Raw genomic sequence first — 56,163 nt, forward strand, 5'->3', positions numbered from 1 at the left:
GCCGGATAGATGAAAGCAAGCCAAACACGCATCAAGAACAGTATTGCAGAAAAGGGGGTAACCATAGATGTAGGAGCGAGGCCCGCGAAGGCGATTCGACTGATACCCCTCAATGCCGAACCAGCTTCTCCATCGCCGCATCCGCGAGAAAGGAGGAGCGGCTTTTGACATTGTGCTCTCGCACATAGCGGTCAATGCGCTGGATCACGTAGCCAGGCAGTGTCACGTTGACCTTCTCGGTCTTGCCCAGATATTGCGAGATGTCGAGTTCCAGCATTCCCCAACCCATGTCGGCAAATTCCGGATTCTCGCGGTGCGCAGCCGCTGAGGTCGGCATCGGTATCGACTCCCCATCTGCCATGATCTCCTGCAGCATGATGTGGGCAATTTCGACCGCCGCGTTGTAAGCATCTTCAAACGTATCCCCGGCCGTTACGGCACCTGGGATATCGGGGATCTGAATACCGATGGCGGTGTTCTCGTCGCCCCACTCGATACAGATTGGGTATTGCATTATGGATCTCCTGCCAAACTGGCTCCCGGGCAATAAAGCCCGGCTCGCCTCCTGATGCTTTTGACCGTCCCGATCGGCAAACCCTTTTTCGGATGAGGGACGGGTATCGTGTAAGGGTTGTAACGGTGAGTGAAGATGTGATGACTGCCGGTGACCCGGTCCAGTGTCCAGCCCGCCTCTATCAGCTCTTTGATCAATAACCTGCTCTGCACCACCAGCCTCCTTGCTTCGGCCCAACAAAAATAACCCTAGGGTTACTTTTACTCAAGCACAAAAATCCGGATCACGACGCTCGGTTGTTTTACAGGGTGTTGATTTGATCGGCCCTGCGAGGGCTGTCGATTAAGCAGACCTTGCTGGCAAAAGAGCCTTAAACAAGCTCATTTTTCGTTTATTGCGATTTTCGTTTGATTCGAATAGCCTTTCAGCATCGCTATTGTAGGAATTTCATCATGTCCCTAGTCATCCACCCACCGATCAATTTGCCCATGGCACGCGAAGTTCAGGCCGCTATCGAAGGCCAGCGCGCCCTCGCGGCCTATCTCGCGACTCAATTCGAAACCCAACGCATCCAGATTTTCGACGAGCAGAATGAAGCTCACAGCGTCGAACTGCCCACTTCAGCCCTGCGATTGCTGGTCGACATCCTGGCGGCATTGGCTGAAGGCAATGCGGTAAAGGTCGTCCCGGTTCACGCGGAACTGACCACCCAGGAAGCGGCGGACTTGCTCAATGTCTCACGCCCGCACCTGATCAAACTGCTGGAATCCGGCGAGTTGTCCTACCACAAAACCGGCAAGCACCGACGTGTGCGCTTTGCCGATTTGATGGACTATAAAAACCGGCGCGACACCGCCAGCGAGCAAGCAATGACGCTTCTCGCCGAGCAAGCACAAGCGTTAAGGACAGGATACGAGTGAGGCACTCCCCTTTTACCGCTGTATATGACGCATGTGTTCTGTACCCCGCTCCCTTGAGAGACTTTCTGATGTGGCTCGCGCTCTCTGGACGTTTCAGGGCGCGATGGTCACTGGAGATACACAACGAATGGAAGCGCAATCTGCTGAAAAACCGCCCGGACCTGACAACAGAGCAATTGGATCGCACGTCCGACTTGATGGATCAGGCCATACCCGATGCTTGCGTATCCGGTTACGAAAAGCTGATCGAAGGGCTCACACTGCCCGACATCGATGACCGACATGTTCTGGCTGCCGCCATACGCTGCAACGCCAGTGTCATTGTGACTTTTAATCAGAAAGACTTTCCCGATGAAACACTCGGACCTTTTGGCATCGAGGCCCAGCATCCTGACGAATTCGTCGATAACCTCTTTGGCCTGGACCCGGCAGCGGTTGTCGCGGCAGCACAACGGCAACGCAAACAGCTAAAGATGCCGCCGATGGATGTCGGCACCTATCTTGATCTGCTGTTGCGCCAAGGCCTGATTCGGTCGAGCAAGGCGTTGACCCACTATCGAGCCATTCTTTAATCGCCTCTCACAAACCCCAAAAAGCAAAACGGCGATCCTCAGATCGCCGTTTCCATTCACTGCCCGAATTGCCGTCCCAACCCACCCGGCACGCCATGGATGTCCGTTTCTTCCCATGGCCCGTTGGGGCTGATCGAACGGCTCCAGCCGTTGTTCCAGCGGTAGTAGGTCCGCTGGCGGTAGAAGGTGTTGGTCTGATCATCGAGAACGTAAACGCCGAGTTTCGCGTCCCAATGGCTATTGCCCCCCGGTGGCGGGGCGAAGCTGGCGGAAGTGCGTGGAATCGGCTTGGACGGTTTGACCGGGATGCTCGGCTTGCTCGGTGTCGTCGTTGGAGGCGGTTTGGTGCTTGGCCCCGAAGGCGGGATTGGCGGCAGCCGTGTGGGCTCGGGCTGCTGGACCGCACAGGCGCTTAACCCCAAAACCATACTGAGGAGAGTGATACGAGCGATGGCGGTCATGGTGGTGCTTCCTGTTATTTATCCGGGCTGTCGATGATCAGTTTTTGTTGCGCGGTGGTGCTGGTGGCCAAGGGTTGGCTGCGACCGATCCATTCGCCGGCAGTCGGTTGGCCAGCGCGGGAGATGCGCGCAACCAGTTGGACTTCAGGGAAGTTCGACAGTTTCAACTGCGGCATCATGGCGTCGGCATCACCCAGTTCGACGGTTGCCGGCAAGTCGGCGACGGTCAGACGCTTGGCGGCCAGCGGTGCGGGCGGGCCGGAGATGGCGCGGGCGAAGATGAACACGCTGTCACCCGGCAGGACCTTGGCTTTCAGCTCTGGCGCCAGATCGACTTGCACTTTGAGCAGTGCAGCAGCTTTAACCGCAGGCGCTTGGGCAACCTTGCCACCGCTGGCTTCGAGTTTCTCGGCGGCGCGCGTGATGCCGCCTTGCAGCGCGACACGGGATTTATCATCCGGCGGCAATTGCGCCAGCAGGCGATTCCAGTAGTCGATGGCGTCCTGATAACGCTCGCCTTCGAAGGCCGCGATGCCCAGCAGACCGAGGCTGGTGACTTCTTTCGGATCAGCTTTGAGCGCTTCGTCGGTCAGGGCCTGGACCTTGTCCGACCACTTCTTGCCGTCGGCGAAGTATTGGGCCTGGGCCCACTGCCCGAGCAGTTCCGGCTGACGACCGGCCAGGCTTACGGTGCGCTCGAAGATCTTCGCCGCATCGCCCGGACGGTCCTGAGCCATGTAGGTGCGACCGAGGAAGTACAAGCCCTCGGCCGAGTCCGGTTGGGCGGCGACCGCACGCTCCAGACGACGGGTCATTTCTTCCATCGACTGCGGCGCCTGGGCGAATTCGCGGGTCAGCTCGACTTTGTCGCTGGCGCCGAAATGCAGGTACAGCCCAAGGCCCAGCACCGGAACCAGAATCGCCGCCAGCAATGGCAACGGCTTGCCCAGACGCGAAACACGCGGCGCCTCGACGCCTTCGGTGTCGGCGAGCAGTTCACGGGCAGCTTCGGCGCGGCCGGTGTCCATTTGTTCGGCGTTGAGTACGCCCTCCTCCTGCTGAGTCTGCAACTCAGCCACGCGCTCCTGATAAAGCGCGACGTTCAGTGCCGTGCGGTCCTCTTCCAGCTGAGCGCGGCGACCACGCAGAACGGGGATCAGCAGAAAACTCAGGGCAACCAGGAGCAGCAGGCCTGCAGCGAGCCAGAAATCAATCATTCTTGGTTTTATCCAACAGGTGGTCGAGGCGCTCGCGCTCCTCGGCAGAAAGCGTGTCCGGGCTGTCAGTGCGTTGCACGCGACGACGACGGACGATCACGGCGATGATCACAAAACCGCCCAGCAGCAGGCCGGCGGGGCCGAACCAGAGCAGTGCGGTTTTGGCGTTGAGGGCAGGTTTGTAGCGAACGAAATCACCGTAGCGGTCGACCATGAAATCGATGATTTGCTGGTTGTCCTTGCCCTCGCCGAGCATGCGAAAAATCTCTTTACGCAGGTCGGCAGCGATCGGGGCATTGGAATCGGCGATGTCCTGATTCTGGCACTTGGGGCAACGCAGCTCTTTGGTCAGCTCGCGAAAGCGCTCACGGTCGCTTTCTTTGGCGAACTCGTAGGTGTCGATGGCCGCGTGGGCCACACCGGCCATGCTCAAACCCAGCACGGCGGCGGCAATCCAGCGCTTCATGGCTTGGCCTCGTCGACCAGCGCCTGATACTTGGCGGCCAGTTTTTCGCGCCAGACTTGCTCGTCGATCACGCCGACGAATTTGTCGCGGATGATGCCCTTGGCGTCGATGAAGAAAGTTTCCGGTGCGCCGTATACGCCGAGGTTCAGGCCCAGGGTGCCGGCATCGTCACGGATGTCCAGTTGATACGGGTTATGGAACTCGGCCAGCCACTTCAAGGCATCGGTGTTGACGTCCTTGTAGTTGACGCCGTAGATCACCACACCTTGCTGAGCTAATTTGTTCAGCACCGGGTGCTCGACCCGGCAGGAAATGCACCAGGTGCCCCAGACGTTGACCAATGCCGGTTTACCCAGAAGATCCGCTTTAGTCAGGGTTTTGTCACCCTGCACCGAGGGCAGCGAAAACTCAGGGAACGGTTTGTTGATCATCGCCGAAGGCAGCTCGGCCGGGTTCAGGTACAGACCCCGATACAGAAAAACAGCAACCACCAGAAAAATCGCCAGTGGCAACAGCATCAACCAACGTCTCATGCGGTGGCTCCCGTCATGCCGAGTGCTTCACGCACGCGGCTTTTCACCTTGACCCGATAACGACGATCCAGCGCCGCCAGCAAACCGCCGAAACCTGTGAGCAACCCGCCGAACCAGATCCAGCGCACGAACGGTTTGACGTGTACCCGAACCGCCCAGGCGCCCTCGCCCAATGGCTCGCCCAGCGCGACGTAAAGATCACGGGTGAAACCGGCGTCGATCCCGGCTTCGGTCATCACCGAGTTCTGCACGGTGTAGAGGCGTTTTTCCGGGTGCAGCACACTGATTTCCTTGCCATCGCGGATCACCCGCACGGTGCCCTTGTCGGAGGTGAAGTTCGGCCCTTCGAAGTGCTTGGCGCCGTCGAACACAAACTGATAACCGGCCAGGCTCATGGACTCACCCGGCGCCAGGCGCAGATCGCGCTCGGCACTGTTCTGGCTCGACAACACGACACCCAGCGCGCATACGGCAATGCCCAAATGCGCGATTTGCATGCCCCAATAGCTGCGGGTAAGGGTCGGCAGACCTTTGATCAAACCCTTGTGACGCGTTTTGTCGAAGATATCCCGCACACCGGCCAGCAACACCCAGGCGGCGAGCATGAACGTCGCCAGCACCGCCCAGTTGAAATCGCCGTAAGCGACACCCGCCACTACGGCCAGCGCAGCGCTGCCGAGCAACACCGGGGTCAACATGCTCATCAGCCATTTGACCGGCGTGTCTTTCCAGCGCACCAGCATGCCGACCGCCATCACTACCATCAGTATCGCCATCAATGGAATGAACAGCGCGTTGAAGTACGGCGGGCCGACCGACAGTTTGGCGCCGGTCATTGCGTCGAGAATCAGCGGATACAAGGTGCCGAGCAGGATCATCGAAGCGGCCACCACCAGCACCAGGTTATTGCCCAGCAGCAGGGTTTCCCGGGACCAGAGGTTGAAGCCGACATGGCTCTTGACCACCGGCGCGCGCAGGGCAAACAGCGTCAGCGAACCACCGACCACAAACAGCAGGAAGATCAGGATGAATACGCCGCGCTCAGGGTCGGACGCAAAGGCGTGAACCGACGTCAGCACGCCAGAGCGCACGAGGAAGGTGCCGAGCAAACTCAACGAGAACGCGGCGATCGCCAGCAAAACCGTCCAGCTCTTGAACACGCCACGTTTTTCCGTGACCGCCAACGAGTGAATCAACGCCGTGCCCACCAGCCAAGGCATGAAGGATGCGTTTTCCACCGGGTCCCAGAACCACCAGCCACCCCAGCCGAGTTCGTAGTAGGCCCACCAGGAGCCCAACGTAATACCGATACCGAGAAAGGCCCAGGCGACGATCGTCCACGGACGCGACCAGCGCGCCCACGCCGCATCGAGACGACCGCCCAGCAGCGCGGCGATGGCGAAGGCGAAGGCTACGGAGAAACCGACGTACCCCATGTACAGCATCGGCGGATGAACGATCAGGCCGATGTCTTGCAGCAAGGGATTGAGGTCGCGCCCATCCGTCGGCATCTGCGGCAGGATTCGGGCGAAAGGGTTAGATGTCAGGATCAGGAACAGCAAAAAGCCGGTGCTGATCATGCCCATCACGGCCAATACGCGAGCCAGCATCACTTGCGGCAATTGTCGGGAGAACACCGACACCGCGAAGGTCCAGCCACCGAGGATCAATGCCCACAGCAGCAACGAACCTTCGTGAGCGCCCCAGACGGCGCTGAATTTGTAGTACCACGGCAAGGCGCTGTTGGAGTTGCTGGCCACGTAAGCGACGGAGAAGTCGTCCGCCATGAAGGCATACGTCAGGCAACCGAAAGCGAACAGCAAAAACGCGAACTGCCCCCACGCGGCGGGCTGGGCCAGGCTCATCCACAGACGGTCGCCACGCCAGGCACCGAGCAACGGCACAACGGCTTGAACCAGCGCGAAACACAGCGCCAGGATCATGGCCAGGTGGCCGAGTTCAGGGATAAAGATGCCGGAAGTCATCGATCAACCCTCCTTCGCGGGTGTTGGGGCGGATTGACCACTGTCTTTCAACGCCTTGGTCACTTCCGGCGGCATGTACTTCTCGTCGTGCTTGGCCAGCACTTCATCAGCCACCACCACGCCGTCAGCATTGAGCTTGCCGAGGGCGACGATGCCCTGCCCTTCGCGGAACAGGTCCGGGAGGATGCCGCGGTAGCTGATGGTCACGGACTTGTTGAAGTCGGTAACGATGAATTTCACGTCCAGGGAATCACCGGAACGTTGTAGCGAACCTTTCTCCACCATACCGCCCGCACGGATACGCGTGTCTTGCGGGGCTTCGCCGTTGGCGATCTGGGTCGGGGTGTAAAACAGATTGATGTTCTGCTGAAGGGCGCTCAGGGCCAGGCCGACGGCAGCGCCGACACCGACCAGGATCGCGAGAATGATGATAAGACGCTTTTTACGCAGCGGATTCACTTGCCGTTCTCCCGGCGCAGACGACGCGCCTCTTGTTGCAGATACCGCTTGCGGGCCAGGATCGGCGCCGCCACGTTGAGGGCCAGTACCGCCAGGCTAATGCCATAGGCTGACCAGACATACAGGCCGTGATGGCCCATGGCGAGAAAGTCGCCGAATGAAGCGAAACTCATCGAGCGGCCTCCAGACTGTTCTGCACTTCGGTTTTTACCCAGCTCGCCCGGGCTTCGCGCTTGAGCACTTCAAGGCGCATACGCAGCAACAGCACCGCGCCGAAGAAACAGTAGAAACCCAGCGCCGACAGCAGCAGCGGCAGCCACATCTCGGCGGGCATCGCCGGTTTTTCGGTGAGGGTGAAGGTCGCGCCCTGGTGCAGGGTGTTCCACCACTCCACCGAGTACTTGATGATCGGGATGTTGATCACACCGACGATCGCCAATACCGCGCAGGCCTTGGCGGCGCTGTCACGATTGCTGATGGCGTTGCCCAGCGCAATAAGACCGAAGTACAGAAACAGCAGAATAAGCATGGACGTAAGTCGCGCATCCCAGACCCACCACGAGCCCCAGGTCGGTTTGCCCCAGATCGCACCGGTGACCAGCGCCACGGCAGTCATCCAGGCACCGATCGGCGCGGCGCACTGCAGGGCCACGTCGGCCAGCTTCATCTTCCAGACCAGCCCGACGATGCCGCACACGGCCAGCATCACGTAGATGGACTGCGCCAGCATGGCGGCGGGAACGTGGATGTAAATGATGCGAAAGCTGTTGCCTTGCTGATAGTCCGGCGGCGCGAAGGCCAGCCCCCAAACCACGCCGACGCTAATCAGCAGCAACGCCGCGACACTCAGCCATGGCAGCAGTTTGCCGCTGATGCCGTAAAACCATTTGGGCGAGCCGAGCTTATGAAACCAGGTCCAGTTCATTGCTGTTTCCATCACGGGTGCTCTTCGCTTTGAAGAGCCAAGGGTCTTTACTGATCAAAATTTGACCAGACCTCATTATTCGCCGACGCTGATCTTCAGGCCAGCAGCTATTGCAAAAGGTGTCAGGGTTATCGCCAGGGCGGTCAGGCTACCAAGCCACAAGAGATAACCGGTCGCCGGCATGCCCTGCAATGCCGCCTGCAAGGCGCCACTGCCGAGAATCAACACCGGGATGTACAGCGGCAGAATCAGCAGCGCCAATAACAGGCCACCGCGCTTCAATCCTACCGTCAACGCCGCGCCCACCGCACCGAGCAGGCTCAGCACCGGTGTACCGAGCAATAAAGAAAGCAGCAACACCGGCAGACAGGCGGCAGGCAAACCAAGCATCAGCGCCAGCAAGGGTGCGAGCAAAACCAGGGCCAGGCCGGAAAACGCCCAGTGTGCCAGCACCTTGGCCAAAACCAGAATAGGCAGGGGGTGCGGCGAAAGGACCCACTGCTCAAGCGATCCGTCTTCGAAATCACTGCGAAAGAGCCCGTCCAGCGAGAGCAAGACCGATAAAAGCGCTGCCACCCAGACCAATCCCGGGGACAAGGTTTGCAACAATTGAGGCCCGGCGCCGACCGCCAACGGGAACAAAGAGACGACGATGGCGAAGAACACCAGCGGATTCGCCAATTCGGCAGGACGACGGAACAGCAAACGTGCCTCGCGGGCGACCAACAGGCCGAAAACACTCATACGGCCCAGTTCCCCAAATCAATGTCACGATAGCCGGCAGGCATCCGGGTGAGCGTGTGGTGAGTGGTCAGCACCACCATGCCACCTCGCTCGCAGTGCGCTGCCAGGTGTTCTTCGAGTTGCGCCACGCCTTGTTTGTCGAGCGCGGTGAACGGCTCATCGAGGATCCAAAGCGGCGGGCTGTCCAGATACAAGCGCGCCAACGCGACGCGGCGTTGCTGGCCAGCAGACAGGGTATGGCAGGGAACATCCTCGAAACCGCGCAGCCCCACCGCCGACAGCGCCTGCCAGATCGCCTCATGGGAGGCCGGTTGATGCAAGGCGCAGAGCCAACTGAGGTTTTCCTCAGGGGTCAGCAGGTCCTTGATGCCGGCGGCATGGCCGATCCACAACAGGTTGCGCGCCAGTTCGCTGCGCTGTTCGTTCAGTGGCAAGCCGTTGAGCAGCACCTGCCCGGCAGTCGGATGCATCAAGCCGCAAAGCAGACGTAAAAGACTGGTCTTGCCACTGCCGTTGGGGCCGCTGATCTGTACCATTTCGCCACTGGCCAGTCTCAATTCGAGATTTTCGAAGAGCAGCCGAAGGTCTCGCTCACAGGCAAGGGCAACGGTTTGCAGGACAGGACTGGTCAAGAGATCACGGGCCTTTTGCGGTTCAAGTCGGCGGCAGAGCGGCCGCTAAAGAGATGCAGCATAGATGCATTGGCGGCTTGTTCTAGAGAGCTAGGTCAAACAAATGCAATGTTTTCGCCACTCCCCGAAGACGGGCGGCATTATACATGCCATGCCCCACTCTAAAGAGCGCAATTTCCACAGGTTGTGACCGCATATGACAGGCGAAATGAACATCCTCCCGCTGCCGCCGACCACGCCCGCGACTTCGCGGCCGCTGGTGGTGAGTGGTGATCTACTCAAGCTGCTGACGCCGATGGAGGGCCTGATCTCCGTTGGGCAAACCGCCAAGGCTGAAGTGCTCTCGCTCAAGCAGACGGATCAGACCTTTCAACTGTTGCTCAAGGTCACCCTCGACAGCGGTCGCCAGACCACGGTCCAGGCCACCAGCACTCAGCCGTTGCCCCAAGGCACCAGCCTGGCGATTACCCAGCCATCGGCGGGCAACCTGGCGGTCACGGTGCAACAGGCCATCGCCTCCAGCGTCGCGACGCTCACCCGCATCGACACGGCGCAACTGCCAGTCGGCACCTTGCTGCAAGGCAAAGTACTGACCTCTCAGGTAATGCCGCAGGTGCCGGGTCATCCGACGGTGTTTCGCTCGATGGTGAGCCTGCTCAATACCGCGCTGAGTGGCAGCACGCTGAGCATCGACAGCCCGACGCCACTGCGCATCGGTACATTGCTGAGCGCCTTGGTGCAGGACACCCAGACCCTGAAATTCGTCCCGTTGAGCAGCCGTCAGGAACAGTTGGCGGTGACGCAGCAATTGGTCAGCCAGCAAAGTCGCCAAGGCTCTCTGGATGGCTTGCTCAAAGTCCTGCAAAACCTGCCGCCATCGGATCAGACCTCCAGCGACCTGCGCGCCGCCGTAGACAAATTGCTCGCCGGCCTGCCGGACGTTCAGCAATTGAGTACACCCAAAGGTCTGGCCCAGGCGTTGGCCAACAGCGGTCTGTTCCTTGAAGCGAAACTGCTGACCGGGCAAAACCCGACGCTGACGCCAGACATGAAGGGCGACCTGCTCAAGCTGATCGCGCAACTGACGCCGGGCCTGCCGGCCAATACCAATCTCAACGCGATCATCGCCGCCAATACACTGGCGCAAGCGCTGCCCAGCTTCGTGCGCAGCGCCTTGGGAATGCTTGGGCAAGTCAGCGCCAAACCGTTGCCGACCAGTTTCCCGCTCCCCGAGCGCCTGCTGCAAAGTCAGGACGGTGAAGGCGATCTGGAACATTTGCTGCGCCTGGCAGCAGCGGCTGTCTCGCGCCTGCAAAGCCATCAACTGTCGAGCCTGGAGCAGACCGGCCTCACCGACGACGGTCGGCTGCTCAGCACCTGGCAACTGGAAATCCCCATGCGCAACCTGCAGGACATCGTGCCATTGCAGGTCAAATTCCAGCGCGAAGAAGCACCTGAGAAAGAACAACCGCACGAACGCCGCGACGAACACGAACCCAAGCAACAATTGTGGCGAGTCGATCTGGCGTTCGACATGGAGCCGCTGGGGCCGTTGCAGATTCAGGCGCAGCTGATCAAAGGCAGCCTCTCCAGTCAGCTATGGGCCGAACGGCCGTACACCGCGAGCCTGATCGAAAGCAATCTGGCCGGGCTGCGCGAACGGCTGCTGGCATCAGGCCTGAACGTCGGCGATCTGGATTGCCACCTCGGCACACCGCCACAAGGCCCTCAAACCCGCCTCGAACAACGCTGGGTCGACGAAACCGCATGAACACATCCACCGCACCGCGCCAGGCCATCGCCCTCAAATACGACGGCAGCCACGCCCCTACCCTCACCGCCAAAGGTGATGAAGAACTGGCCGAAGCCATTCTGCAGATTGCCCGGGATTATGAAGTGCCGATCTACGAAAACGCCGAGCTGGTGAGATTGCTGGCGCGGATGGAATTGGGAGAGAGTATTCCGCAGGAGTTGTATCGCACGATTGCGGAGATTATTGCGTTTGCGTGGAATTTGAAGGGTAAGTTTCCGCAGGGGCATGATCCGCATGCGGTGATGCTGGAGAAGGATGTCACCGATCGAGGGGATGACTACTGATCGTTCCCATGCTCTGCGTGGGAATGCAGCCCGTGACGCTCTGCGTCACACAACAGCGGAACGCAGAGCGTCCCAAGAGGCATTCCCACGCAGAGCGTGGGAACGATCTCCACATTGGGACGGTGTACACCCTGTAGGAGCTGTCGAGTGAAACGAGGCTGCGATCTTTTGATCTTCTCAGCTTCTGTGCAACTTGCTCATCAACTCCGCCTCAGCCTGGGTCAATCCGCAGGACTGCGTCAGCTCACTGACGCTCGCGCCCATCCCCACCAGCCGTGCCGCCTGGGCGAATGAAAGGCTCGACGGATCACGCTGCTCCAGCTGCGCCAGTTTGTCCGGCAACGGCCCGACGACGGCGCGCAGTTCGTGCAGGTCTTCACCCATGCGCACGTTGCCGTTCTGGTAATCGTCGACACGTTTGGCCAGGTCCTTGATGCGCTGATCGCGCAGCGCATCGCCCTCGACCTGTTGCGCGGCGATCCGCCGCTGAGCGCGGATGTACGCCAGGAACATCGCCAGCGTGCCTGCCCATAAAAGGAACAGGACAATGACAGCCACCTCAAGAATCAATCAGATACTCTCCAGTTCCGACCATTCTTCTTCGCTCATCATCTTGTCCAGCTCGACCAGGATCAGCAGTTCGTTGTTCTTGTTGCACACGCCTTGAATGAACTTGGCGGACTCTTCGTTACCGACGTTCGGCGCGGTCTCGATTTCCGACTGACGCAGGTAAACCACTTCAGCCACGCTGTCGACCATGATCCCGACCACTTGCTTGTCGGCTTCGATGATGACGATACGGGTGTTGTCGCTGATCTCGGCATTCATCAGGCCGAAGCGCTGACGGGTGTCGATCACGGTGACCACGTTACCGCGCAGGTTGATGATGCCCAGCACGTAGCTCGGAGCACCCGGGACCGGGGCGATTTCGGTGTAGCGCAGGACTTCCTGAACGCGCATCACGTTGATGCCGTAGGTTTCGTTGTCCAGCTTGAAGGTTACCCATTGCAGGATCGGATCTTCAGAACCTTTTGCATTCGTCGCTTGACTACTCATACCCTGACCCCTCGAAAAACCGCTTCTGGCGGTGTGTGTTCTGTAGGCAGCATTCAACAATGCCGTCGCATACTTGTTATGTCGGCAGCTATGTCGGTTTGTGAAGTGGCTTGCTGCCGCTCATGTGCTTTGCCCCGCCGCTGGCGATCAACTCGGCCAGGGCAGAAACGTCCAGCAGCGCACACATGTGCTCAATCACCGTGCCGGCGAGCCATGGCCGCTGACCTCGATGACTTCTCCATTTGATTTCGTTCGGGTCCAGGCGCAATGAGCGGCTGACCTGATGCACCGCCAGCCCCCACTCGTAGCCCTGAACCGAAATAACGTATTGCAGGCCCTGGCGGAAATCATCGCGATAACGATCCGGCATGACCCAACGCGCGGTATCCAGCACTTTCAGGTTGCCGGCCTGGCTCGGCAGGATCCCAAGGAACCATTCCGGCTGGCCGAACAACGGCGTCAGCTCGTGACCGGCCAGGGAATAAATCGATCCCAGGCACACCAGTGGCACCGCCAGGGTCAACCCGGCGACGTCGAACAACAGGCATTCGAAGGGCTCGGCAGCCCATGCCGGACGACCGTCGGTTTCCACCGGTGGCGGCGTGTTGCTGGGCGGCAGATGAACTTCAACCAACGGCGGCACCAACGCTTGCAGCAGGGGTGCAAGCGTCGACACGGGCGCCAGAATCGGTGCCGGTGCTTCGATCACGGCCACCGCTGCTTTCACCACTGGCACAACGATGGGTGCAGCGGCCACGGCCGGTTTCTGCGCATCACGGGCCTGCTCTTCAAGCACGGCAGCCTGGAACTCATCCAGCGCGGCCTCAACCTCGATAACCTCGACAACCTCGGGCAGCGCCTCGATTTCTGGCGGCAACTCTTCGGTCGCGTCCTGCAGCAATGCGTCCAGATAGGACTGGAGAGCCAGTTGCGGACGCGAGGTGATCTTCACCGGCCGAGTCATGCGCCCACCATCGTAGGAGCTGCCGAAGGCTGCGATCTTTTGGCGGATTCGAAGATGTCACAAAGCAAGATCAAAAGATCGCAGCCTGCGGCAGCTCCTACAGGGATTGAGTTCATCTCACGCCACCTGCGGAACAAGTTGCGCCGCCAGCAGATGCTTGAGCAGTGCGCGATAAGCGAGAACGCCACGGCTCTTGCCGTCGAATTGCGAAGGCGTCAGCCCTGCCCGGCTCGCGTCACGCAAGCGGGTGTCGATCGGAATGTAGCCTTGCCAGATTTCTTCCGGGTACTTGTCGCGCAGCACGCGAAGGGTGCCGAGGGACGCCTGGGTGCGGCGGTCGAACAGGGTCGGCACGATGCTGAACGGCAGCGCCTGTTTGCGCGAGCGGTTGATCATCGCCAGGGTGTTGACCATGCGTTCCAGGCCTTTGACGGCCAAGTGTTCGGTCTGCACCGGAATCACCAACTGCTGGCTGGCCGCCAAGGCATTGACCATCAGCACACCGAGCAACGGCGGGCTGTCGATCACCGCGTAATCGAAGTCCTGCCACAACTGCGCCAGGCTCTTGGCGATTACCAGGCCCAAACCACTCTGGCCCGGCGACTGGCGCTCAAGGGTTGCCAGCGCGGTGCTCGATGGCAACAGGGAAATGCGTTCGTCACTGGTGGGCATCAGCAACTGACCGGGCAAGCCTTGCGGCACACTGCCCTTGTGCAGAAACAAGTCGTAGCTGCTGTGTTCCAGGCTGTCGGGGTCGTAACCGAAGTAGCTGGTCATGGAGCCGTGGGGGTCGAGATCGACCACAACCACGCGCTTGCCCGCCTCAGCCAGCAAACCGGCTAAGGCGATGGAGGAAGTGGTTTTACCGACACCACCCTTTTGATTGGCGACTGCCCAGACTCTCATTCGGATTGTTCCTCCCGGTCGAAAAGGTTGACCGAGAAATAGCTCAACGTATTAATGCGGGTGACGGAGAATTGACGGCGCTCTCTCGTCCCGGCGACTTGACCGGAGCCGGTGCAGTTTGTGTGCCAGCCCGCTTCAACGCGGCATCCGGTTGTGCATGAGCCGTTCCGGTACCCGTGAGGCTGCGGCGTACATCGAGATTTCGTGAAACCACCAACACCACCCGACGGTTGCGCGCCCGGCCTTCGGCGGTGGCGTTATTGGCCACCGGCTGGAACTCGCCATATCCCACCGACGCCAGACGACCGGGGTTCACACCCTGCATCGCCAGCATGCGCACGATGCTTGCCGAACGGGCCGAGGACAGTTCCCAGTTGGTCGGGTATTGCGCCGTGCGAATCGGCTGATCGTCGGTAAAGCCTTCGACGTGGATCGGGTTGTCGAACGGCCTCAGGATCGCGGCGACCTTATCGATAATGTTGAAGGCGATGTCGCTGGGCATGGCATCGCCGCTGCCGAACAACAGGCTGGAATTAAGCTCGATCTCGACCCACAACTCATTGCCGCGCACGGTCATCTGGTTGGAACTGATCAAGTCGCCGAACGCCGCGCTGATGTCATCGGCAATGCTTTTGAGCGGATCGTTGGCAGCCTGGGCGATGCCTGCGTCAATCTGTTCGCTGTCCTTGACCAGCGGCTTGGCCGGGGTCACGGTCTTCGGTCGCTCGTCACCGATCGGGATCGGCTTGAGGGCGCGATCGGAATCGGTAAACACCCCGATCAGCGCCTCGGAAATGACCTTGTACTTGCCTTCGTTGATCGAAGAAATCGAGTACATCACCACGAAGAAAGCGAACAGCAACGTAATGAAGTCGGCGTATGAAACGAGCCAGCGTTCATGGTTTACGTGTTCTTCAGGTTGCCGACGACGAGCCATGAGGTTATTCCCTTAATCCATGAAGCCCTGAAGCTTCAACTCAATAGAGCGAGGGTTTTCACCTTCGGCGATCGACAGAATCCCTTCCAGCAACATCTCGCGATAACGCGACTGCCGCAACGCGATGGACTTGAGCTTGGCGGCAACCGGCAGCAATATCAGGTTGGCACTGGCCACGCCATAGATGGTGGCGACAAAGGCGACGGCAATGCCGCTGCCCAGCTGCGATGGATCGGCCAGGTTGCCCATGACATGGATCAGGCCCATTACCGCACCGATGATGCCGATGGTCGGCGCGTAGCCGCCCATGCTTTCAAAAACTTTGGCGGCTTCGATGTCACGGCTTTCCTGGGTGTAGAAATCCACTTCCAGAATGCTGCGAATCGCTTCCGGCTCGGCGCCGTCCACCAGCAGTTGCAGGCCTTTGCGCGAGTAGCTATCGGGCTCGGCGTCGGCCACCCCTTCCAGACCGAGCAAACCTTCCTTGCGGGCAGTCAGGCTCCAGTTCACGACGCGATCGATGCCGCCGGCCAGATCCACACGCGGTGGAAACAGAATCCAGGCGAGAATCTGCATGGCGCGCTTGAAGGCGCTCATCGGTGATTGCAGTAGCGCTGCGCCAACGGTCCCGCCGAGTACGATCAACGCTGCCGGGCCGTTGGCCAACGCGCCGAGGTGACCGCCTTCAAGGTAGTTGCCGCCAATGATGGCGACAAACGCCATGATGATCCCGATAAGGCTGAGTACATCCATCAGAGACACGCCTCGACCAGGTGACGGCCGATATCGTCCAGGCTGTACACCGCGTCCGCGAGCTCGGCTTTGACGATCGCCATTGGCATGCCGTAGATCACGCAGCTGGCTTCATCCTGAGCCCAGATCGCACTGCCGCCCTGCTTGAGCAGACGCGCGCCTTCGCGACCGTCGGCGCCCATGCCGGTGAGTACCACCGCCAGAACTTTGTCGCCGTAGGATTTGGCCGCGGAACCGAAGGTGATGTCCACGCAAGGCTTGTAGTTCAGACGTTCATCGCCCGGCAGGATTTTCACCGCACCACGGCCGTCGATCATCATCTGCTTGCCACCCGGCGCCAGCAGCGCCAGGCCCGGACGCAGGATGTCGCCATCCTCGGCTTCCTTGACGCTGATGCGGCACAGCTTGTCCAGACGCTCGGCGAAGGCCTTGGTGAAGGCTGCCGGCATGTGCTGGATCAATACGATCGGTGCCGGAAAGTTGGCCGGCAACTGCGTCAGTACCCGTTGCAGGGCAACCGGGCCACCGGTGGAGGTGCCGATGGCGACCAGTTTGTAGGCTTTGCGTTTCGGCGCTGGCGACGCCGGCGTCGCTGCATGGCTGCGAGCCGGAATCGGTGCCGGGGCCGGACGCGCAGGCGCACTGCTGCTGCCGTAGCTGCTGACGCTCGAAGGCGCAGGCGTCGGGGCGGGTGCGGCCACTGGAGCCGGGGCACTGTAGGCGCCGACACGACGGTTACTGCGCGAGATACTGAGAATCTTCTCGCACAGCAGTTGCTTGACCTTCTCCGGGTTACGCGAGATGTCTTCGAAATTCTTCGGCAGGAAATCCACCGCGCCAGCGTCCAGCGCATCGAGGGTGACCCGCGCGCCTTCGTGAGTCAGCGAGGAGAACATCAACACCGGGGTCGGGCAGCGCTGCATGATGTGCCGCACTGCCGTGATGCCATCCATCATCGGCATCTCGTAGTCCATGGTGATCACGTCTGGCTTGAGCGCCAGCGCCTGATCGATCGCCTCTTTGCCGTTGGTCGCCGTACCGACGACCTGGATATTGGAATCCGCTGAAAGAATTTCCGAGACGCGGCGGCGGAAAAACCCCGAATCGTCCACCACCAGGACTTTGACTGCCATAAACACTCCGTTAGACGGGGCGAGGCTCAGTCGCCCCGCTCCCCCAGAATCAAATACGCCGTGCGGCGTAACGCTTGAGCATGCTCGGAACATCGAGAATCAGTGCAATGCGGCCGTCACCGGTAATGGTGGCGCCGGACATGCCCGGGGTTCCCTGGAGCATTTTGCCCAATGGCTTGATGACCACTTCTTCCTGGCCCACCAGTTGATCGACGACGAAGCCGATCCGCTGAGTGCCCACCGAAAGGATCACCACATGGCCTTCGCGCTGCTCTTCGTGAGCGGCGGAGCTGACCAGCCAGCGCTTGAGATAGAACAGCGGCAGCGCCTTGTCCCGCACGATCACCACTTCCTGGCCGTCCACCACGTTGGTGCGCGACAGGTCGAGGTGGAAGATCTCGTTGACGTTCACCAGCGGGAACGCGAACGCCTGGTTGCCGAGCATGACCATCAGCGTCGGCATGATCGCCAGGGTCAACGGGACCTTGATGACGATCTTCGAGCCCTTGCCCTTGGTCGAGTAGATATTGATGGTGCCGTTGAGCTGGGCGATCTTGGTTTTCACCACGTCCATGCCCACGCCGCGCCCGGAGACGTCGGAAATCTCGGTCTTGGTCGAGAACCCCGGAGCGAAGATCAGGTTGAAACAATCGGTCTCGCTGAGACGGTCCGCCGCATCCTTGTCCATCAGGCCTTTCTTCACGGCGATACCGCGCAGAACATCGGCGTCCATGCCTTTGCCATCATCGGAGATGGACAGCAGGATATGGTCGCCTTCCTGTTCCGCGGACAGAATCACCTTGCCGCTGCGCGGCTTGCCCATCGCTTCGCGCTCAGCCGGCTCTTCAATACCGTGGTCGACCGAGTTGCGCACCAAGTGGACCAGCGGGTCGGCCAGGGCCTCGACGAGGTTCTTGTCGAGGTCGGTTTCTTCGCCGACCAGCTCCAGGTTGATCTCTTTCTTGAGCTGGCGAGCCAGGTCGCGAACCAGACGCGGGAAGCGCCCGAAGACTTTCTTGATCGGCTGCATCCGGGTCTTCATGACCGCGGTTTGCAGGTCGGCCGTAACCACGTCGAGGTTCGACACGGCCTTGGACATGGCTTCGTCGCCGCTGTTGAGGCCCAGGCGGACCAGGCGGTTACGCACCAGTACCAGCTCGCCGACCATGTTCATGATCTCGTCGAGACGCGCGGTATCGACCCGCACGGTGGTCTCGGCTTCGCTGGCCGGTTTTTCCGGTGGCGGTGCGGCCGGGGCACGAGCAGGTGCCGGTGCAGCAGCGGCGGCGGCCGGTTTCGGCGCTTCGGCTTTTGGCTCGGGCGCTTTGGCCACAGGTTTCGCAACCGGTGCTGGCGCCTTGGCGACAGGAGCAGAAACCACTGCGCCAGTGCCAACCTCGGTGAACTTGCCTTTGCCATGCAATTCGTCGAGCAGTGATTCGAACTCGTGATCGGAGATCAGATCGTCGCCGGCCGCTTTAGCGGTTGGCGCAGCCGGGGCCGGAGCCGAAGCAATCGCCGACTCCAATGCATCGACGGCAAAGTTACCCTTGCCGTGCAGCTGATCGAGCAGTGCTTCGAACTCGTCGTCGGTAATATCGGAGCTGTCGCCTGCCGCTTTCGGGGCAGCCGGTGCGGCGGGCGCCGCGACTACTGCATCGACGGCGAACTGGCCTTTGCCGTGCAATTGATCGAGCAACGACTCGAACTCGGCATCGGTGATTTCGTCGCTGGCCGAGGCATCGCTGGTCGGCACTGGCGCAGCCGCTGGAGCCTCGGCTTGAGCCTTGACGGCATTCAGCGAGTCCAGCAGTTGTTCGAATTCGTTATCCGTGATGTCGCCCGATTCTTCAGCGGCAGGCTCTTCCACCACCTCGGCGACCGGTGCCGACTCATCGGCGGTTTGCGGCTCGGCCAGACGGGCCAACGCTGCAAGCAACTCAGGCGTGGCAGCCGTAATCGGGCTGCGTTCGCGGACTTCGCTGAACATGCCGTTCACCGCGTCCAGTGCTTCGAGAACCACGTCCATCAGTTCCGAGTCGACGCGTCGTTCACCCTTGCGCAGGATGTCGAACACGTTCTCGGCGATGTGACAGCACTCCACCAGCTCGTTGAGCTGGAGGAAGCCGGCGCCCCCTTTTACAGTGTGAAAACCGCGAAAAATTGCATTGAGCAAATCCGCATCATCCGGTCGGCTTTCAAGCTCGACCAGCTGTTCGGACAGTTGCTCTAGAATCTCGCCGGCCTCAACCAGGAAATCCTGAAGGATCTCTTCATCGGCGCCGAAGCTCATTAAGGGGGGTGCTCCTAAAGGTCTAAAAACCTAAAAAACCTAAAATGCTAAAACTCTAAAATCCTAGGCTGGATAACAAATCGTCCACATCGTCCTGACCGGACACAACGTCTTCTCTTTTATCGGCATGAATCTGCGGACCTTCACCCTGAGAGAGATGTTTTTGCGGATCTTTTTCAGCCAGCATCGCTTCACGGTCATGTTCGATGCCCGCAAAGCGGTCGACCTGACTGGCCATGAGCACGAGCTTGAGCAGGTTGCTTTCAACTTCGGTGACCAACTGGGTCACGCGCTTGATCACCTGACCGGTGAGGTCCTGGTAATCCTGGGCCAGCAGAATGTCGTTGAGGTTGCTCGACACGACGCGGTTGTCTTCACTGCTGCGGGTCAGGAAACCGTCGACCCGCCGGGCCAGTTCACGGAACTCTTCAGCCCCGACTTCGCGACGCATGAACCGTCCCCAATCCGTGCTCAGCGCCTGAGCCTCGTCGCTCAGGCTGTTGATCAGCGGCGTGGCGTTTTCCACCAGGTCCATGGTGCGGTTGGCCGCGGCCTCGGTCAGCTTGACCACATACCCCAGGCGCTCGGTGGCATCCGTGATCTGAGACACTTCCTCGGCTTGCGGCATGTGCGGGTCAATCTGGAAATTGACGATCGCGCTATGCAGCTCGCGGGTGAGCTTGCCCACTTCCTGATACAGGCCGCGGTCACGGGTCTGGTTGAGCTCATGGATCAGTTGCACAGCGTCGCCGAACCTGCCTTTTTCAAGGCTTTCGACCAGTTCGACCGCGTGTTTTTTCAGGGTCGACTCAAAATCGCCCTGTGAAGATTCGTTATGCTCCATAGCTCCCCCGTGACGGACTGGCTTTGCACATCAACCGATGCGTTCGAAGATCTTTTCAATCTTGTCTTTCAACGCTTGAGCCGTGAATGGCTTGACCACATAGCCGTTCACGCCCGCCTGAGCGGCTTCGATGATTTGCTCGCGCTTGGCTTCGGCCGTGACCATCAACACCGGCAGGTGTTTGAGTTTTTCATCGGCACGCACGTGGCGCAGCAGATCAATACCGGTCATGCCGGGCATGTTCCAGTCCGTCACCAGAAAGTCGATGCTCCCGCTGTTGAGGACCGGAATCGCGGTAATACCGTCATCCGCCTCGACCGTGTTGGTGAACCCAAGGTCACGCAACAGGTTTTTTATGATCCGCCGCATCGTTGAGAAGTCATCAACGATGAGGATTTTCATATTCTTGTCCAATTCGACCTCCAAGCAGTCTTAAAACGCGCGCAGCACCTGAACGCGCCGTTCAATCAATTCGGCGTAACACTCAACAGTTGTATGGATTACAACGGGCCGTGGCCGATGCAGCAAAATGCCGTACCCACCTCGTTCGCAGTGTCCCCACACTGCCTGTCAGCGCGCTCGCCACTCCCCCAAACGCCCCCGCAAACGGGCCGCGCACTGGCTGTGTAACTGGCTGACCCGCGATTCGCTGACCCCCAGGACCTCACCGATTTCCTTGAGATTCAACTCTTCGTCGTAGTACAGCGCCAACACCAGTCGCTCACGCTCCGGCAAATTGGCAATCGCGTCCGCCAGCGCCGCCTGGAAGCGTTCATCTTCCAGATCGCGCGACGGCTCGAGATGAGCACTGGCGCCATCCTCGTGCAGCCCTTCGTGTTCGCCGTCCTGCAACAGATCGTCGAAACTGAATAACCGGCTACCGAGGGTGTCGTTCAAAATCCCGTAATAATCGTCGAGACTCAATTGGAGTTCGGCCGCAACTTCGTGATCTTTAGCGTCACGGCCGGTTTTAGCTTCAATCGAGCGAATTGCGTCGCTGACCATGCGGGTATTGCGGTGAACCGAACGTGGCGCCCAGTCCCCCTTGCGCACTTCATCGAGCATCGCGCCGCGGATTCGAATGCCCGCGTACGTCTCGAAGCTCGCGCCTTTGCTGGCGTCGTATTTGGTTGATACTTCAAGCAGGCCGATCATCCCGGCCTGGATCAGGTCTTCGACCTGGACACTGGCCGGCAAACGCGCCAGCAAGTGATAGGCAATGCGTTTGACCAGTGGCGCGTAACGCTCGATCAGCTCGTACTGCGCGTCACGTGCCGACTTCTTGTAGAGGTTGTAGCCACTGGCTGTCATAGGACGGGTCCTGCGGTCTGTTGCACGAGGCGTTCGACGAAAAACTCCAGGTGCCCACGCGGGTTGGCCGGCAGTGGCCATGTATCGACCTTCTGCGCAATGGCCTTGAACGCCAGGGCGCACTTGGAACGCGGGAAGGCTTCGTAGACAGCACGCTGCTTCTGCACGGCCTTGCGCACGCTTTCGTCGTAAGGCACGGCACCGACGTATTGTAAGGCGACGTCGAGGAAACGATCCGTGACCTTGGTCAACTTGGCGAACAGATTGCGGCCTTCCTGCGGGCTCTGCGCCATGTTGGCCAGGACGCGGAAGCGGTTCATGCCGTAGTCGCGATTCAACAATTTGATCAGCGCGTAGGCGTCGGTAATCGAGGTCGGCTCATCGCACACCACCAGCAGCACTTCCTGGGCTGCACGAACGAAACTGACTACCGAGTCACCAATCCCCGCAGCGGTGTCGATCACCAATACGTCGAGGTTGTCGCCGATGTCGCTGAAGGCCTGGATCAGGCCGGCATGCTGGGCCGGGCTCAAATGAACCATGCTCTGGGTGCCGGACGCCGCCGGGACGATGCGGATGCCGCCGGGCCCTTGCAACAGTACGTCGCGCAGCTCACAGCGGCCTTCGATCACGTCGGCCAAGGTGCGTTTGGGTGTCAGTCCCAGCAGGACGTCGACGTTCGCCAGTCCCAGATCGGCATCCAGCAGCATGACGCGCCGGCCGAGCTCAGCTAGAGCCAGGGACAAGTTCACTGACACGTTAGTCTTCCCGACGCCACCTTTGCCGCCGGTCACCGCGATCACCTGTACGGGATGCATGCTGCCCATGTTATTTCTTTACCTTGTCTTACTTAGACGGAGGCCACATTACTGGCTGCGCGTTCATCAACGGAACAATGCATGGCAGACCATCGATGTAGGTACAAAAACTGTTCATTAGTACCTCAGCCAACCTGCTTGGTCGGGCTGTGGTAAATATCAGCGAACATGTCAGCCATGGCTTCTTCGCTGGGTTCTTCCTGCATTTGTACGCTGACGGCGCGGCTGACCAACTGATGACAACGCGGCAGATGCAAATCATCCGGAATCCGCGGACCATCGGTCAGGTAAGCCACCGGCAACTCATGGCTGATAGCCAGGCTCAACACCTCGCCCAGACTTGCCGTTTCATCCAGTTTAGTCAGGATGCAGCCGGCGAGGCCGCAACGTTTGTAACTGTGATAAGCGGCAGTTAGAACCTGTTTCTGGCTAGTGGTTGCCAAGACCAGATAATTTTTTGATTTGATGCCACGTCCAGCCAGGCTTTCGAGCTGCATGCGCAATGCCGGGTCGCTGGCCTGAAGGCCGGCGGTATCGATCAGCACCACGCGTTTGCGCAGCAAAGGCTCCAGCGCCTGCACCAGCGATTGACCCGGGTCGACGTGGGTGACCGACACGTTGAGGATGCGGCCCAGGGTCTTGAGCTGTTCCTGAGCGCCGATGCGATAGCTGTCCATGCTCACCAGCGCAATGTTTTGCGCGCCGTACTTGAGCACATAACGGGCTGCGAGCTTGGCCAGCGTGGTGGTCTTGCCCATGCCTGCCGGGCCAACCATGGCAATCACACCACCCTCTTCCAACGGCTCGACTTCCGGAGTGGCGATCATCCGCGCCAGGTGCGCAAGCAACATGCGCCAGGCCTGACGGGGTTCTTCAATATCGGTAATCAGTGCCAGCAGATCGCGCGACAACGGGCCGGACAGGCCGATGCGTTGCAGGCGACGCCAGAGGTTGGCCTGGGCCGGACGGCTGCCTTGCAGCTGATTCCAGGCCAGCGAGCCAAGTTGCACTTCCATCAGTTCACGCAAGCTGTTGAGCTCGAAACGCATCGAATCGAAGGCTCGCGGGTCAACTCCACCGGAGGCTGCCGCGGGGGCTGGTGCAGCACGACGAGGTTCAGCGTAAGTCGGTTCGATCAGCGGCTCGGCGGCGGTCAGCGGCAGGCCGGCGAACAATTGGCGATTGGTGCTGTTGTCGCTCTCGCCATCGCCACGCAGGCTCAGTTCGGCCTGGGCGGTAACGATCCGCGACTGGGTCTTGCGCAGTTCGTCCTCGAGCTCCATGTTCGGAACACGCGGGGCCAGCGCCGACAGTTTGTAATCCAGGGCAGCCGTCAGCTCGACACCGCCGGCAATCCGGCGATTGCCAATGATGGCGGCATCAGCGCCCAGCTCATCACGAACCAGTTTCATGGCCTGACGCATATCGGCGGCGAAAAAACGCTTAACTTGCATAAACCACTACCTCAGCCGTTGGGCCCTACTGTCGCAACGATGGTCACTTGCTTGTTGTCAGGGATTTCCTGGTAAGCCAACACATGCAAACCCGGGACTGCCAGTCGGCCGAATCGCGAGAGCATCGCGCGAACCGGACCGGCCACCAGCAGAATCACCGGTTGACCTTGCATTTCCTGACGCTGCGCCGCTTCGATCAACGAACGTTGCAGTTTCTCTGCCATGCTTGGCTCCAGCAGAACGCCCTCTTCCGAGCCTTGTCCTGCCTTCTGAAGACTATTGAGCAATATTTGTTCCAACCTTGGCTCCAAGGTGATCACAGGCAGCTGCGACTCAGTGCCTACAATGCTTTGCACGATTGCACGGGATACGCCGACGCGCACCGCGGCCACCAAAGCGGCAGTATCTTGACTCTTGGCGGCGTTGTTCGCGATGGCTTCGGCGATGCTGCGAATGTCCCGTACCGGCACCTGTTCGGCCAGCAATGCTTGCAAGACCTTGAGCAGCTGCGACAGCGAAACCACCCCCGGCACCAGCTCTTCAGCCAGCTTCGGTGAGCTTTTGGCCAGCAATTGCATGAGTTGCTGGACTTCTTCGTGGCCGATCAGCTCGCTGGAGTGCTTGTACAAAATCTGGTTCAAGTGGGTTGCCACGACTGTACTGGCGTCGACCACGGTGTAGCCGAGGGATTGCGCCTGGGCACGCTGGCTGATTTCGATCCAGACCGCCTCCAGACCAAAAGCCGGATCTTTGGCGGTAATGCCGTTGAGCGTGCCGTAGACCTGCCCCGGGTTGATCGCCAGTTCGCGGTCCGGGTAAATCTCGGCCTCGGCCAGGATCACGCCCATCAGGGTCAGGCGGTAGGCGCTTGGCGCCAGGTCGAGGTTGTCACGGATATGCACAGTCGGCATCAAGAAGCCCAGATCCTGGGAGAGCTTTTTACGCACACCCTTGATCCGTGCCAGCAACTGACCACCCTGGTTGCGATCCACCAGCGGGATCAGGCGGTAGCCGACTTCCAGGCCGATCATGTCGATCGGCGTCACGTCATCCCAGCCAAGCTCCTTGGTTTCCTGGGCGCGGGCCGGCGATGGCAACAGTTCCTGCTGACGCTTGACCTCTTGCAGGGCCTGAACCTTGACCGTGTTCTGCTTCTTCCAGAACAGGTAAGCGCCGCCGGCCGCCAGGGCCGCCATGCTCAAAAAGGAGAAGTGCGGCATGCCCGGCACCAGGCCCATCACCGCCATCAAGCCAGCGGCCACAGCCAGGGCTTTCGGCGAGGCGAACATCTGACGATTGATCTGCTTGCCCATGTCTTCCGAGCCGGAAGCTCGGGTCACCATGATCGCGGCGGCAGTCGACAACAGCAGTGATGGCAATTGCGCCACCAAACCGTCACCGATGGTCAACAAGGCGTACACCCGACCGGCATCGCCAAAGGTCATGCCGTGCTGGAAGATACCGACCGCCATGCCGCCGATCAGGTTGATGAACAGAATCAGCAGGCCGGCGATGGCGTCACCGCGCACGAACTTGCTGGCACCGTCCATGGAACCGTAGAACTCGGCCTCCTGGGCCACTTCCATCCGGCGCAGTTTCGCCTGGTTCTGATCGATCAGGCCGGCGTTCAAGTCGGCATCGATGGCCATCTGTTTGCCGGGCATCGCATCGAGGGTAAAACGCGCGCTCACCTCGGAAATCCGCCCGGCACCCTTGGTCACTACGACGAAGTTGATGATCATCAAAATCGCGAAGACCACGATACCAACCACGTAGTTACCGCCGATCACCACCTCACCGAAGGCCTGAATCACCTTACCGGCGGCGGCATGGCCATCCTGACCGTGGAGCATTACCACCCGCGTCGAGGCCACGTTCAGCGCCAGTCGCAACAACGTCGCCACCAGCAGAATGGTCGGGAACACGGCAAAATCCAGCGGTCGCAAGGCGTACACGCAGACCAGCAATACGACGATGGACAAGGCAATGTTGAACGTGAAAAACACGTCCAGCAGGAACGGCGGCACCGGCAGCATCATCATGGCCAGCATGACCAGCAGCAACAGCGGCACGCCCAGATTGCCCCGACTGAGGTCGGCAACGTTTGTGCGTGCAGTGTTGATTAACTGAGAGCGATCCACCGGTTTTCCCCGTTCCTTTGAAGCAAATCTTTGACGCCTGAAGCAGGCGCAGGGCGGCTACTGCAAGAAGCCTTCCAACTTTTGCCGAGCGAGGGAATAGAGGGCTGTTTCAGGATTTGTATTGCTTGAACCGACGCCTTCGCGGGCAAGCCTCGCTCCTACAGGTTTTGAGTCAGTCGCGACATAGGCGAACGACACGAGACTGTAGGAGAGGCTTGCCCGCGAAGAGGCCAGCATTGCCAACACAACAATCAGGAATCGCGGCGCAAATCCGGTGGAATCGGCAAATCATCCTGGAGCGGATCCGGACGCTTGCCCTTGCCGGCGCGGTACTGGCGAATCTGGTAGACGTAGGCCAATACCTGGGCGACCGCCAGATACAGCCCACCGGGGATTTCCTGCTCCAGCTCGGTGGAGTAGTAGATCGAACGCGCCAGCGCCGGCGATTCGAGCAGCAGCACATTATTGGCCACGGCGATTTCGCGGATTTTCAAGGCAAGGAAATCGCTACCCTTGGCCAACAGCACCGGCGCATTGCCTTTGTCCGGGTCGTACTTGAGCGCCACGGCGTAGTGAGTCGGGTTGGTGATGACCACGTCGGCCTCGGGAATGGCCGCCATCATCCGCCGCTGCGACATCTCGCGTTGCAACTGGCGAATGCGCTGCTTGACCTCTGGTTTACCTTCCTGATCCTTGTGCTCGTCGCGCACTTCCTGCTTGGTCATCTGCAGCTTCTTGTGGCTTTCCCAGAGCTGCACCGGCACGTCGACCACGGCGATGATGATCAGCCCGCACGCCATCCACAAGGTACTCCAGCCGACCACCTGCAAGCTGTGAATGATCGCCATGTCCAATGGCTCGTGGGCGATGCGCAACAGATCATCGATGTCCGACGACAGGACCGCCAACGCCACGAACAAGACGATGAAAAACTTCGCCAGAGCCTTGAGCAGCTCAACCAAAGCCTTGGCCGAGAACATCCGTTTCAGGCCCGCGCCGGGGTTCATGCGACTGAACTTGGGCGCCATGGAGCCGGCCGCGAACAGCCAGCCACCGAGAGAGATCGGGCCGATCAACGCAGCCAACAGCAAAGTGATCATCACCGGCTGAATCGCCAACAGGGCAATCTGTCCCGAATGCAGCAAGAAGGTGCCCATGTTGCGCTGATCCAGAATCACTTCCCGCGACAACGTGAAGTTCATCCGCATCAGCTCCATCATGTCCTGCGCCAATGCACCACCGAAAATCAGCAGCGCACCGGCGCCAGCGAGCATGACCGCCAAGGTATTGAGCTCCTTGGAGCGCGCAATTTCGCCCTTCTCACGGGAGTCCTTTTTGCGTTTCTCCGTGGGGTCTTCTGTTTTGTCCTGACCGCTTTCGCTCTCAGCCATGACTCAGTGCGCCCGTGCCAGTTCACGTAACAACTGCAAAGCCTCGGCGGCCAGCGGTTGATACTGATTGAGAATGTCCGCCAGGCCGACCCAGACAATGAACAGCCCGAGCACCAGGGTCAGCGGGAAGCCGATCGAGAAGATGTTCAACTGCGGCGCCGCACGGGTCATCACGCCAAACGCAATGTTGACCACCAGCAACGCCGTGATCGCCGGCAGCACCAGCAACAGCGCCGCACCAAGTACCCATCCGAGTTTGCCGGCCAATTCCCAGAAATGATGGACCATCAAGCCGCCGCCGACCGGCAGCGTGGTGAAGCTTTCGGTGAGCACTTCGAACACCACCAGATGACCGTTCATTGACAGGAACAGCAGGGTCACCAGCATGGTGAAAAACTGCCCGATCACCGCCACCGACACACCGTTCGTAGGGTCGACCATCGAGGCGAAGCCCATGCCCATCTGGATCGCGACAATTTGCCCGGCGACCACGAAAGCCTGGAAGAACAGCTGCAAGGAGAAACCCAACACTGCGCCAATGATGATCTGCTCGGCAATCAACAACAGAGCACTCAGGTCCAGTGCATTGACCGGCGGCATCGGCGGCAGGCCGGGCGCGATCACCAAGGTGATCGCCAGGGCGAAATACAGGCGCACGCGAATGGGCACCAGCGTCGTGCCGAAAATCGGCATGACCATCAGCAGCGAACCGATGCGAAACAACGGCAACATGAACGTTGCCACCCAGGTGCTGATCTGGGTATCGGTCAGCTGAAGCAGCGACATGGCTTAACCAATGACCTGAGGAATACTGTGGTACAGCTGCAGGATATATTCCATGAAAGTCTGCACCAGCCACGGGCCGGCAACGATCAGCGTCACCAGCATCACCAGCAGGCGCGGCAGGAAGCTCAGGGTCTGTTCGTTGATCTGGGTGGCGGCCTGAAACATCGCCACCAACAAACCCACCAGCAAGCTCGGGATCACCAGCACGGCAACCATCAGGGTGGTCAGCCACAGCGCTTCACGAAAGATGTCTACGGCCACTTCCGGCGTCATGGTGAAACGCCGCCGAAGCTGCTGGCCAAGGTCCCGATGATCAACGCCCAGCCATCCACCAGCACAAACAACATGATTTTGAACGGCAGGGAAATGATCAGTGGCGAAAGCATCATCATCCCCATCGCCATCAACACGCTAGCCACCACAAGATCGATGATCAGGAACGGGATGAAGATCATGAAGCCGATCTGGAACGCGGTTTTCAACTCAGAGGTCACGAACGCCGGCACCAGAATCGTCAGTGGCGCCTGATCAGGCGAAGCAATGTCAGTGCGCTTGGACAAGCGCATGAACAGCTCCAGATCGCTGCTGCGAGTCTGGGCCAGCATGAAGTCCTTGATCGGCACCTGGGCCTTGGCCACGGCATCCTGAGCGGTGAGTTTCTCCGCCAGATACGGCTGCAAGGCATCCTGATTCACGCGATCGAACACCGGCGCCATGATGAACATGGTGAGGAACAACGCCATGCCGGTGAGGATCTGGTTCGACGGTGTCTGCTGCAAGCCCAGGGCCTGACGCAGGATCGAGAACACAATGATGATCCGGGTGAAACTGGTCATCAGCATGACGAACGCCGGGATGAAACTCAGCGCAGTCATGATCAGCAGGATTTGCAGGCTGACCGAATATTCCTGAGCGCCTTCGGCGTTAGTGCCCAAGGTGATTGCCGGGATCGACAACGGATCGGCGGCGAACGCCAGCGGCGCGGCCAGCATCAGGGCCAGCGTCAAGACGATGCGTAACGCACCCATTACTTCTTATCCTTCTGATCCTTGCCGAGCATCTTCAGCAGATGCTGGGCAAATTCCGGCGTGGCTTTCTCGGCATTTTCCGGCACTTGCACCGGCTCCTTGAGCACATGCAACGCGGTGATGTTGCCAGGACTCAGGCCGAGCAGAATCTGTTCGCTACCGATCTGCACCAGCATCAAACGGTCCCGGGGACCTAGCGCGCGGGAACCGATCAGCTCGATCACCTGCCCCTTGCCGGCCGGCCCGGCCTGCTGGACCCGGCGCAGCAGCCAGGCGAGGAAGAAGATCAACCCCAGCACCAGCAGCAAGCCGAACACCAGTTGCGTCAATTGTCCGGCCACACCGCTGCTGACAGCTGGTGCAGCGGCCGCTGTCGCAGTCGCAGTCGCAACCGGTTCGGCAGCCAGAACACTGAACGGCAAGGCCAGCGCTAACCCCAGCACAAAACCCAGAACCTTTTTCACTCAGCGCAGCTTCTTGATGCGTTCGCTTGGGCTGATCACGTCGGTCAGGCGGATGCCGAACTTTTCGTTGACCACCACCACTTCACCGTGGGCGATGAGCGTGCCGTTGACCAGCACGTCCAGCGGCTCGCCGGCCAGACGGTCAAGCTCGATCACCGAGCCCTGGTTGAGTTGCAGCAGGTTGCGGATGTTGATATCGGTGCTGCCGACTTCCATGGAAATCGACACCGGAATATCGAGGATCACGTCCAGGTTCGGACCGTCCAGCGTCACCGGATCATTGTTCCTCGGCACGCTGCCGAACTCTTCCATCGGCAGACGGTTGGACGGCGAACCGGCGGCGTCGGCGGCCAGCAAGGCATCGATATCGTCCTGCCCGGCGTCACCGGTTTCTTCCAGGGCCGCAGCCCACTCATCAGCCAGTGCCTGGTCGTCCTGGGCATTCATATCGTCGTTCATCATTTGTCCTCGGCGGGCACCTGCTCACTCAAGAGCAGTCAATTAAAGGGGGGGAGTTGGAGCGCCGGTCAGCGGCGCTCGATCGGCTCGATCACCTGCAACGCGAGGTTGCCTTTGTGCGAGCCCATCTTGACCTTGAAGGCCGGTACGCCGTTGGCGCGCATGATCATTTCTTCCGGCATCTCGACCGGAATAATGTCCCCGGGCTGCATGTGCAGGATGTCGCGAAGGCGCAGCTGACGGCGGGCCACGGTGGCACCGATCGGTACATCGACGTCCAGCACGTCCTGGCGCAAGGCGTTGATCCAGCGCTCATCCTGATCGTCGAGGTCCGACTGGAAGCCGGCGTCGAGCATCTCGCGCACCGGCTCAATCATCGAGTACGGCATGGTCACGTGCAGGTCGCCGCCGCCACCATCGAGTTCGATGTGAAACGTCGAGACCACAACCGCTTCGCTCGGGCCGACGATGTTGGCCATGGCCGGGTTCACTTCCGAGTTGATGTACTCGAAGTTCACTTCCATGATCGCCTGCCAGGCTTCCTTCAAATCGACGAAGGCCTGTTCCAGCACCATGCGCACCACACGCAGTTCAGTGGGGGTGAATTCACGCCCTTCGATCTTCGCGTGACGGCCATCGCCGCCGAAGAAGTTGTCCACCAGCTTGAACACCAGTTTGGCGTCGAGAATGAACAGTGCGGTGCCGCGCAGCGGTTTGATCTTGACCAGGTTGAGGCTGGTCGGCACGTACAGCGAGTGCACGTATTCGCCGAACTTCATCACCTGCACACCACCGACGGCAACGTCCGCCGAGCGGCGCAGCATGTTGAACATGCTGATGCGGGTGTAGCGGGCGAAACGCTCGTTGATCATTTCCAGGGTCGGCATGCGTCCACGGACGATGCGATCCTGGCTGGTCAGGTCGTAGCTTTTGACACTGCCGGGTTCGGCAGCGTTATCGGTCTGTACCAGACCATCGTCGACGCCATGCAACAGCGCATCGATCTCATCCTGGGACAGCAGGTCCTGCACGGCCATGTCGTGTTCCTACTGCAGTACGAAATTAGTGAAAAGCAACTGTTCGATCACCACTTTGCCAAGCTCTTTCTGCGCCACTTCCTGGACGCTGGCCGTGGCCTTCTGACGCAACATTTCCTGGCCGACCGGGGTCGCCAGCGTGGCGAAATCCTGACCGGAAAACAGCATCACCAGGTTATTGCGAATCACCGGCATGTGGACTTTGAGCGCTTCCAGATCGGCCTGATTGCGGCCCTGCAGGGTGATGCTCACCTGCATGTAGCGCTGGCGACCGTTCTGGTTGTAGTTGGCCACGAAAGCCGGCGCCATGGGCTCGAAGATCGCTGGCTGCTTGCCGATCACCGCCGTTTCAGCCGCGGGGGCAGGCTTGCTTTGGGCGCTGTGCATGAAGAACCAGGTCGCCCCCACGGACAAGCCGATCGCCAGCAACAGGGCCACGACGATCACAATGATCAGCTTGATTTTGCCTTTGGTTGCGGGGTCTTTCACTGGTGCTGCGTCGCTCTTAGCCATGCCAATAATCCGTCACTATTCGGGTTTTCACAGTCGCACGGCAAGGCAAGAGCAAGTGTTATGCCAGAAGTGTCGGGAGGTAGGGAGACGGCGAATGATCGGCGAGCACCAATCAAATGTGGGAGCGGGCTTGCTCGCGAATGCGGTGTGACAGCCAACATAACTGTTGAATGTTAAATCGCATTCGCGAGCAAGCCCGCTCCCACAAGGTTTTCTGCGTTTGATCAGGCGTAATAATCGACGGCGCTGGTGCCAATCACGCTGGTGGTGTTGGCGGCTACTTCGGCGACAGTCGCGGGAAGCTCTTCATCGGCAGAGTCGAGGCGACCGCCATTGGCGTTGGCACGCCCACCCTGCCCCTGTTGAGCCTGCTCCTGACCCTGCCCCTGCCAGCCACGGGACTGATCGGAAACGTTGACGTCGACCTGGCCCATGCCCTGTTGCGCGAACATGTCACGCAGGCGATGCATTTGCCCGTCGAGCGCTTCACGAACGCTTGGATGGGCACTCATGAAGGTCACCTGGGTCTGCTGATCCGGAACCATGTTCACCCGAATATCCAGGCGCCCCAGCTCGGCCGGTTGCAACTGAATGTCGGCCGCCTTGAGATTGGCGCTGGACAGGTACATGACCCGGTTGACCACCTCCTCGGTCCAACCGCTCTGATGCATGGCGATTGGCTGGTTTACCGGTAATGCATTGGCAGTCTTCGGCGTTGCCGCCTGGGTCAACGCCGCCAGACGATTGGCGAAATCATCGACACGGGTATCGCTGCTGGCGGACTTGAGATCCTTGAGGCCGTCATCGATCAGGCCACTGAAAGCCTTCTCGCCGCCCTGGCTGGTGCTGTCCTGATCGGCTTGCACATCGAGCATGCCCGCCATGCCCGTGGCAAAGTTCTGTGCCGAAGTTGGCTCGCCGTCGACTTGAGCCGAGATCGGTGCCGCCTTGGGCTGGGCCTGACTGGCGGGCGAAACGTGCCCGCCCTGCTCCATGGCCATGCGCACGGCTGGCAGCGCATCGAGAGGATCGGCTTCGGGATCGAAATCCGGATCGATGGTCGCAACAGTCTGTGCCGCAGCCGGGGTAACGACGACGGCGACAGGTGCCTCAACTTGTGATTGCGCAGTGGCCACAACTGTTGGCGTTTCCGGCACAGGAGCTGGTAACACCGGCTGCACCACCAACGCAGGATCGAGGGCCGGATCGACAGGCGCGGTATCAGCCACCGGTGTCGACGCCTCGGCCGTATCCGACGCGTCATCGCAGGCCGTCTTGCCGTCAGCCTGCGCCGGTTTATCGGCGGGCAAGGATTTGCCGCTATCGGCAACCGTCGGTTCCGGGGCGGCAGACTTGTCGTTGCTCACGTCCTTTTTGCCGACGCTGTCCGAGACTTTGTCGCGTGCGGGTTTAGCCGAGCCGTCCGCCATGGCGGAGGGTTTATTCTGCGCCTGATTGGCATAGACCTGAGCGAAGCTGGAGGCCTTGTCCCCGGGCTCGGCCGTCAGCGCCGGTGCATTGGCGGACGCGGCTTGAGCCTTGGCCGTCGTGGCGGCCTGAAGAAGGATGTTTGGGGTAACGGGCATAAAACGGTCTCCGCTGCACTGGGATCGTAGGTACAGTTGAGTAAGTTATGTGCAAGGGTCGAGCCAGCTTTGTTCGCTGGCTGCTAAAAACGCCGGACGGATGCTGGTTCAGCCTGGGAGCGCTGGCGCTCCGCTTCGTAGAGCGGTCGGACAATAGCGAATTCGCCGTCAATGTCATCAATGAGCCGTTCAATGCCGACGAGACTCTTTTCTTTGGCACGCTGCTCCAGCTCACCGCACAGCTTGGCCAGATAACTGGCGCCCATGTTGCTGCTGCTACCTTTGAAACTATGGGCAGCATTCATAAGCTGCGCGGCATCCTCGGCCTTTCGCAGGACGCGTAAACGCTCTTCGGAATCGGCGAGAAAGGTATCGAGCAATTCTGGATACCCGTCCTCCATCACTTCCTGCAACGCGCTCAGCACGTCGCGGTCCAGATGTGTGTTGTCCACTTGTTCACTCCTTGATCAAGAACGCCTGGCATTATGCCAGAGCCTCCCAGAAAAACTCCACGCGAGCACTTCGACCATTATCGGACCAGGTCGCATGATCGCTCAACTGGCGAATCAAATTGACCCCTCGGCCTGACAGACGGACGTCATCGACGGGACGCGCCATGACCCGCGCCACATCGAAGCCTTTGCCACTGTCTTCGACCCGGATCACCAGGCAACCGCCCTCGCCTTTTGGCGTCACCTGCAAATGCACCCGCACATAGCCATCGCGCAACTCGTCCAGGCGTGCATTGCGCTGCTGATAATAACGCGCAAAACCTGCCGCATCGCGTTTCAAACTCGAATCAAGGCCCAACACGCCATGCTCCAGGGCATTGGAATAAAGCTCTGCCAGCACACTGTAGAGTGCGCCACTCTGAGCCCGCAGACCATGCACCTCAAGCAGCAACTGCAACAAGTACGGCAGTGGATTGAAGCGCTTGAGGGTGGCGGCGCGGAACTCGAAACTCACCGACCAGTCCAGCGGGCACGACTGGCCGCTGTCGGAATACACCGGCGTTGGCGGGCTCAGTTGCGCGGCCTCCAGCAGACGGACCTCGACCATGCTCACGTCATCACGAGCCTCGCCACGAAAATCCCGCAGTGCCTGCTCGATCTCTTCGAACAGTGCATCGGGCTGGCGATTGGCTGCAAACACTTGCTCCAGCCGCTCTACGCCAAACAACTGCTCATTGGCATCACAGGTATCGATCACCCCATCGGACAGCAGGAACACCCGATCGCCGACGGCCATCGGGAACACCTCGGTGCGATCATCGAAGGTTTGCGAGCTCAGTACGCCCAGCGGCAAGTGCCGTGCCGTCAGCACCGTGCGCTCGCCACTGGCGATACTGTGCAGGTAACCGTCCGGCATTCCGCCGTTCCAGACCTCCACCGACCCTCGCTGAAAGCTCAGGCACAGCAGCGCCGCACAGCAGAACATGTCCACTGGCAGAATACGTTTGAGCTTGGCGTTCATCTCGCGCAGGGTTTCGGACAAACCGTAACCCTTGGCCGTCATGCCATAGAAGACTTCGGCCAACGGCATGGCACCGACAGCGGCCGGCAAACCATGGCCGGTAAAATCACCGAGCAGCACATGCATGTCGCCAGCCGGAGTGAACGCGGCCAGCAACAGATCGCCATTGAACAGCGCATAGGGCGATTGCAGGTAACGGATGTTCGGGGCATTCAGGCAACCGGAGTGGGCGACCTTGTCGAACACGGCTTTGGCTACCCGCTGTTCGTTGAGCAGGTAATCGTGATGCCTGGCGATCAAGTCGCGCTGCTCCAGCACCGTGGCTTGCAAACGTCGCAAGCGGTCCATCGCCTTGACCTTGGCCGCGAGGATCACCTGGTTGTAAGGCTTTGCCAGAAAATCGTCGCCCCCGGCCTCCAGACAACGAGCCAAGGCTTCGCTTTCGGTCAGCGACGTCAAAAAGATGATCGGCACCAGCGTTTCGCCGGCCAGCGCCTTGATCTGCTGCGCCGCCTCGAAACCGTCCATCACCGGCATCATGGCGTCCATCAGCACCAGGTGCGGTCGCTGCGAGCGGAATGCTTCGACCGCCTCGGCGCCGTTGGCGGCCGTCAGCACTTCATGGCCCTGGCGCCGGACGATAGTCGACAGCAGCATGCGATCGGCCGCGCTGTCTTCGGCGATCAGTATCGTCAGCGGTTCGAGCGGCTGCATGACGGTCAACTGATGTCGAACAGCTTGTCGAAATTGGAGATGGCGAGGATTTTCTTCACATCGGTACTGCTGTTGACGACGCGAATATCGGAGTTGTCGCCACCGGCGTGATCACGGAGCAAGAGCAGCATGCCCAACGCCGAGCTGTCGAGATAAGTGGCTTTCTTCAGGTCCACCACAATGGAATCGGGTGTCCTGCTGAGTCGCTCATAGGACTCGCGAAATTCCTGATGCCGACCGAAATCGAATCGTCCCTCGATCGAAATCGTCAGCTTTTTCCCATCCGGAGATACTTCTGTAACGACTGACATTTCACGGCTTCCTTGTCATTGGCTAACGAACGTACGTGTACAAGGTTTAGCACCTGATGGAAGCTGGAGCAAGGCTGAAGCATTGTTCGACTTGTGAAATCGCTTTCACGGGCAAGCCTCACTCCTACAGAAAATGGTCGAACACACCGTTGTCGTTCGACACTGCCTCTGTAGGAGCGAGGCTTGCCCGCGAAGAACGATAACGCGGGCTACCTGATTCAATACGGATCCTGACGCGGCAACCGCTGGGACAGTTCATCCAGCAGCTTTTGCTCGCGCTTGTCTTCCAGTTGCCGCGCTTCATCCCTGTAGCGCTGAACCAGTTTGCGCAAGCCTTCGACCCGGGCAAACGCCTGCTGCCAGGCTTCCCGGGATTTGTTCAGGTTATTTTGGTGCCAGTTCAGACTCTGACGCTGCTGGTCGATGGCCGTGCCCAATTGCGCGAGAAAGCCCTGATAACCCAGCAACCACTGGCCCGACACGCCGCTACTGCCGCGTACGATCCATTGTTCCTGGTATTCGAGGCGGAAGTTTTCCAGGTCGGCGAGTTTGCTTTCCGCCAGGCGAACCTGGCCCTGGAAATGTCCCAGGCGCAGGACAGCGGTCTTTTCGGCCTTTTCAGCCATTTCCACCACAGGCGCCAGACGTGCTGCGCGGCTCGAGGCCATGACGGGTTAACCGCCCGGCGCTGGCGCAAAGATCGAAGCGAGATGGTTCTCGCTGGCGCCCATGCTGATGTTGTCGTTCAAGCCCTGGCGCAGGTACATGGTCATGGCCGGTTGCAGATTGATCGCGGTATCGGTTTCCCGATCACCGCCGGACACATAGGCGCCGACACTGATCAAGTCGCGGCTCTGCTGATAGCGCGACCAGTATTGCTTGAACGTCTGCGCGTGGTTCATGTGCTTGATGCCGACCACCGACGGCATGACCCGGCTGATGGAGGCTTCGATATCGATGGCCGGGTAATGCCCTTCCTCGGCCAGACGCCGGGACAGCACGATGTGTCCGTCGAGCACACCCCGCGCCGAGTCGGCGATCGGGTCTTGCTGATCATCGCCTTCGGACAATACCGTGTAAAACGCGGTGATCGAACCGCCGCCCTTTTCAGCGTTACCGGCACGCTCCACCAGTTTCGGCAACTTGGCGAACACTGACGGCGGATAGCCTTTGGTCGCTGGAGGTTCGCCGATGGCCAGGGCGATTTCCCGCTGGGCCTGGGCGAAACGGGTCAGGGAATCCATGAGCAACAGGACGTTCTTGCCCTTGTCGCGAAAATACTCGGCGATTCGCGTGCAGTACATGGCCGCGCGCAGACGCATCAGCGGCGCATCGTCCGCTGGCGACGCCACCACCACCGAACGCTTGAGCCCTTCTTCACCGAGGATGTGTTCAATGAATTCTTTAACTTCTCGACCTCGCTCACCGATCAGCCCGACGACGATGATGTCGGCCTCGGTGAAGCGGGTCATCATGCCCAGCAGCACACTCTTGCCCACGCCAGTACCGGCGAACAGCCCGAGCCGCTGACCGCGACCAACCGTCAACAAACCGTTGATGCAGCGAATGCCCACGTCCAGCGGCTCGCTGATCGGTTCGCGCTTGAGCGGGTTGATGGTCGGGCCGTCCATCGGCACCCAGTCTTCAGCCTTCATGCCACCCTTGCCATCCAGCGCACGCCCGGCGCCATCGAGCACCCGCCCGAGCATGCTCATGCCCATGGGCAAGCGACCGGTATCAGCCAGGGGAACCACACGGGCACCGGGGGCGATGCCGGCGACGCTGCCAACTGGCATCAGAAAGACTTTGCTGCCAGAGAAACCCATGACTTCAGCTTCGACCTGCACCGGGTGATAGCTGTCATCGTTGATGACCATGCAGCGGCTGCCCATGGCGGCGCGCAAGCCTTCGGCTTCGAGGGTCAGGCCGACCATGCGCAGCAGGCGACCTTCGAGGATCGGCGCACTGGCAAGCTCCGTGGCCTCGGCGTAGCTACCAAGGCGCTTGGCGAAGCTGGTGCGATCAAGGCGCATCGGGATCGTCCAGTGTCGGTTCGATCGGTGTAACTGCGGGTTTTTCGTCGATTGGCAGTTCCAGGCTCAAGTCCGGTGCGGCCGGGTGCAGCGCCTGATCGTGCAATTGATCGAACAGCTTGGCCATGACTTGGGTAACACGGGTTTCGATGGTGGCGTCGATGCGGCTGTGCTCCGTTTCGACCCGGCAGCCGCCCGGCAACAAGGATTCGTCCTCGACAATGCGCCAGGTTTCTTCATGGCGCTCGCGCAGGGCTTTAACCTGTTCGAAATCCTGCGGATTGATGTATAGCCGCACATTGCCCACACCCAACGGCAAAAGCTTGAGCGCTTCGCGCATGACGTGTTCGATCTGCGTCGAGTCGATGGCCAGTTCGCGCTGAATCACTTGTTTGGTGATGTGCTGCACGAGGTCGACCAGCGACTTTTCGATCTGCGTGTCCTGCTCGGCAATCGGCTCGAACAGGTTGGCCATCAGTTGTTCCAGGCCCGCGATCTTGGCGGTCAGGGCCACTTCGGCTTCCTGACGGACCTTGAGCGTGGTGCTGTGAAAACCTTCTTTTTCGCCAACGGCGAAGCCTTCGTTGTAAGCCTCCTGGCGAATGCTTTCGAGCTCTTCGAGGGTCAGTGGCTGGACTTCTTCCAGCGGCACTTCTTCCATTTCCGGCGGTTCAGGCTCCGGTTCCGGCTCGGGTTCCGGTACAAAAGGGTCGAAACTGGGCAACGACCAGATGTCGAAACCACCGACGTCCTTGGCACGGATCAGGTCGGTATTGGACTCATCATGTTTGGACGACATAGTGACCTTAGATCATCTCTTCGCCGCCCTTCCCGCCGAGAACGATTTCTCCGGCTTCGGCCATACGGCGGGCAATGGTGAGGATTTCTTTCTGCGCGGTTTCCACGTCGCTGACGCGCACCGGGCCTTTGGCCTCGAGGTCGTCGCGCAACAGTTCGGCCGCCCGTTTGGACATGTTCTTGAAGATCTTCTCCTTGACGCCTTCGTCCGAGCCCTTGAGGGCCAACACCAGGACGTCCGAGGACACTTCGCGCAACAGCGCCTGAATGCCACGGTCGTCGACATCGGACAGGTTGTTGAACACGAACATGAGGTCTTCGATCTGACCGGACAGGTCTTCGTCGACTTCGCGGATCGAATCCATAAGCTGACCTTCGATCGAGCTGTCGAGGAAGTTCATGATGTCGGCTGCACGCTTGATGCCACCCAGGGTGGTGCGCGAGGCATTCGAGTTGCCGGAGAACTGCTTCTCGAGAATCTGGTTGAGTTCTTTCAGGGCTGCCGGTTGCACGGTATTCAACGAAGACACCCGCAGGATGATGTCCAACCGGACCTTGTGGTCGAAGTTGCCCAGCACTTCACCGGCCTGATCCGGGTCGAGGTAGGCGACCACGATTGCCTGGATCTGCGGGTGTTCGTAACGGATCACGTCGGCGACGGCGCGCGGCTCCATCCACTTCAGGCTGTCGAGACCACTGGTGTTGCCGCCCAGCAGGATCCGGTCGATCAGGCCGTTGGCCTTGTCTTCGCCCAATGCCTGAGTGAGCATTTTGCGCACGTAGTCATCGGAGCCGACGCCCAGGCTGGTCTGGTCGCCGACGATGTCGACGAACTCGCTCATCACCTGTTCGACCTGCTCACGGTGCACGTTGCCCATCTGTGCCATGGCCACGCCCACACGCTGGACCTCTTTGGGCCCCATGTGGCGCAGCACTTGCGCAGCATCGGTGGAACCGAGGGACAGCAGCAGAATCGCGGCTTTGTCGACCTTGGTCAGTTTGGCGGCAACGGCTCGGTTATCACTCATCTGCGTTAATCCACTCTTTCACGACCTGGGCCACGCGACCCGGATCTTCTGCCACCAGACTCTTGATTGCGTTCAACTGTGCGTCATAGCCTTCGCTCGGGCTCGGCAGCAGGATGCTGGTCGGGCCACCAAGGCTGACACGGTCGTTGGACAGTTCGCCGTCCAGGCCGCCCATGCCACCCAGTTCCATGTCGCTGCCAATGCCGGCCAGTTGCTTGTCTTTGCCGCCGCCGGTGATGTTGTTGAGCACCGGACGCAGCACACCGAATACCAGCACCAGGATGAACAACACACCCAGCACTTGCTTGACGATGTCCCAGAACCACGGCTGGGAGTAGAACGGAATCTCGGCGATCACTTCGCCACGCTCGGCGGAGAACGGCATGTTGATCACGCTGACACTGTCGCCACGGCTGGCGTCGAAACCGACGGCGTCCTGCACCAGGCGAGTGAAGCGCGCCAATTCATCGGCGCTCCACGGCGCGCGGGTCGTTTCGCCGTTGGCCGCGTTGACCTTGACCTGATCATCCACCACCACCGACACCGACAGGCGATTCAAACGGCCCTGCTGTTGTTTGGTGTGACTGATGGAACGGTCGAGTTCGAAGTTCTTGGTGGATTGTTGACGCTTGTCCGCCGGGTACGGCGCCAGCATCGGCTGGCCGGTGGCCGGGTCCATGATTTGCTGACCGTTGGCATCGAGCAATGGCTGGCCTGGTTGCACCATGCCAGCCGACGCGGTGGCGCCACCGGTGGTTTGCGGCGCCGAGGCCGGCGATGGCGGCTGGTTGCTCAAGGCACCCGGCACACCTTGCGGGCCATTGCTGGCGGTGCGCTGTTCGTTGACCGATTGCTCACTGCGCAACGCCGGCTGATCCGGGTTGAATTGCTCGGAAGTCGACTCGACGGCGCTGAAATCCACATCGGCCGAAACTTCGGCTTTATAGCGATCATTACCCAACACCGGTTGCAGGATGTTGTGTACACGCTGGGTCAGCATGCTTTCCATGCGACGGCTGTAATCGAATTGCTTGCCGGCCATGGTCAGTTCGGAGTTTTCCGCCTGATCCGACAGCAGGTTGCCCTTCTGATCGACCACAGTGATCTGCGACTTGCTCAGTTCAGGAACGCTGGTAGCAACCAGATTGATGATCGCGACGACCTGGCCCGGCTCCAGCGAGCGACCGGAATAGAGTTCAACCAGAACCGAAGCGCTGGGCTTACGTTCGTCGCGCACGAACACCGAACTTTTCGGAATCGCCAGGTGCACGCGGGCACCCTTGACGTTGTTCAGGCTGGAAATGGTCCGTGCCAGTTCGCCTTCGAGGCCGCGACGATAACGGGTCGCTTCCATGAACTGACTGGTGCCCAGCCCTTGTTCCTTGTCGAGGATCTCAAAACCGATGTTGCCGTCGCTGGGAGTGACACCAGCGCCCGCCAGCTTGAGCCGCGCACGGGACAGGTCATCGGCCTTGACCAGCAAGGCACCGGAGTTCGGTTCAACGGTATAGGGGATGTCGGCTGCGGCCAGGGTTTCCATGACCTGCTTGGCGTCCATACCGGCAAGGCTGCCGTACAGAGGCCGGTAGTCTGGCTGCTGGGACCACAACACAACGGCAAAACCAATCGCCACGCTCGCAGCCAGGCCGACCAACAGGCCCACCTGACGCAACATGGTCATCTCGGAGAGGTTTTCCAGGAAGGACAACCCGAACAGCGGCGGTTTGCCGTCTATTGGAGTGGCCTTGGCCGGAACATTATCGGCGATTGCTTCTGCCATGACTCAATCTCGTCCTTAAACCGGCATCTGCATGATGTCTTGGTATGCCTGAACCAGCTTGTTACGCACTTGGGTCAACGCTTGAAAAGACACGCTGGCCTTCTGCGAGGAAATCATCACGTCCGTCAGGTCGACGCCGCTTTTACCGATTTCGAAAGCACTGGCCAACTGATTTGACGCCTGCTGGGTGTCGTTCACTTTATTGACGGCCTGACCGAGCATGTCGGAAAAGCTGCTGCCACCCAATTCAGGGACTGCGGCAGTCGATTTCGGCGCAGACATGGCATCCATTTGCATGGAGCGCATATCCAGCATCAACCGATTGAATTCAATACCTTGGCTCATGGTTTCTCTCTTTGACGAAGCTACGTCTCTGGCTACCCGCAATTTTTTGACACTCACTCGGCGGGTAGTGAGGTGTTAGCAACAAGGGTGCCAGCTCGGTGATCGCTCTAAACAAAAGCCAATTCCGGGCTTTGCTCGACCGTGAACCACCGCAAAACAAATGTGGGAGCGGTGTTGCTTGCGTCAACTTTCAGGTGGCGAACAAGTACGCTTCCACATCCATTCCGGCGTCGCGCATCTGCGCCAGCTTGTAGCGCAAAGTGCGCGGGCTGATGCCCAGTCGCTCGGCGGCTTCTTTGCGACGGCCACGCTCGGAACGCAAGGTGTCGATGATCATCTGAAATTCACGGCGCCGCAGGTCATCGCCGAGGGCGCCCGCCGATTCAGCTTCGACGTCTACGGCCCGCGTGGGCGTCGACGCCAATGGCGGCAACGGCGCGCACGCCACCGGCCCGGCCAGGCAGAAATCCTGCGGCTGGATCAAACCGCCCTGCTGCAGAATCAAGGCTCGCTGGATCGCGTTATCCAGCTCACGCACGTTGCCCGGCCACGGATAAGCGATCAGGCAAACTTGCGCCTCGGGCGAGAGCTTCGCCACGGCATGCTTCATTTTATTGACGTGCTTGGCCAACAGTCGCTCGGCCAGCGGCAGGATGTCGGCGGTGCGCTCGCGCAGCGGACGCCAGGCCAACGGGAACACCGACAGGCGATAGTAAAGATCTTCGCGAAAACGCCCCGCCGTCACTTCGGCGGCCAGGTCACGGTTGGTGGTAGCCACCACTCGAATGTCCAGCACGATCGGCTTGCGTGCGCCGACTCGCTCGACTTCGCGCTCTTGCAACACGCGCAGTAATTTGGCTTGAAGGCCGAGGGGCATTTCGGAGATTTCATCGAGCAGGATCGTCCCGCCATCGGCCTGCTCGAACTTGCCGGCCTGCGCCGCAATGGCGCCTGTGAAAGACCCCTTTTCGTGACCGAACAAGGTGGCTTCGAGCATGTTGTCCGGGATCGCTGCACAGTTGATCGCAATAAACGGCTGACTGGCGCGGTGAGAGTGTTGATGGATGTAACGCGCCAGCACTTCCTTGCCGGTCCCGGACTCACCGGAGATCAACACCGTGGAGTCACTGCGTGCCACCCGCGCAGCCAGTTCCAGCAATTGCGCACTGGCGGGCTCGAACGCCACAGGCCCTTCACTCTCGGTCGCGCCCAGATTGCCCAGTGCGTGCCGCGCCACCAGATCGAGCAAGGCTTTGGGCTCGAAGGGTTTGACCAGATAATCCGCCGCGCCCTGACGCATGGCGTCGACTGCGCGCTCGACCGCACCGTGAGCGGTCATCAGTAATACAGGCAGTTGCGGCTGACGAGCCCGCAGCAATCCAAGCAGTTGATGACCATCCATGCCCGGCATGTTGACGTCGCTGAGCACCAGGTTAAATGCCTCGGCGCCGACCGCAGCCAACGCCTCTTCCGCCGAACCGACCGCCGTGTAATCGTGCCCGCCAAGCAGCAGCGTATCGGCTAATGCTTCCCGTAGCGCGCGGTCATCCTCGACCAGTAAAACCTTGATGGCCATGTCCTTCACTTCGCTCCCTGAGCGCTGGGTTGTTCACCAGAAAAAAGCGGCAAGATCACCTGCGCACAAGTGCCGCGACCCGGCCGCGAGCGCAATTGCAATTCTCCCTGATGGGCACGGGCGACTGCCTTGACCACGGTCAGGCCCAGGCCGGTGCCGGTGGTTTTAGTGGTGAAAAACGGCTCACCCAAACGCGCCAGTACCTTCGTGTCGATACCGCTGCCGCTGTCGCTGATGCACAAGCGCAGGTTGTTGCCGCGGGTATACAGGTGAACCTTTAAACGAACGTCGCCGGCGCTGGCCTGGATGGCATTCTCGATCAGGTTGAGGATCGCCCCGACCAAGGTGTCGCGATTACACAGCAACTCACCGGCATGACTGTCGCACTGCCAGCGAATCGGCAAGTCCTGAACGTGGGTCAGCGCTGCCGCTTGCAGCGACTGCATCAACATCCTGGGGGTCACGCGATCGGTCAGCGGCAGCTCGCCACGGGCGAACACCAGCATGTCGCGAACCTGGTGTTCGAGTTCATGCAGACGCTCTTTCAGGCGCCCGGCAAAACGTTGCTGGGTCTCGACCGGCAACTGCTGCTCAGTCAAATGACTGGCGTAGAGCAACGCAGCGGACAACGGCGTGCGAATCTGATGAGCCAACGAGGCAACCATACGCCCCAGAGACGACAGGCGTTCGTGGCGAGCCAGTTGATCTTGCAGATGACGGGTTTCAGTCAGGTCGTTGAGCAACACCAATTGACCGGGCTCGGCGTCCAGCGAACGCGTGGCGATCGATAGACGTCGACCGTCCTTAAGGGATATTTCGTGACCGTCGTCCTCACGCGGTGCAAAGCATCGAGCAATCACATGACGCCACAGCTCGCCTTCGAGAGGCAGACCAAGCAGTTCACTCGCGGCGGGATTAGCTTCGCGCACGATACCCTGGGCGTCGATGACGATGACGCCGCCGGGCAACAGATCGAGGAGATTTTGCAGACGGTTGGCCAGGCGTTCTTTTTCCGCCAGCTCCTGCATGCGCTGAGCACTGACCACTGCCAGCTCGCCCTTGAGCTCGGTGACCCGAGCTTCGAGCATGCTGTAGGAATCGGTCAATTGGCTCGACATCTGGCTGAACAGCGCAAATGCCTGCTCAAGGCCAAGCCGGCTTGCCTGCTCTACGGACGACGGTTGCCCCGAAGCATCAAGGGCAGGAGACATCTGGGCGGCTTGGGGCATCGGACTCTCTCGCGTGGTTGACCGTCAGTTAAACGGAACGTTGCGAGGGATGTAGCAATACCCGTGCCTAAAAAAAACTACCTATAAATGAAGGAGTTGAAAAACAGGCGTCAATCATCCGCCTGTTCATCACCGTCACGACGACTCATGCCGTACTTGCGCATCTTCTCCACCAGCGTGGTACGACGAATCCGCAGCCGTTCTGCCGCCCGCGCCACGATGCCATTGGCATCATCCAGCGCTTGCTGGATCAGCCCTTGTTCCAGACCACCGAGGTAATCCTTCAAGTCCAGGCCTTCCGGTGGCAACAAGGCATTGGCGGTGAAGTCCGGGGTATGACCGTTAATGGCCACCCGCTCTTCAAGATCGCTGCGCAGGCTGTCGACCAGTTGCTCGTCTTCGTCATCGACGTAGCGGAATTTCTTCGGCAACTCGACCACGCCGATCACCCCGTACGGGTGCATGATCGCCATGCGCTCCACCAGGTTGGCAAGCTCGCGAACGTTGCCCGGCCAGCCATGACGGCACAGCGACATGATCGCCGCCGAATTGAAACGGATCGAACCGCGCTTCTCGTGCTCCATGCGCGAGATCAACTCGTTCATCAGCAGCGGAATGTCTTCGACGCGTTCGCGCAATGGCGCCATCTCGATCGGGAACACGTTCAAGCGATAGTAGAGGTCTTCGCGGAAAGTGCCGATCTCGATCATGCTTTCGAGATTCTTGTGGGTCGCCGCAATGATCCGCACATCGACGCTTTGGGTCTTGTTGCTGCCCACGCGCTCGAAGGTGCGTTCCTGCAAGACGCGCAGCAGCTTGACCTGCATCGGCAACGGCATGTCGCCAATCTCGTCGAGGAACAAGGTACCGCCGTTGGCCAGCTCGAAACGCCCGGCGCGACTGGTGATCGCTCCGGTGAAGGCGCCCTTCTCGTGGCCGAACAATTCGCTTTCGAGCAACTCGGCCGGAATAGCACCGCAGTTGACCGGCACGAACGGCGCGTCACGCCGCTTGGAGTGGTAGTGCAGGTTGCGCGCGACCACTTCCTTGCCGGTCCCGGACTCGCCGAGGATCAGCACGCTGGCGTCGGTGTCAGCAACTTGCTGCATCATCTGACGGACGTGTTGAATCGCCCGGCTGGTGCCGACGAGGCTACGGAAAAGATTGGGTTCACGGTGACGACCGCGCTCACGCGCCTGGTCATACATCTCGCGATAGACCTGTGCACGGTGCAACGAGTCGAGCAATTTGCTGTAGCTGGGTGGCATTTCGAGAGTCGAAAGCACTCGACGACGCTGGTCTTCCGGCAAGTCAATGGAAGAATTATCGCCCATTAACAAAACTGGAAGGAACTCATCCCAGGTTGAGAGTGTCTTTAACAGGCCCAAAAGTGCACCAGGAGCATTTACCGTCCCGATGAGGACACAGATTACTTCACGACTTGATGACAAAGAGCCGACAGCCTGCTGCCAGTCATGGCTGCCACAGGGTAAATTTTCTTCGCCAAGAAAATTTAAAATCACCGCCAAATCGCGGCGGCGGACGCTATCGTCATCAATCAGCAGAATTTTGGTTTCACGCCACATGCAATAGCAACTTCCCTAGTCAACTCAATGCCCAAAATGAGGGGCAAGCTAGACGCTTGCAGACACGTTATGCCTGTAGACGCCTGAAATCTGGAACCAGCCACTAGTTAAGTCAAAAAACCGTGCACAGTCAAATTTATGGCGCACTATGTTTGGATTAACCGGGGATTAATTAACCAAACAGATGGTAAACCTTTGCCGCGCTCTGCGCTTGGTGGATCTGCGACATCTCGTCGACTATCGCTTGGCGCTCCCCCGTCGCCGCCTCCAGAAGCTGTTTATACACCCCCAGCAACTCCTCAAGGTTGTCGCGCAACGCGGCCTCGTCCACCGAAGCTTCACTCAAGACGTCTTCCATGCAGGAACGGCAAGCCAGGTCCAATTCACCAATGGCTTCCCAGTTGCGCTCGGCCAATGCATCGACGAGGGCATCGCGGGTTTGTTCGATTCGCTGCAATACAAGACTCATGGTGATCTCCTTAAAACTGGGGAGCAGGTGCGCCAATGGCATCCCAACCGTCTTTGACCGTGCGAAGCAGGTCGGCGACTTCGTCGAGAATTTTTGGATCGGTCCTGAGGTTGGCTTCCGCCAGGCGTTTCATCATGTAAGCGTAAAGACTATCCAGCTCACTGACGGACTCCGCCTGCTTCTCCAGGTCCAGACCCTCTCGCAAACCACCGATGATGCCGATGGCCTTGCCGATCAGAACACCCTTGTTGGCGATATCCTTGCGCTCCATGGCACCTTTGGCCTGAGCGATGCGATCCAGAGCGCCTTCCATAAGCATTTGCACCAGACGATGAGGACTGGCCTCGGAAGTCTGGGCCTGAGCACCAATCTTCTGATACTGCCGAAGGGCTAACATCGGGTTCATGTCTTACCTCATCCAAAACTCTGTAATTCGTATAATCAAGCTATCGACACGGCGTCAAAAAACTTTAGACCAAACCCAAAAAAGCCCGACAAGCGGAATCCGCTGCCGGGCTTTTGGCGTTTCTGTGTTACGAGGCGTTTTTCTGCGCGTTCATCGCCTCGAACATCGAGGTGATGTTACTGGCAGTTGCCTTGAGTTTGCCGACCAGAGAATCCATGTCGTTATATTTTTTGGTCAGCACAGCAGTCAGCGTCTCGATACGGCGATCCAGGGCTGCCTGCTGGTTGGCCAGATTCGACTTGGCCTTGGCCAGGTTGGTCGAACGGGCATCGAGGATACCCTCACTGCCAGTGACCGTGTAAGGGGTGATTGCATCGTTCATGCGTGTCAGCAAGCCCTTGGCGGCATCGCCAGTCGCCGTCGGATCACCCAGGAACAGCTTCTGAACCTCACCACCGAGCTTTTGGGTATCCATCGCGGTCGTGAACTTGGTGCTATCGAAATCCAGCGCACCGGTTTTCTGATTGGTGGTGATACCCAGCTGCGACAGAACGGTGAGCTTGTCACCTGCACCGGTGGTGACCAACGGCTGACGAATGGATGCCAGAATGCCGCGCGCCAATGGGTCACCGGTCAGTGCAGCAGCGATGGTCGGCTTGCCATCGTCATCCAGGGAAGGCTTGGTCAACGCATTAACACTGGTCACAACCTGGTTATAGGCGTCAACGAAAGCCTGGATGGACTTTTTCAGGCCATCACTGTTCGGGCCGACTGTCACCGTCGTGGTTACATCACCACCGGCGACCAGATTCAGGGTCAAGCCGGAAATAGCCGCGTCAACCTTGTTACTTTTGCTGGTCAGCGCGAGCCCGTCCACGGTGAACTTGGCGTCTACCGCGAATTCGCCGATGGCACCTGCCGAAGTAGCTGTTGGTGTGGCACCCATTTGCTGGCCGGCATTGATCTCCAGACCCGCAATACCGCTTAGGGTGATATCGGAACCGGCACCGGTCACCGTGGAACCCAACACCAGACGCGAGCCAAACGAGTCGGTCACGATGTTGGCACTGAAGCCGTTGGCGCCTTGCTGTGTGTTTATCGCATCCCGAACCGACTGCAACGTCGCGCCCGCCGGAATGGTGACAGAACTGGAAACGCCGTTTTGCGTGATATTGAGCGTGCCGCTCGCAATGGCACTACTGGCACCGCCGGCAAAGGCTGCAGTGGCCACTTTGGACGAGGTCGCAAGGTTAGTGACCTTGACCACGTAAGTGCCGTTGACGGCCGTGTTGCTGGCCACGGCGGTCAATACTTTCGCGTCAGCGGAGGTGGCGTTGTAACCCAGGAATTGCGGAGTTTGCGTATTGCCCAGATTCTTGATTGCAGTCTGGAAGTTCGCCAGGACACTTTTGAGGGAACCAATACCGGAAATCTGCGCGGTGTTGATGGTCGTCTGACGGTCGATCTGGTTCTGCTTGGCTGCTTTGTCGGCATTGACCAAGGCTTTAACAATAGCACCGGTATCAAGGCCAGAGCCTAAACCCGTGCCCGGTAGAATTGGACTTGCCATGCATATCTCCCTTCAGTGTGTCGCCGGTCTTTTGACCACTACAACGTCCAAAAGAACATAGCAACAATATTCATGCCAGCGGTCAGGCTTTCGCGCTGAACAACAGGCTGCTTGCATCATTCAAACTATTGGCCAGCTTCAGGACTTCTTCATTGGGGATTTGGCGAACCACCTCACCGGAGTCACTGGCAATAACCTTGACCACAACTTTGCCTGAAGGCTCATCGATCGAGAACTCCAGGTTACGTTTGACCGACTGAACGAACTTCTCGATTTCCTGAACGGCCATCTTCAGTTTTTCCTGTTCGGTCTGATCGTTTTTACCTTCTTCCTTGACGGCAACCACTGGCACAGTTTCCGCTCGAGGCTTCTCCACCGGCTTGTCGGCAACAGTCGTCGCCTGCTTGGCCGCAGGATAAGACAAGTTCAGCTTGACGCTCATATCCATGTCCATCACCTCTCAAAGTAAAAAGCGAGAGAGCGCGACAAGCGCACTCCCCCGCCAAAACACATCAGCTATTACTGAAGCAGTTTCAGTACAGCGGATGGCAGTTGGTTGGCCTGGGCCAGAACTGCGGTGGAAGCTTGTTGCAGAGTTTGTTGCTTGGTCAGCTGTGCAGTTTCAGCAGCGAAGTCGGTATCTTGTACGCGGCTCAGTGCAGCACTGGCGTTTTCGTTGATGTTCTGCAGGTTGGAAATGGTAGTCGAGAAACGGTTCTGAGCAGCACCCAGGTCAGCGCGGGTGGCGTTGATGTTTGCCAGAGCAGCGTCGATAGCCGAGATAGAAGCATCAACAGAGCTGTGGTTAGCGGTGTTGGAAACGCCGGAAATGGTGGTACCGGTCATGCCCAGGGCGCTGGCGTCGAAGCTGGTCGACAGGGTCAGAGTGATCTGGTTGTCGGAAGTGGTGTTCGAACCTACCTGGAACTCCATCGCACCAGCAGTACCGTCGATCAGCGCCTTACCGTTCAGGTTGGTCGACTGAGCGATACGGGTCAGTTCAGCGATCGACTGTTGGTATTCTTTGTCCAGAGCGGTACGGTCAGCAGTGCCGTTGGAGTCGTTTCGCGATTGCACTGCGATTTCACGCATACGCTGCAGAATGTTGGTCGACTCTTGCAGAGCGCCTTCAGCGGTCTGAGCGATCGAAACACCGTCGTTGGCGTTTTTGATAGCCATGGTCTGGCCACGGATTTGCGAAGTCATGCGGGTAGCGATCTGCAGGCCGGCGGCGTCGTCTTTGGCGCTGTTGATTTTCAGGCCGGAGGACAGGCGGGTCATCGAAGTCGACAGTGCGTCGGACGCACGGTTCAGGTTCTTCTGAACACTCAGGGAAGTAGTGTTAGTGTTTACTGTTAAAGCCATGACGAATTCCTCGTTGGTTGGGTACTGCGGCTTCCGGCCCTGGCAACCGCCCGGTATGGCCTAGAGAACCTTCGTAATAGTTATCGTCGTCAATGCAGGTTGCTTGAGGGGATTTTTGAAATTTTTTGCCATCACCCTGCCACCCCCTGTAAAACCAAGGCTTAGCGACGATCCAACCACCAAAAAATGACGCCAGAGAACTGCCACAATCCTTCCTCGCAGCCCCGCTCCCATGGCATTACGTAGAACTGACAGCCTCCAGTAAATCGACCAGTTCGTATTCAAGGTAGTCCGCCAGGGCCAGCCAGTCCTGTCGTTCCTGGCTATCCAGCATGCCTGTCAGCAACTCCATCCACCGGGCCGCGATCTGGCTGTCGGACCCGCCAAGCCGCGACTGCACCCCCTCCGCTACCTCGACCATGACCAGCGCCGCCTCGACATCTCTTCCCAAGCGAAACAACACTGAACATTGCCTGGCCTGATTAACGAGTAGCACTTCGCTCATCGACTGAACTCCGGATGAAATGTCGTGCCGGCAATCATGGCCCCGGCTCGACTGCTGTTGTAGAAGACGACTTGTGGATTCGCAGCGATATAGCGCTCCAGCTCACACAAGTAGCTGCGGAAATTGAGCTGGGTCTTGACCCGCTGCCCATTCCCGTCCAACACCCAATGGCGAGCCGCGCCCAATTGGGGGCCGAGGTCGCCGTCATTCCAGCCGGCATGGGTCTTGTTGTTCGGGAACGCGAAGTCAGCCCCGAACAGCGTGATCTGACTGGCCCCCATTTTCATCGCCAGGTCCACCGCCGGATGAATCACGCTGCCGCCTGCAAACAGCCCGGAGCGGGGCAATTGCTCACGCAAATCACGGAAAACCGGGCTTGCCGAGTAGGCGACATAGCGTTTGCCTTGCCAGGCCTGCAACACGACAGGGTCCACCAGCGGCATATAGACCAGCGTGGTATTTGCGCTGTCCTCGGGTGGCAGGTGACGCTGCGAGATACGTTGATCAATCGTGACAACCACATCCGGCTTGATGCCATGCTCGATCAGCGGCCGGTAAGCAGTATCGACACAAACGAACAGCGGTCGCGCTGCCTGCCCGCGAATGGATCGCAAGGTCACGAAATGCTGTTCCAGGCTTGGCCCGGTGGCGATGACGAACATCGGCTGCCCAGCATGTGTTGCGAACAATTGTGCGACGTCGCCATCAACGCGGATCTGTTCGACACTTTCCAGCAGGCGCGCTGCTATTTCCGGATTGTCCGGGTCGAACTCACGGTTGTTGAATGTCAGATGGGTTTCGCTGATCAGGCGGTCACGGATCCTGGCGTTGTAGTCATCGGCCAGCACCAGCTCTGAAGGCAGGGCAAAGAACGGCAAACAGATTTCAGATAAATCGCCGGCATAGTGCAGCTGGACACGCGAATCGCGGAGCCACGACTGTTGGTCGAGCAATTGCAAGACCAGCGCAAAAACCGCGCCGTTGAGAATATGTACATGTAGCTGAATCAGCTCCGAACGCTGCAGCAGGTCCAGTTGAAGGTCACCCAGTCCTGTGCCGTAAACGTGCAACACCGGGCTGTCGAGCGACAGGCTTTCGGCTTGAAGCTGCGCTTCGCGGGTGCGGTTATGGCGACTGGTCAACTGAATGCCGTTGATGCTCAGGGTCGAGCCCAGGCCTTCCACCAGATTGGCCTGCAACGGGCCCGGATCTTCAGTCAGCAAACGCTCAGCCACTGCCGGCCAGCGGCGCTGTATGACCTCGACGTTGCGCTCAAAGAACTCGCTCATGGAGCCTCGCTTTTCATTCGGGCAAAAAAATAGCGCTCAAGGTTACACCTTGAACGCTTTTTTTGTGCCTGGCTTTTAGAAGCTCAAGGACGATAGATGATCGCCGAACCCCAGGACAAACCAACACCGAAACCGCTGAGCGCCACACGCTTCCACTTGGAATCGAGCACATGTTTTTCCAGCAGCAACGGAATGCTCGACGACACGGTATTGCCGGTCTCGACCATGTCCTTGATGAACTTCTCAGGCTCACCCTCGAAACGCCGCGCCACGGCATCGACAATCGCCGCACTGCCCTGGTGAATGCAGAAGGCATCGATATCGTCAGCCGTCAGGCCCGAGTCAGCGAGCAGCTCATGCAAATGCGCCGGCACTTTGAGCAGCGCGAAGTTGAAGACCTGACGACCGTTCATGAAGAACACCCCGTCGGAAACCTTCAAGTGCGGTGCGCCGGAACCGTCGGTGCCGAACTTGGCCTTGCCCAGCTGCCAGGGGGCGTCTTCGCCCATCCAGGTGGCGGTGGCGGCATCGCCAAACAGCATGGTGGTGTTGCGGTCTTCCGGGTCGACGATCTTCGAGTACGGATCGGCGGTCACCAGCAGGCCATTCTTCAGGCCTGCAGCCTCCATGAAGCCTTTGATGGCGTAGATGCCGTAGACATAGCCGGAGCAGCCCAGGGAAATATCGAACGCAGCCACGGTCGTTGGCAGGCCCAGTTTGTCCTGAACGATGGCGGCGGTGTGCGGCAGACCTTCTTCGTCACCGTTCTGGGTGACGACGATCAGCACGTCGATGGCTTCACGCTTCAAATCAGGATTGTTGGCGAACAGCGCGTTGACTGCTTCGACACACAGGTCCGAAGTTTCTTGCCCCGCATCTTTGCGCGGCAGGAAGGCCGAACCGATCTTGCCCAGGATGAATTCTTCATCCTTTTCGAATTTTGCACCTTGTGCGTAATTGTCCACGCCGGCTACAGGAACGTAGCTCGCAATGCTCTTTATGCCAATCATTACGGCTTCCCAATAATAAACAGCCCAATACCACCGCTCGCAAGGAATCGAGGGGCGCCGACAAACAACGAATAAACGTCGCCCTCAAGGGGGTGACAGCGGGAAGAATAAAAGGCCATCACTGGGCTAAAAACAGTCCAGGCGCCATCTCCCCTTTTTATACAATACAGTGAAGATGCGCGTTATGACTCGCAGGTCACGCTATTTTGCCGAATCAGCCGCACAAGCGGTTATTCAACCAACGACCAATCCAGCGGTGTTCCGCGCTTGATGGGCTGGTGCGCACGGCGGCCCAGAAGGGTTTCAGCGTGTTTGGGGGCCAGCCCCAGGCCAGGCCGGATGGCCCGCAGATTGGCAACGGTGAAAGGCTCACCGGCGGCCATGTCCTGAGTGACGTATAGCGAACGTCGGTATACCAGAGATTTGCGCTCGGCTTCGGTCACGCCGTAATGCACCTGCCCCATGGCCTGCCAGGCGCGTTCGGTTTCGATCACCAGGCTGGCGAGTTCAGTCGGTTCCAGGGAAAAACTGGCGTCCACGCCACCGGCGGCACGGTCGAGGGTGAAGTGTTTTTCCACCACCGTAGCCCCCAGCGCTACCGCGGCGACGGACACTCCAACGCCCATCGAATGATCGGACAAACCGACTTCACAGCCAAACAGCTCCCGCAGATGAGGGATGGTGCGCACATTGCTGTTGGCGGGCGTCGCCGGGTACGTGCTGGTGCACTTGAGCAACACCAGGTCCTTGCAACCGGCCTCACGGGCGGCACGCACGGTTTCGTCGAGTTCGGCGATGCTGGCCATGCCAGTGGAGATGATCAGCGGCTTGCCGGTGGCAGCGACCCGCCGGATCAACGGTAGGTCGGTGTTTTCGAAACTGGCGATCTTGTAGGCGGGCACGTCCAAACTTTCGAGGAAGTCTACGGCGGTGTCATCGAACGGTGTGGAGAACGCCAGCATGCCCAGCTCTTTGGCCCGGGCGAAAATCGGCGCGTGCCATTCCCACGGCGTGTGGGCCTTCTCGTACAGCGCGTACAGCGAAGAACCGGCCCACAGGCTGTTGGGGTCCTTGATGAAGAACTCGCCTTCAGACAGATCCAGGGTCATGGTCTCGGCGGTATAGGTTTGCAGCTTCAAGGCGTGCGCACCGGCCTTGGCCGCGGCTTCGACGATGTGCAGCGCCACGTCCAGCGACTGGTTATGGTTGCCGCTCATCTCGGCAATGATGAACGGCGGCGCATCGGCACCAATCGAGCGGTTGCCGATCTTGAAACTGGTCATTGTTTTGGATCCTTCAATACGCGCGTGAACGCGCAAGCACTCTGAGTGAAACCAGCCTCGCGGAAAACTTTCAGCGATGCCGAATTGGCCGGCAGCACCTGAGCGGTGATGACTTCCAGCGCAGGCCAATTAGCGGTGACGAAGGCTTCGCCCCGCGCCAGCAGCGCCCTGCCCCAGCCCAGGCCGAATCGGCCTTCGAACAGATAAATCGAGACTTCGGCGCGAGCATCGTCGAGGTCATAACGCAGCACACCGACCGGGCCATCATCCGCTTCGGCGATCAATAGCAACCGCCGCGGATTGCTCAGGCTCGCGGCCAGCCAGGCCCGATGCCGTTGCCAGTCAATGACGTGCGTGTCCAGTGACCAGCGCCGAACCGCTTCGGCATTGCGCCCATCGAACAACAATTGCGCATCATCCTGAGTGGCCTGACGAACCTGCAACACCGCCCCCGCCAGCGCTGCCGCCACCCGCTGCGCCCCACGGCCATCGACCAACTGCCGCGAACGTTCGGCCAGACTCTGACGAATCCCCTGATTGCCCACGACAAAACCGATGGTCTGATGCAACTGCTCGACGCTGACCCGGTCGCGATTGCCCAGGAACACATGAGCACCCGAGGTCGCCATCACCTCGCCGTTGGCCTGCTGATTATTCGAGACCGCAATGCAGATCGTCGGCAGCCCCATGGCCGCCCGCTCCCAGCTGGTACCGCCACCGGCACCGATGAACAGGTCGGCCTCGGTCATCAGCTGGTAGAAATCGCTGACAAAACTGTGCAGGCGCCAGTTCGGACGATAGTCCACCAGACTCTGCATCTGCTCCCAGGCCGGGTTGTCGGCACCTGCCACGAAATCGACTTCCAGCTCATGGAGGTCCGCCAGCGCCAACATCGCGTGATGGGTCTGCATGGCCGCATCGAAACCGCCGAAGTTCACCAGCACGCGCCTGGCTCGAGGTTTGATCTCGATTGCCGGGCAACAGAACTCATCGCGCAGCAGGGCAAACCGTGGGCCCAGCAGGATCTGGCAACCGGGCGTCAGCAGTGAGGCATAAGCCTCTGGCGTGCCCGACAGATTTTGATTGAGCAGCAGATCGACGCTGTATTGCCGAGTGGCCAAATCGTCCACCGCCGCGATTCGCGGAGCCCAACGGCGCGCGGCGGTCTGCCAATGCTGATCGAGGCCATAGTGGTCGACGATGATCCAGTCGAAAGCCGGATGACTTTCCAATGCTTGCCCCAGCGCAGCGATGTCCGCCTGCCACGGCAGCATCGACTCGATGGCCTGCTGTGGGTCTTCATCGGGATAGCGCTCCGGCAGCGCGAAAATCTCGAAATCCTCAGCCTGCAGACTGTCCAGCCGATGCCCCGGCAACTGACGACACGCGAAGGCAACATGCGTGCCCTGCTTGCGTAACACCCTGGCCAGGGTCAGGCAACGGGCGATATGGCCGCTGCCAATAGTCGGCGACGCGTCAGCGCGGATTAGCACCCTCATTGCAGCTCACCCCCAGCCTTCAAGGCGCAATAGAGATATTCGGCACGCGTCCAGTCTTCAAGCGTGTCGATATCCTGCACCAGATGACGCGGCAGAATCACCGGCAGGCTTGCCGGCGAGAACAGCACATCGCCACGCAACCAGGCCTCGCTACGCCCCCAGTAGAACTGCCCGGCATCTTGAAAAGCTTCAGGCAAGTCCTGGGAACGGATCTCGCGAAACTCCGGGTAGAGCGAGGTCAAGGCGCCCTGCTCGTCGAGGGTCAAGGCCCGTTGCACCGGGAAGCCAAAACCGGCGACTGAAAACGTGAAAGACTTGTCCGGATGCTGCACCAGCAACTCATGCCCCTGACGCAGATAACGCGCCTGCAACAACGGCGCCGTCGCATAGACGCAGCACGCATAGTCGAACGGCGGCAATTGCTTCAAGGCATGTACGATCACTGCTGCGGTCCCGGTGAAATCGTCGGCCAGCGCCGCGGGTCGCATGAATGGC

The 56,163-nt window shown here is 59.5% G+C and carries 62 protein-coding genes (1 of these 62 only partly in view); 4 read left to right on the plus strand and 58 right to left on the minus strand.

The window, feature by feature from the left end; translation table 11 throughout:
• Positions 1-109 precede the first annotated feature (109 nt).
• Positions 110-514 carry a type II toxin-antitoxin system HicB family antitoxin gene (locus AC1RQB_RS18260; protein WP_007894254.1) on the minus strand — a complete coding sequence of 135 codons (405 nt, stop codon included), beginning with the start codon at positions 512-514 and terminating at the stop codon, positions 110-112.
• Positions 514-726, minus strand: a complete 213-nt coding sequence (locus tag AC1RQB_RS18265) for a type II toxin-antitoxin system HicA family toxin (protein ID WP_063342932.1) — start codon at positions 724-726, stop codon at positions 514-516. The genes AC1RQB_RS18260 and AC1RQB_RS18265 overlap by 1 nt, the downstream gene beginning before the upstream one ends.
• Positions 727-966: 240 nt before the next feature.
• Here AC1RQB_RS18265 and AC1RQB_RS18270 point away from each other — a divergent pair, with 240 nt between their 5' ends.
• Both AC1RQB_RS18270 and AC1RQB_RS18275 read left to right on the plus strand, forming a co-directional pair.
• Positions 967-1,434: a helix-turn-helix domain-containing protein gene (locus AC1RQB_RS18270; protein ID WP_008073029.1), complete on the plus strand. Its 468-nt coding sequence runs from the start codon at positions 967-969 to the stop codon at positions 1,432-1,434.
• Positions 1,431-2,006 carry a PIN domain-containing protein gene (locus AC1RQB_RS18275; protein ID WP_063342931.1) on the plus strand — a complete coding sequence of 192 codons (576 nt, stop codon included), beginning with the start codon at positions 1,431-1,433 and terminating at the stop codon, positions 2,004-2,006. Before AC1RQB_RS18270 ends, AC1RQB_RS18275 begins: the two co-directional genes overlap by 4 nt.
• Before the next feature lie 56 nt (positions 2,007-2,062).
• Here the strand turns inward: AC1RQB_RS18275 and AC1RQB_RS18280 are convergent, their stop codons facing one another.
• From AC1RQB_RS18280 to ccmA, 10 genes are all read right to left on the minus strand, one after another.
• A complete protein-coding gene (locus AC1RQB_RS18280) occupies positions 2,063-2,467 on the minus strand; it encodes a hypothetical protein (protein ID WP_207267371.1) in 405 nt (134 codons plus the stop codon).
• Positions 2,468-2,481: 14 nt separating this feature from the next.
• Positions 2,482-3,684 carry a c-type cytochrome biogenesis protein CcmI gene (ccmI, locus tag AC1RQB_RS18285; protein ID WP_063342930.1) on the minus strand — a complete coding sequence of 401 codons (1,203 nt, stop codon included), beginning with the start codon at positions 3,682-3,684 and terminating at the stop codon, positions 2,482-2,484.
• Positions 3,677-4,150: a cytochrome c-type biogenesis protein gene (locus tag AC1RQB_RS18290; RefSeq protein WP_063342929.1), complete on the minus strand. Its 474-nt coding sequence runs from the start codon at positions 4,148-4,150 to the stop codon at positions 3,677-3,679. Before AC1RQB_RS18290 ends, ccmI begins: the two co-directional genes overlap by 8 nt.
• Positions 4,147-4,683 carry a DsbE family thiol:disulfide interchange protein gene (locus AC1RQB_RS18295; RefSeq protein WP_063342928.1) on the minus strand — a complete coding sequence of 179 codons (537 nt, stop codon included), beginning with the start codon at positions 4,681-4,683 and terminating at the stop codon, positions 4,147-4,149. Before AC1RQB_RS18295 ends, AC1RQB_RS18290 begins: the two co-directional genes overlap by 4 nt.
• Entirely contained in the window at positions 4,680-6,668 is a 1,989-nt protein-coding gene (locus tag AC1RQB_RS18300; protein WP_063342927.1) for a heme lyase CcmF/NrfE family subunit, read from the minus strand. Before AC1RQB_RS18300 ends, AC1RQB_RS18295 begins: the two co-directional genes overlap by 4 nt.
• Positions 6,669-6,671: 3 nt before the next feature.
• Entirely contained in the window at positions 6,672-7,127 is a 456-nt protein-coding gene (ccmE, locus tag AC1RQB_RS18305) for a cytochrome c maturation protein CcmE (RefSeq protein ID WP_008026817.1), read from the minus strand.
• Positions 7,124-7,300: a heme exporter protein CcmD gene (ccmD, locus tag AC1RQB_RS18310; protein ID WP_007894243.1), complete on the minus strand. Its 177-nt coding sequence runs from the start codon at positions 7,298-7,300 to the stop codon at positions 7,124-7,126. Before ccmD ends, ccmE begins: the two co-directional genes overlap by 4 nt.
• Positions 7,297-8,052 carry a heme ABC transporter permease gene (locus AC1RQB_RS18315; protein WP_063342926.1) on the minus strand — a complete coding sequence of 252 codons (756 nt, stop codon included), beginning with the start codon at positions 8,050-8,052 and terminating at the stop codon, positions 7,297-7,299. Before AC1RQB_RS18315 ends, ccmD begins: the two co-directional genes overlap by 4 nt.
• 75 nt (positions 8,053-8,127) lie before the next feature.
• A complete protein-coding gene (gene ccmB, locus AC1RQB_RS18320; RefSeq protein ID WP_008072659.1) occupies positions 8,128-8,796 on the minus strand; it encodes a heme exporter protein CcmB in 669 nt (222 codons plus the stop codon).
• Positions 8,793-9,428 (minus strand): cytochrome c biogenesis heme-transporting ATPase CcmA, encoded by a 636-nt coding sequence (ccmA, locus tag AC1RQB_RS18325; protein WP_063342925.1) that lies wholly within the window; start codon positions 9,426-9,428, stop codon positions 8,793-8,795. Before ccmA ends, ccmB begins: the two co-directional genes overlap by 4 nt.
• Positions 9,429-9,624: 196 nt before the next feature.
• Between ccmA and fliK the strand changes: the two genes are divergently transcribed.
• Positions 9,625-11,199 (plus strand): flagellar hook-length control protein FliK, encoded by a 1,575-nt coding sequence (gene fliK / locus AC1RQB_RS18330; protein ID WP_063342924.1) that lies wholly within the window; start codon positions 9,625-9,627, stop codon positions 11,197-11,199.
• Complete coding sequence (locus AC1RQB_RS18335; RefSeq protein ID WP_063342923.1) at positions 11,196-11,525, plus strand: EscU/YscU/HrcU family type III secretion system export apparatus switch protein; 330 nt, start codon at positions 11,196-11,198, stop codon at positions 11,523-11,525. Before fliK ends, AC1RQB_RS18335 begins: the two co-directional genes overlap by 4 nt.
• A gap of 177 nt (positions 11,526-11,702) precedes the next feature.
• Here AC1RQB_RS18335 and AC1RQB_RS18340 read toward each other — a convergent pair whose 3' ends face one another.
• From AC1RQB_RS18340 to pseF, 46 genes are all read right to left on the minus strand, one after another.
• Positions 11,703-12,095 (minus strand): DUF2802 domain-containing protein, encoded by a 393-nt coding sequence (locus AC1RQB_RS18340; RefSeq protein WP_063342922.1) that lies wholly within the window; start codon positions 12,093-12,095, stop codon positions 11,703-11,705.
• Positions 12,096-12,581 carry a chemotaxis protein CheW gene (locus AC1RQB_RS18345; RefSeq protein WP_008072653.1) on the minus strand — a complete coding sequence of 162 codons (486 nt, stop codon included), beginning with the start codon at positions 12,579-12,581 and terminating at the stop codon, positions 12,096-12,098.
• 88 nt (positions 12,582-12,669) lie between these two features.
• Positions 12,670-13,545: a CheW domain-containing protein gene (locus AC1RQB_RS18350; protein ID WP_063342921.1), complete on the minus strand. Its 876-nt coding sequence runs from the start codon at positions 13,543-13,545 to the stop codon at positions 12,670-12,672.
• A gap of 117 nt (positions 13,546-13,662) precedes the next feature.
• The gene (locus tag AC1RQB_RS18355; protein WP_030130563.1) at positions 13,663-14,451 is read right to left on the minus strand and encodes a ParA family protein; all 789 of its coding nucleotides are present in this window, start codon (positions 14,449-14,451) and stop codon (positions 13,663-13,665) included.
• A 43-nt stretch (positions 14,452-14,494) separates the two neighbouring features.
• Positions 14,495-15,388: a flagellar motor protein MotD gene (motD, locus tag AC1RQB_RS18360; RefSeq protein ID WP_008072648.1), complete on the minus strand. Its 894-nt coding sequence runs from the start codon at positions 15,386-15,388 to the stop codon at positions 14,495-14,497.
• A gap of 12 nt (positions 15,389-15,400) precedes the next feature.
• Complete coding sequence (locus AC1RQB_RS18365) at positions 15,401-16,141, minus strand: flagellar motor protein (protein ID WP_008072647.1); 741 nt, start codon at positions 16,139-16,141, stop codon at positions 15,401-15,403.
• Entirely contained in the window at positions 16,141-17,274 is a 1,134-nt protein-coding gene (locus AC1RQB_RS18370; protein ID WP_063342920.1) for a protein-glutamate methylesterase/protein-glutamine glutaminase, read from the minus strand. The genes AC1RQB_RS18365 and AC1RQB_RS18370 overlap by 1 nt, the downstream gene beginning before the upstream one ends.
• Positions 17,275-17,323: 49 nt before the next feature.
• Positions 17,324-19,567 carry a chemotaxis protein CheA gene (locus tag AC1RQB_RS18375; protein ID WP_063342919.1) on the minus strand — a complete coding sequence of 748 codons (2,244 nt, stop codon included), beginning with the start codon at positions 19,565-19,567 and terminating at the stop codon, positions 17,324-17,326.
• Positions 19,568-19,622: 55 nt separating this feature from the next.
• Positions 19,623-20,411 carry a protein phosphatase CheZ gene (locus tag AC1RQB_RS18380; RefSeq protein WP_008072644.1) on the minus strand — a complete coding sequence of 263 codons (789 nt, stop codon included), beginning with the start codon at positions 20,409-20,411 and terminating at the stop codon, positions 19,623-19,625.
• 30 nt (positions 20,412-20,441) lie between these two features.
• Positions 20,442-20,813, minus strand: a complete 372-nt coding sequence (locus tag AC1RQB_RS18385; protein WP_008072643.1) for a chemotaxis response regulator CheY — start codon at positions 20,811-20,813, stop codon at positions 20,442-20,444.
• A gap of 168 nt (positions 20,814-20,981) precedes the next feature.
• Positions 20,982-21,722: an RNA polymerase sigma factor FliA gene (gene fliA, locus AC1RQB_RS18390; protein ID WP_007894214.1), complete on the minus strand. Its 741-nt coding sequence runs from the start codon at positions 21,720-21,722 to the stop codon at positions 20,982-20,984.
• Positions 21,719-22,549, minus strand: coding sequence for a flagellar synthesis regulator FleN (gene fleN, locus AC1RQB_RS18395; protein ID WP_003222917.1), 831 nt, complete (start codon positions 22,547-22,549; stop codon positions 21,719-21,721). The genes fliA and fleN overlap by 4 nt, the downstream gene beginning before the upstream one ends.
• Before the next feature lie 116 nt (positions 22,550-22,665).
• Positions 22,666-23,994, minus strand: coding sequence for a flagellar biosynthesis GTPase FlhF (gene flhF / locus AC1RQB_RS18400; RefSeq protein WP_207267374.1), 1,329 nt, complete (start codon positions 23,992-23,994; stop codon positions 22,666-22,668).
• An 11-nt stretch (positions 23,995-24,005) separates the two neighbouring features.
• Positions 24,006-26,135 carry a flagellar biosynthesis protein FlhA gene (flhA, locus tag AC1RQB_RS18405; protein ID WP_008072641.1) on the minus strand — a complete coding sequence of 710 codons (2,130 nt, stop codon included), beginning with the start codon at positions 26,133-26,135 and terminating at the stop codon, positions 24,006-24,008.
• A 251-nt stretch (positions 26,136-26,386) separates the two neighbouring features.
• Positions 26,387-27,526, minus strand: coding sequence for a flagellar biosynthesis protein FlhB (gene flhB / locus AC1RQB_RS18410; RefSeq protein ID WP_063342918.1), 1,140 nt, complete (start codon positions 27,524-27,526; stop codon positions 26,387-26,389).
• A gap of 3 nt (positions 27,527-27,529) precedes the next feature.
• On the minus strand, positions 27,530-28,312 hold the full coding sequence (gene fliR, locus AC1RQB_RS18415; protein WP_008072637.1) for a flagellar biosynthetic protein FliR: 783 nt from the start codon (positions 28,310-28,312) through the stop codon (positions 27,530-27,532).
• 3 nt (positions 28,313-28,315) lie between these two features.
• Positions 28,316-28,585 (minus strand): flagellar biosynthesis protein FliQ, encoded by a 270-nt coding sequence (fliQ, locus tag AC1RQB_RS18420; RefSeq protein ID WP_063342917.1) that lies wholly within the window; start codon positions 28,583-28,585, stop codon positions 28,316-28,318.
• Positions 28,582-29,340, minus strand: a complete 759-nt coding sequence (gene fliP / locus AC1RQB_RS18425; protein WP_008072635.1) for a flagellar type III secretion system pore protein FliP — start codon at positions 29,338-29,340, stop codon at positions 28,582-28,584. The genes fliQ and fliP overlap by 4 nt, the downstream gene beginning before the upstream one ends.
• A complete protein-coding gene (fliO, locus tag AC1RQB_RS18430; protein ID WP_063342916.1) occupies positions 29,340-29,804 on the minus strand; it encodes a flagellar biosynthetic protein FliO in 465 nt (154 codons plus the stop codon). Before fliO ends, fliP begins: the two co-directional genes overlap by 1 nt.
• A complete protein-coding gene (gene fliN, locus AC1RQB_RS18435) occupies positions 29,805-30,263 on the minus strand; it encodes a flagellar motor switch protein FliN (RefSeq protein WP_008072631.1) in 459 nt (152 codons plus the stop codon).
• Positions 30,264-30,331: 68 nt separating this feature from the next.
• Positions 30,332-31,300, minus strand: coding sequence for a flagellar motor switch protein FliM (gene fliM, locus AC1RQB_RS18440; RefSeq protein ID WP_008072629.1), 969 nt, complete (start codon positions 31,298-31,300; stop codon positions 30,332-30,334).
• 9 nt (positions 31,301-31,309) lie between these two features.
• Entirely contained in the window at positions 31,310-31,813 is a 504-nt protein-coding gene (gene fliL, locus AC1RQB_RS18445; RefSeq protein ID WP_008072628.1) for a flagellar basal body-associated protein FliL, read from the minus strand.
• A gap of 224 nt (positions 31,814-32,037) precedes the next feature.
• On the minus strand, positions 32,038-33,399 hold the full coding sequence (locus AC1RQB_RS18450) for a flagellar hook-length control protein FliK (protein ID WP_008072626.1): 1,362 nt from the start codon (positions 33,397-33,399) through the stop codon (positions 32,038-32,040).
• Positions 33,400-33,482: 83 nt separating this feature from the next.
• A complete protein-coding gene (locus tag AC1RQB_RS18455; protein WP_063342914.1) occupies positions 33,483-33,851 on the minus strand; it encodes an Hpt domain-containing protein in 369 nt (122 codons plus the stop codon).
• 31 nt (positions 33,852-33,882) lie between these two features.
• On the minus strand, positions 33,883-35,586 hold the full coding sequence (locus AC1RQB_RS18460) for an ATP-binding SpoIIE family protein phosphatase (protein ID WP_063342913.1): 1,704 nt from the start codon (positions 35,584-35,586) through the stop codon (positions 33,883-33,885).
• A 5-nt stretch (positions 35,587-35,591) separates the two neighbouring features.
• Positions 35,592-35,897: an STAS domain-containing protein gene (locus AC1RQB_RS18465; RefSeq protein ID WP_063342912.1), complete on the minus strand. Its 306-nt coding sequence runs from the start codon at positions 35,895-35,897 to the stop codon at positions 35,592-35,594.
• Between the two features lie 218 nt (positions 35,898-36,115).
• Entirely contained in the window at positions 36,116-36,565 is a 450-nt protein-coding gene (gene fliJ, locus AC1RQB_RS18470; protein ID WP_063342911.1) for a flagellar export protein FliJ, read from the minus strand.
• Positions 36,566-36,571: 6 nt separating this feature from the next.
• Positions 36,572-37,930, minus strand: coding sequence for a flagellar protein export ATPase FliI (gene fliI, locus AC1RQB_RS18475; RefSeq protein ID WP_008072617.1), 1,359 nt, complete (start codon positions 37,928-37,930; stop codon positions 36,572-36,574).
• Positions 37,920-38,729, minus strand: coding sequence for a flagellar assembly protein FliH (fliH, locus tag AC1RQB_RS18480; protein WP_063342910.1), 810 nt, complete (start codon positions 38,727-38,729; stop codon positions 37,920-37,922). Before fliH ends, fliI begins: the two co-directional genes overlap by 11 nt.
• A gap of 7 nt (positions 38,730-38,736) precedes the next feature.
• Positions 38,737-39,756 (minus strand): flagellar motor switch protein FliG, encoded by a 1,020-nt coding sequence (gene fliG, locus AC1RQB_RS18485; protein WP_007894195.1) that lies wholly within the window; start codon positions 39,754-39,756, stop codon positions 38,737-38,739.
• Entirely contained in the window at positions 39,749-41,536 is a 1,788-nt protein-coding gene (fliF, locus tag AC1RQB_RS18490) for a flagellar basal-body MS-ring/collar protein FliF (protein WP_063342909.1), read from the minus strand. The genes fliG and fliF overlap by 8 nt, the downstream gene beginning before the upstream one ends.
• A gap of 15 nt (positions 41,537-41,551) precedes the next feature.
• Complete coding sequence (gene fliE, locus AC1RQB_RS18495) at positions 41,552-41,881, minus strand: flagellar hook-basal body complex protein FliE (RefSeq protein WP_008072611.1); 330 nt, start codon at positions 41,879-41,881, stop codon at positions 41,552-41,554.
• Between the two features lie 190 nt (positions 41,882-42,071).
• A complete protein-coding gene (gene fleR, locus AC1RQB_RS18500; RefSeq protein ID WP_207267375.1) occupies positions 42,072-43,457 on the minus strand; it encodes a sigma-54-dependent transcriptional regulator in 1,386 nt (461 codons plus the stop codon).
• Positions 43,458-43,462: 5 nt separating this feature from the next.
• A complete protein-coding gene (locus AC1RQB_RS18505; protein WP_198537243.1) occupies positions 43,463-44,668 on the minus strand; it encodes a sensor histidine kinase in 1,206 nt (401 codons plus the stop codon).
• 128 nt (positions 44,669-44,796) lie between these two features.
• Positions 44,797-46,272: a sigma-54 dependent transcriptional regulator gene (locus AC1RQB_RS18510; RefSeq protein ID WP_007894189.1), complete on the minus strand. Its 1,476-nt coding sequence runs from the start codon at positions 46,270-46,272 to the stop codon at positions 44,797-44,799.
• A gap of 172 nt (positions 46,273-46,444) precedes the next feature.
• A complete protein-coding gene (gene fliT, locus AC1RQB_RS18515; protein ID WP_008072606.1) occupies positions 46,445-46,741 on the minus strand; it encodes a flagellar protein FliT in 297 nt (98 codons plus the stop codon).
• A 10-nt stretch (positions 46,742-46,751) separates the two neighbouring features.
• The gene (gene fliS, locus AC1RQB_RS18520) at positions 46,752-47,147 is read right to left on the minus strand and encodes a flagellar export chaperone FliS (protein ID WP_063342907.1); all 396 of its coding nucleotides are present in this window, start codon (positions 47,145-47,147) and stop codon (positions 46,752-46,754) included.
• Between the two features lie 127 nt (positions 47,148-47,274).
• Positions 47,275-48,717, minus strand: a complete 1,443-nt coding sequence (gene fliD, locus AC1RQB_RS18525) for a flagellar filament capping protein FliD (protein ID WP_063342906.1) — start codon at positions 48,715-48,717, stop codon at positions 47,275-47,277.
• Positions 48,718-48,799: 82 nt separating this feature from the next.
• Entirely contained in the window at positions 48,800-49,165 is a 366-nt protein-coding gene (locus AC1RQB_RS18530) for a flagellar protein FlaG (protein ID WP_063343932.1), read from the minus strand.
• A 71-nt stretch (positions 49,166-49,236) separates the two neighbouring features.
• On the minus strand, positions 49,237-50,082 hold the full coding sequence (locus AC1RQB_RS18535; RefSeq protein ID WP_063342905.1) for a flagellin domain-containing protein: 846 nt from the start codon (positions 50,080-50,082) through the stop codon (positions 49,237-49,239).
• A gap of 238 nt (positions 50,083-50,320) precedes the next feature.
• The gene (locus AC1RQB_RS18540) at positions 50,321-50,587 is read right to left on the minus strand and encodes a hypothetical protein (protein WP_063342904.1); all 267 of its coding nucleotides are present in this window, start codon (positions 50,585-50,587) and stop codon (positions 50,321-50,323) included.
• Positions 50,584-51,876, minus strand: a complete 1,293-nt coding sequence (locus AC1RQB_RS18545) for a motility associated factor glycosyltransferase family protein (RefSeq protein WP_063342903.1) — start codon at positions 51,874-51,876, stop codon at positions 50,584-50,586. The genes AC1RQB_RS18540 and AC1RQB_RS18545 overlap by 4 nt, the downstream gene beginning before the upstream one ends.
• 83 nt (positions 51,877-51,959) lie before the next feature.
• Positions 51,960-52,886, minus strand: a complete 927-nt coding sequence (locus tag AC1RQB_RS18550; protein ID WP_008072591.1) for a ketoacyl-ACP synthase III — start codon at positions 52,884-52,886, stop codon at positions 51,960-51,962.
• 230 nt (positions 52,887-53,116) lie between these two features.
• On the minus strand, positions 53,117-54,169 hold the full coding sequence (gene pseI, locus AC1RQB_RS18555; protein WP_008072589.1) for a pseudaminic acid synthase: 1,053 nt from the start codon (positions 54,167-54,169) through the stop codon (positions 53,117-53,119).
• Positions 54,166-55,668 carry a UDP-2,4-diacetamido-2,4,6-trideoxy-beta-L-altropyranose hydrolase gene (gene pseG, locus AC1RQB_RS18560; RefSeq protein WP_063342902.1) on the minus strand — a complete coding sequence of 501 codons (1,503 nt, stop codon included), beginning with the start codon at positions 55,666-55,668 and terminating at the stop codon, positions 54,166-54,168. The genes pseI and pseG overlap by 4 nt, the downstream gene beginning before the upstream one ends.
• On the minus strand, positions 55,665-56,163 hold the 3' portion of the coding sequence (gene pseF / locus AC1RQB_RS18565; RefSeq protein WP_063342901.1) for a pseudaminic acid cytidylyltransferase. It continues 197 nt past the right edge of the window; 499 of the gene's 696 nt are visible here — the last part of the coding sequence; the start codon falls outside the window, past its right edge — the gene reads right to left on this strand; the stop codon is at positions 55,665-55,667. The genes pseG and pseF overlap by 4 nt, the downstream gene beginning before the upstream one ends.

This window comes from Pseudomonas sp. GW822-FHT02E03 (assembly GCF_058802325.1).

Excerpts from the sequence above, each read along its gene's own strand:
- AC1RQB_RS18380 (WP_008072644.1), bottom strand. The coding sequence starts at position 20,411 with ATGGAGCATAACGAATCTTCACAGGGCGATTTTGAGTCGACCCTGAAA.
- fliG (WP_007894195.1), bottom strand. The coding sequence starts at position 39,756 with ATGAGTGATAACCGAGCCGTTGCCGCCAAACTGACCAAGGTCGACAAA.
- fliE (WP_008072611.1), bottom strand. The coding sequence starts at position 41,881 with ATGAGCCAAGGTATTGAATTCAATCGGTTGATGCTGGATATGCGCTCC.
- fliL (WP_008072628.1), bottom strand. The coding sequence starts at position 31,813 with ATGGCTAAGAGCGACGCAGCACCAGTGAAAGACCCCGCAACCAAAGGC.
- fliK (WP_063342924.1), top strand. The coding sequence starts at position 9,625 with ATGACAGGCGAAATGAACATCCTCCCGCTGCCGCCGACCACGCCCGCG.
- fliR (WP_008072637.1), bottom strand. The coding sequence starts at position 28,312 with ATGTCGCTGCTTCAGCTGACCGATACCCAGATCAGCACCTGGGTGGCA.
- flhB (WP_063342918.1), bottom strand. The coding sequence starts at position 27,526 with ATGGCTGAGAGCGAAAGCGGTCAGGACAAAACAGAAGACCCCACGGAG.
- AC1RQB_RS18290 (WP_063342929.1), bottom strand. The coding sequence starts at position 4,150 with ATGAAGCGCTGGATTGCCGCCGCCGTGCTGGGTTTGAGCATGGCCGGT.
- AC1RQB_RS18315 (WP_063342926.1), bottom strand. The coding sequence starts at position 8,052 with ATGAACTGGACCTGGTTTCATAAGCTCGGCTCGCCCAAATGGTTTTAC.
- fliP (WP_008072635.1), bottom strand. The coding sequence starts at position 29,340 with ATGGGTGCGTTACGCATCGTCTTGACGCTGGCCCTGATGCTGGCCGCG.
- AC1RQB_RS18510 (WP_007894189.1), bottom strand. The coding sequence starts at position 46,272 with ATGTGGCGTGAAACCAAAATTCTGCTGATTGATGACGATAGCGTCCGC.
- AC1RQB_RS18260 (WP_007894254.1), bottom strand. The coding sequence starts at position 514 with ATGCAATACCCAATCTGTATCGAGTGGGGCGACGAGAACACCGCCATC.
- AC1RQB_RS18295 (WP_063342928.1), bottom strand. The coding sequence starts at position 4,683 with ATGAGACGTTGGTTGATGCTGTTGCCACTGGCGATTTTTCTGGTGGTT.
- fliN (WP_008072631.1), bottom strand. The coding sequence starts at position 30,263 with ATGAACGACGATATGAATGCCCAGGACGACCAGGCACTGGCTGATGAG.
- AC1RQB_RS18385 (WP_008072643.1), bottom strand. The coding sequence starts at position 20,813 with ATGAAAATCCTCATCGTTGATGACTTCTCAACGATGCGGCGGATCATA.
- AC1RQB_RS18450 (WP_008072626.1), bottom strand. The coding sequence starts at position 33,399 with ATGCCCGTTACCCCAAACATCCTTCTTCAGGCCGCCACGACGGCCAAG.
- AC1RQB_RS18540 (WP_063342904.1), bottom strand. The coding sequence starts at position 50,587 with ATGAGCGAAGTGCTACTCGTTAATCAGGCCAGGCAATGTTCAGTGTTG.
- fliI (WP_008072617.1), bottom strand. The coding sequence starts at position 37,930 with ATGCGCCTTGATCGCACCAGCTTCGCCAAGCGCCTTGGTAGCTACGCC.
- ccmB (WP_008072659.1), bottom strand. The coding sequence starts at position 8,796 with ATGAGTGTTTTCGGCCTGTTGGTCGCCCGCGAGGCACGTTTGCTGTTC.
- ccmI (WP_063342930.1), bottom strand. The coding sequence starts at position 3,684 with ATGATTGATTTCTGGCTCGCTGCAGGCCTGCTGCTCCTGGTTGCCCTG.
- AC1RQB_RS18375 (WP_063342919.1), bottom strand. The coding sequence starts at position 19,567 with ATGAGCTTCGGCGCCGATGAAGAGATCCTTCAGGATTTCCTGGTTGAG.
- fliS (WP_063342907.1), bottom strand. The coding sequence starts at position 47,147 with ATGAACCCGATGTTAGCCCTTCGGCAGTATCAGAAGATTGGTGCTCAG.
- fliD (WP_063342906.1), bottom strand. The coding sequence starts at position 48,717 with ATGGCAAGTCCAATTCTACCGGGCACGGGTTTAGGCTCTGGCCTTGAT.
- AC1RQB_RS18355 (WP_030130563.1), bottom strand. The coding sequence starts at position 14,451 with ATGAGAGTCTGGGCAGTCGCCAATCAAAAGGGTGGTGTCGGTAAAACC.
- AC1RQB_RS18345 (WP_008072653.1), bottom strand. The coding sequence starts at position 12,581 with ATGAGTAGTCAAGCGACGAATGCAAAAGGTTCTGAAGATCCGATCCTG.
- fliH (WP_063342910.1), bottom strand. The coding sequence starts at position 38,729 with ATGTCGTCCAAACATGATGAGTCCAATACCGACCTGATCCGTGCCAAG.
- AC1RQB_RS18335 (WP_063342923.1), top strand. The coding sequence starts at position 11,196 with ATGAACACATCCACCGCACCGCGCCAGGCCATCGCCCTCAAATACGAC.
- fliF (WP_063342909.1), bottom strand. The coding sequence starts at position 41,536 with ATGGCAGAAGCAATCGCCGATAATGTTCCGGCCAAGGCCACTCCAATA.
- AC1RQB_RS18350 (WP_063342921.1), bottom strand. The coding sequence starts at position 13,545 with ATGACTCGGCCGGTGAAGATCACCTCGCGTCCGCAACTGGCTCTCCAG.
- AC1RQB_RS18550 (WP_008072591.1), bottom strand. The coding sequence starts at position 52,886 with ATGATTGGCATAAAGAGCATTGCGAGCTACGTTCCTGTAGCCGGCGTG.
- AC1RQB_RS18280 (WP_207267371.1), bottom strand. The coding sequence starts at position 2,467 with ATGACCGCCATCGCTCGTATCACTCTCCTCAGTATGGTTTTGGGGTTA.
- AC1RQB_RS18270 (WP_008073029.1), top strand. The coding sequence starts at position 967 with ATGTCCCTAGTCATCCACCCACCGATCAATTTGCCCATGGCACGCGAA.
- pseI (WP_008072589.1), bottom strand. The coding sequence starts at position 54,169 with ATGACCAGTTTCAAGATCGGCAACCGCTCGATTGGTGCCGATGCGCCG.
- fleN (WP_003222917.1), bottom strand. The coding sequence starts at position 22,549 with ATGGGCAGCATGCATCCCGTACAGGTGATCGCGGTGACCGGCGGCAAA.
- AC1RQB_RS18530 (WP_063343932.1), bottom strand. The coding sequence starts at position 49,165 with ATGGATATGAGCGTCAAGCTGAACTTGTCTTATCCTGCGGCCAAGCAG.
- flhF (WP_207267374.1), bottom strand. The coding sequence starts at position 23,994 with ATGCAAGTTAAGCGTTTTTTCGCCGCCGATATGCGTCAGGCCATGAAA.
- AC1RQB_RS18465 (WP_063342912.1), bottom strand. The coding sequence starts at position 35,897 with ATGTCAGTCGTTACAGAAGTATCTCCGGATGGGAAAAAGCTGACGATT.
- AC1RQB_RS18545 (WP_063342903.1), bottom strand. The coding sequence starts at position 51,876 with ATGAGCGAGTTCTTTGAGCGCAACGTCGAGGTCATACAGCGCCGCTGG.
- AC1RQB_RS18460 (WP_063342913.1), bottom strand. The coding sequence starts at position 35,586 with ATGCAGCCGCTCGAACCGCTGACGATACTGATCGCCGAAGACAGCGCG.
- ccmD (WP_007894243.1), bottom strand. The coding sequence starts at position 7,300 with ATGAGTTTCGCTTCATTCGGCGACTTTCTCGCCATGGGCCATCACGGC.
- fliA (WP_007894214.1), bottom strand. The coding sequence starts at position 21,722 with ATGACAGCCAGTGGCTACAACCTCTACAAGAAGTCGGCACGTGACGCG.
- AC1RQB_RS18505 (WP_198537243.1), bottom strand. The coding sequence starts at position 44,668 with ATGTCTCCTGCCCTTGATGCTTCGGGGCAACCGTCGTCCGTAGAGCAG.
- fleR (WP_207267375.1), bottom strand. The coding sequence starts at position 43,457 with ATGGCCATCAAGGTTTTACTGGTCGAGGATGACCGCGCGCTACGGGAA.
- AC1RQB_RS18365 (WP_008072647.1), bottom strand. The coding sequence starts at position 16,141 with ATGGATGTACTCAGCCTTATCGGGATCATCATGGCGTTTGTCGCCATC.
- fliJ (WP_063342911.1), bottom strand. The coding sequence starts at position 36,565 with ATGGCCTCGAGCCGCGCAGCACGTCTGGCGCCTGTGGTGGAAATGGCT.
- AC1RQB_RS18300 (WP_063342927.1), bottom strand. The coding sequence starts at position 6,668 with ATGACTTCCGGCATCTTTATCCCTGAACTCGGCCACCTGGCCATGATC.
- fliM (WP_008072629.1), bottom strand. The coding sequence starts at position 31,300 with ATGGCCGTGCAGGACCTGCTGTCCCAGGATGAGATCGATGCGCTGTTG.
- fliQ (WP_063342917.1), bottom strand. The coding sequence starts at position 28,585 with ATGACGCCGGAAGTGGCCGTAGACATCTTTCGTGAAGCGCTGTGGCTG.
- pseG (WP_063342902.1), bottom strand. The coding sequence starts at position 55,668 with ATGAGGGTGCTAATCCGCGCTGACGCGTCGCCGACTATTGGCAGCGGC.
- motD (WP_008072648.1), bottom strand. The coding sequence starts at position 15,388 with ATGGCTCGTCGTCGGCAACCTGAAGAACACGTAAACCATGAACGCTGG.
- AC1RQB_RS18535 (WP_063342905.1), bottom strand. The coding sequence starts at position 50,082 with ATGGCTTTAACAGTAAACACTAACACTACTTCCCTGAGTGTTCAGAAG.
- fliT (WP_008072606.1), bottom strand. The coding sequence starts at position 46,741 with ATGAGTCTTGTATTGCAGCGAATCGAACAAACCCGCGATGCCCTCGTC.
- AC1RQB_RS18370 (WP_063342920.1), bottom strand. The coding sequence starts at position 17,274 with ATGGCAGTCAAAGTCCTGGTGGTGGACGATTCGGGGTTTTTCCGCCGC.